Origin of the sequence: Endozoicomonas sp. ALB091 (assembly GCF_049310265.1) — a bacterium.
Lineage (GTDB): Bacteria > Pseudomonadota > Gammaproteobacteria > Pseudomonadales > Endozoicomonadaceae > Endozoicomonas.
In genome coordinates, this window is sequence record NZ_JBLYNQ010000007.1 from 230,685 (window position 1) to 288,355 (window position 57,671).

Consider the following 57,671-nt stretch of genomic DNA (forward strand, 5'->3'; position numbering starts at 1 on the left):
TTCATGGCAATACCCCAGAAATATCAAACAGAAATGACCTGGAACGGTCAGAAGCAGCCGGAGATCGTCTGGATGAAAAGCGGCAAGGGGACAACCTTAGTTACTTATAAAAATATTTCAGACTTTGAGTTTATTGCCTTGCCCGTTAAGGAATCCGGGTTGAAAGCTGTTTTCATAATGCCTCCCAAAGCGGCGCAACAAGAACACAGTGACGAAGTCAGCCATATCCTGACCACAGGCTTGAACTCATTATTTGACGATGAAATTGATCAAGGGAACGTCTCACTGTGTTTACCCAAATATCAATTCGATTATGTCTATGAGACAGAATACCCTGAGTTGCTCGGTTCAGGAAAACACAGGACAAACCTTAGCATCAATGAGGCAGGTGCCCATGTTGCGGCTTCATTCCAAATTCGTGGCGGTGGGAGACCTAATCTGCTGTACATCAATCGCCCCTTTTATTTTGCCATGATTAAGGATCAGGGTGATCAACGAAGGTTATTGGGTGCCGCCTATATTAAAGAACCATGGGGATAGTGAGTGATGGTTAACCAGTTAATCCCAAATGGTTATTAATTAATCTAATAACCGTTGTAATCTCGATTTAATCAGGAAAATCAGCCCTCGCTGGATCACAAAATCCGCAGTACTTTGTTGTTTATCCTTAAGTATATCCATAATGGTCGCCCCATGTCCGAGAAATACGGATTTTCCGCCCCACTCCTCCCCCGTGTAGTTTTGCAGATGCAGCACATTCTCTCTGGCTCCAGTCAGGCCGCTGGCGGTCATAAAGTGAGGACTGGCAGCAGCATCACCAGCAGCAGTAATGATCACTTGATGGGAGTCTGATCTTCTCTCCACCACATTTTTCCTGACCCGATGTTGCTGTAAAGAGAATACAGTCGCAAATGAGTCATTAATCTTTTCCTCCGTAACGCCCAGCGATTGATCAATACCATAGCTATGCGCCACTGTTTGAAACCATGCTCTGGAAAGTGCTTTGCGTACCTTGGCTGCACGCTGATCACGCCACGCTTTCCGGTCGGCTTTTGATCGTTTATTGCCGTTTTGATCCAACTCTGGTACCGGTAATACCGCTAACTTTTTCTGAACCTTCTGGCAGAATTGATTAAATGCTTCAGGTATCTCCATCCCGATGTAGACAAGGTTTTTATTTTCAAAACACCGGGTCTGCAGCGCTCTTCCAAGGGTTGACGCCTTCAAGTGGCGAACACCACTTGACTGCTGACGGGTTTGTCGGCTGAGAAGTTGTCGTTCATCTGCACTCAGCCCCTCAATCCTTTCCATCTGAAATGTCATCTGCTCCTGGAAAAACTGCTGAAACTGTTGATCAAGTACCACCATCCCACGAAAATCTGGAAAGGTATCCAGCCGATCATTTTGCAGGGGCTGGTCTTTCGGTCCTTCCCAGGAACAAACACCATAGCTTCGGGTAGCCGATACGGCTCTGTTCCCCATATACTTTTTACGGATCTGACTATTTTTACCCCCCGCGCAAATCACTAAATCAACGGGACGGGTTAACGTTGCTTCAGGTTTCTGATAACCAGCAGGCGGCTCTTTCTTGCCGTTGGCAAAGGGAGAGGGATCATTCTCAGGGTGGTATGTAGCCTTTACTGTATAGCCTTGTTCATTAGCCTCTACTATCGTCATTTCATAAGCAGCTAACCGCTCCAACCTGGTTTTTTGTGGGGCATCACGCTGGGAAATATGTTCGTAATTGCGTGACATCAGTTCAGCAAGTCTATGATTCAGAGCCTCTTCCAACCGGTGAGTGGCAATTTCTCCAGCCATTTCGCCAAAACCATCCGTACGAATAACGCCTTTTCCATCCTGACCGAACATGTCGTAGTAATGTTCTCCAAGATAAAACTTCAGCATATCCATCCATTTAGGGTCCAGTCGAACCACTTGCACCCGGTTATATTCAGTGCTCCGTTTCTCAAACACTGAGACATTGGCTCCTTCCTGAAACTGAGTAAAAGCCAGCATCAGTCCTGTTGGCCCAGCCCCTTCAATGGCAACGTTCGGATGACTGTTTGCTTCATTGTTCTGCGCTATTATCCAGTCCAGCTGGGCTAAATCCACTTGTGGTCCTCTTAACTGAGCCAAATCCAGCAGCTTTTTGAACATCTGCTCATTGTGTTCGGAATCGGTGCCCCATACAGCGGTCGTTTCAATACCTTGTAATAACAGATTTAACTCCCAGCGCCGCCCTTGATTCAGCTGAATCTTCAACAATGCCGCACGACCTTGTGCTATCAAGCCCCGATAGACTTTGCAACGAGCGTCAAGTTCTTTAAATTCCTGGCTTTGATTCTGGTTTTCTGCAGACAAAGTACTCCGTAAGGATTCATACTGCTGAAAATCTTTTTCAACCCGGGCCAGATCAAGCGTTCTCAATTCACTGGGTAATCGACTTATTTTGCGTACTACAGCAGAAACATCTGTTTTCAGATCTTCCTCAATACTGAATAATCCCGAGGTTCCAGATAATAGCCCTTGATAACTCTCTTTAAGCAATGTCAGATCGTCAGCGGAAATCAACTCCCGGGGATGACCTTGAATACTCATTTCATTATCAATAATCAGGTTCAGCGCATTCTGCAAAGCGCGATCACGCCGGGAGTAGGGATAAGAAAGTATATGTCCTACACGTGCGGTTAATTGTTGATACCCTTCAGGAGACAGGTTCTTCCGAAGGTTATGTAAAACGGACAAAGTGATGGTTTTTGTCAGTTCGGTAAAACCTTCAGATTGTCGGGTATCACGAAAGTGCTTTTCCAGCTTGCAGATGGCTTCATGAGCTTTATGCCCCTCAGGTAACAATTCCGGTGACAGAATTATAAGTCGATAGTAGGCTATCAGCACTTCCCTGCTATCTTCCAAAGTCACCCCGGGCAAGCGAGACAGCAGCCCGGAGAGTTCTGCTTTAAGAAATCCAGCGGCTTCACGAATAATTTTACGTTCTTTTGTGCTGCTGAGTATTGTGTCCTTACTACTGAGTATCGTTTTACGCTCAGATTTTTTAAGAAAAGGCAAAACGCCATTTCCTACGTCCTTTATAATGCGTTTTTTTAAGCTATGAGGAGCTTGTTCAGTTTGAAGCAATTCCCATAACTGACCACGAAATAAAGCAGCCGCTTCCTGCTCTTGTCTTCGCTGTTTCCGGCCTTCTGTCGTGAACAGGTTTAACAAACGTTGAAGAAAAGAAGTAGTAGACTGAACTACCTCTACCCTTCGATGCCAAACTGCACCCCGATGAAGATCGCCGGGGTGCTTCAATTTCCGGGTAACTTTCAGTTCTGCCCGTTGACGATTCTGATGAATTGTTTCGAGCTCTGTCAGCGTGTTTTTGATATGAGCATAGGGTTCATTATTTGATAACCCGGCAGGTCTGCCTGAATCCATTCCATTTCTCCTTTTATGTCAATTTATTCCCGATTAAATCAGGAAATTCAGTCCTTGCCGGATCACAAAGTCCGCCGTATCCAGTTGTGCATGCTCAAGCCTGTCCTGCCTTTGTTCCAGCCCATATTCCTGATATATTCTTGGTCCGTTCCACACATCCCTTGTGTAGTTTTGCAGATGCAACACATTCTCCCTGGCTCCAGTCAGGCCGCTGGCGGTCATAAAATGGGGAGTAGCAGCAGCATCACCAGCAGCAGTGATCATCACTTGACGGGAGCCTGATTTTTTCTTGATCACATTTCGCCAAACCCGACGTTGCTGTAAATAGAATACCGCCACCGATGGGTCATCAATCATTTCCTGAGTAACACCCAGCGACTGGTCAATACCATAGCTGTGTGCCACTGTTTGAAACCAAGCCTTGGAAAGCGCTTTCTGCACCTTGGCTACGCGCTGATTACGCCAAGCTTTCTGGTCGGCTGCTGATCGTTTATCGCCATTTTGATCCAGATCTGGCACCGGTAATGCAGCTAACTTTTGCTTAACCTTATGGCAGAATTGAGTAAATGCTTCAGGCAACTCCATCCCGATATAAACCAGGTTGTTATTGTCAAAACACCGGGTCTTCATCACTCTTCCATGGATGGATGACTGCAGGCTGCGAACACCGCTGGACTGCTCATGGGTTTGCTGGCCAAGCAATCTTCGCTCATCTGAACTCAGCCCCTCAATCCTTTCCACCTGAGATAGCATCTGCTCCTGGAAAAACTGCTGAAACTGTTGATTAAGTACCACCACCCCGCGAAAATCCGGAAAAGTTTCCAGCCGATCATTTTGCAGGGGCTGGTCCTTTGGGCCTTCCCAGGAACAGACACCATAGCTTCGGGCAGACGTTACGGCCCTGTCCCGCATATATTTATTACGCAGCTGACTATGTTTACCCCCGGCGCAAATCACTAAATCCACAGGACGGGTTACCGTTGCTTCAGGTTTCTGATAACCGGCAGGTGGCTTTTTCTTGCCGCTGGCAAAGGGAGAGGGATCATTCCCGGGGTGATATTTAGCCTGTACTGTATAGCCTTGTTCACCGGCCTCTACCCTGGTCATTTCATAGGCAGCTAACCGCTCCAATCGGTTTTTCTGCGGGTCATCACGCTGGGAAGTATGATCGTAATTGCGTGCCATCAGGTCAGCCAGTCTATGATTCAGAGCCTCTTCCAGCCGGTGAGTGACAATTTCGCCTGCCTTTTCTCCCAAACCATCCGTACGAACCATACCCTTTCCAGCCTGTCCATTTTCACCGAACAGGTCGTAGTAATGTTCTCCAAGATAAAATTTCAGCATATCCATCCATTTAGGGTCCAGTCGAACCACTTGCACCCGGTTATATGCAGTGCTCCGTTTCTCAAACACTGAGACATTGGCCCCCTCCTGAAACTGGGTGAAAGCCAGCATCAGCCCTGTTGGCCCAGCGCCTTCAATGGCAACATTCGGATGTCTGTTGGCTTTCTTGTTCTGCGCTATGATCCAGTCCAGCTGGGCTAAATCCACTTGTGGTCCTCTTAACTGAGCCAAATCCAGCAGCTTTTTGAACATCTGCTGATTGTGTTCAGAATCAGTACCATAGATATTGGCCTTTCCTATACCTTCTAATAACAGATTTAACTCCCAGAGCCGCCCTTGAGTCAGCTGAACATGCAATAATGCCGCCCGACCCTCTGCTATCAAGGCCCGATGTGTTTTGCAACGGGCTTCGAGTGCTTTAAATTCCTGGTCTTGATCCTGTTTTTCTGCGGACAAAGTGCTCCTTAAGGACTCATACTGCTGAAAGTCTTGTTTAACCCGGTCCAGATCAAGCGTTCTCAATTCACTGGGTAATCGACTTATTCTGGCCGCTACAGCACGACCGTCGGCAAACAGATTTTCCTCTAGCCGGTGTACTCGCGAGTAACGAAAAAATAGCCCCTGATAGCTATCTTTAAGCAAGGCCAGATCCCTGGCAGAAACCAACTCCCGTGGATGGCCCTGCACAGACGAACTACCCAGGCCATTACCAAAAATCAGGTTAAGTGCATTCCGCAAAGCCCGCTTACGAGGGGAGTATGGTTTGGTAAATACATTACCGATTCGTTTCGTTAATTGTTGATACTCTGCAAGCGACAGCTCCTCCCGAATGTCATGTAAAACGGACAGGGCGATGGTATCTTTCAGGTCAGTAAAACCAACCGATTGCCGGGTATTACGAAAATGCTTTTCCAGCTTTCTGAAAGCTTTGTGAGCTTTATGCTCATCCGGTAACAATTCCGGTGACAGAATAATGAGTTTATAATAGGCTTTCAGCACTTCTCTGCTATCATCCAACGTCACCCGGGGTAGGCGAGACAACAATCTGGAAAGTTCTTTTTTCAGAAATCCAGCGGCTTCACGGAAAATTTTACGTTCTTTCGGGTTAATTAGAATGGTATCCTGACTACTGACTATCGCTTTATACTCTGATTCTTTAAGAAAAGGCAGAACGCCATTTTCCACGGCCTGTATGACCTGTTTTTTTAGAATGTAAGGCGTTTTTTCAGTTTGGAGTAATTCCCATAACTGACCACGGAATAAAGCAGCCGCTTCATGATTTTGTCGGCGTTGCTTACGACCCTCTGTTGTGAAAAGGCTTAAAAAACGTTGCTGCAAAGAGGTATCAGATTGAACTACCTTAACTTTTCGATGCCATACCTCGCCCTCATGAGGATCGCCAGCGTGTTTCAATTCAAGGGAAATGTTCAGTTCTGCCAATTGATGATTCTTATGAATTGCTTCAAATTCTGCCAGCGTGTTTTTGATATAAGTATAGGATTCATTTAATAATCCTGGGGGTCTGCTGGTATCCATTACATTTCACCTTGTATGTTAAAAACTGTCGGACAGGTTCTATTCAGATCATTGGCTAGTTAACAATGTGCTTTTATATAAATCACTAACCGATTTGTCAGTTGTACTAACATCCTATGACTAACCCTGTGGAAGTTGTTCTGTTTCGATATTAATGGAGAATGGGTTGAAGTTATGCTTGATTGCAGTTCCTGATCAAAAAGCATCTTGCTTGAATAAAAAATGATAAGAGAGAATCAAGCCAAACTTCGGTAGATAATAGAGAAGCCGACATAACCATTCAGTTACATCGCCCCCGGTTTGAAAGGAAAATCTTTGAATTAGTCCAGTGATAAATCCAGACCTCGCCGGGCAACCCCGGGATAGTCATCTTCAGGTAAAAACGCAGAGAGAGCCACCAGCATTTCACCCAGCGCCTCTTCTGACTCAGCCACCAGATTGATGTGCCCCATTTTACGACCGGGGCGCTGGCTTTTGCCGTACCAGTGGCTGGTGACATTGGCAACGGACAACACTTCAGCGGGAATATCAGGCTGACCCAGAACGTTAATCATGGCACTGGGGCCAATGGCTTCAGTGGTGCCAAGGGGTAAACCGGCAATGGCCCTGAGATGGTTTTCAAATTGACTGCACAGGGTTCCCTGCTGGGTCCAATGGCCGGAGTTATGCACCCGGGGGGCTATCTCATTCACCATCAGCTGGCCATCCACATCAAAAAACTCGATGGCCAGGACCCCGACATAGTCCATTTCAGCAGCCAGCTTGCTGAAGGCGTCCACCGCCTGTTGATGAATCCCGGTAGAGATGGATTTCGCAATAGATAGCGTCAGAACCCCATTGGTATGCTCATTCTCAGTGACCGGATAAATAGCCATATTACCCTGTTTGTCCCGGGCACCAATGACCGACACCTCGCGCTGAAAGGGAATCATTTTTTCGGCAATAATCGAGTGGGGTGAATGTTCACTGCCAACAGCCAGAAATTCTGACATTTCCGACCAGATCTGCTCAATATCACTGTCTGACCAGACCCGCCACTGCCCTTTACCGTCATAGCCGGCCTGACAGGTTTTAATAACCAGTGGCAGCCCAAGCTTCTTGATGACTGCATCAAAGTGAGAACGATCGGTGATCAGCTGGTAAGGCGCACAGGGCACACCGGTTTTATCCAGTAACGCTTTCTCCATGCTGCGATCACCGCCGACTTTAATGGCCTGCTTACCAGGATAAAACTTTCCGGAGGCAGCACACAGAGTCAGCACATCGTCAGGAATATGCTCAAACTCAGCGGTGATGGCGTCACATTCAGCAATAGCCTGTGAAAGGGTTTGATCGCTGACCTGAAGCGTCAGGGGATGCATCAGCTTTGTGGAGCCGACATCATAGGAGAGGATATTGATATTCAGCGGTGCGCCCGCAAGACTCATCATGCGTGCAAGCTGGCCCGCGCCTAACACTAGAATATTCATACTGCTTTTTATCACTCGGCAGGATCAGGATTCGCTAATACAGTTTCGGTTTGCAGCTTCCTGAAATCATCAATTCTGGCCTGCAACTCTGGCTGCTGACAACCAAGAATCTGTGCTGCCAACAGACCGGCATTGGCCGCCCCGGCATCGCCAATGGCCAGAGTACCGACTGCAACACCTTTGGGCATTTGGCATATAGACAATAACGAGTCGATACCGTTCAATGCCCTGGATTTAACAGGAACCCCCAGCACCGGCAGGCTGGTAAAGGCGGCAGCCATTCCCGGCAGGTGTGCAGCCCCCCCGGCACCGGCAATAATCACTTTGATTCCCCGGGCAGCAGCCTGAGAGGCATAATCTGCCAGTAGTTGTGGAGTGCGATGGGCAGAAACAACCCTTGTTTCGTAGTCGATGCCGAAATTTTCCAACATTTCAGCTGCATGCTGCATCGTGGGCCAGTCGGACCTGGACCCCATTATAATAGCAACGGTCATAACCACTCCTTTATTCTGAGCGGCAATAATAGCACATATAACCCGTTTGCCTTCAGGGAAAACAGACCAAGTCGTGGCCAGCAGGCTTGCAAAAGAATGGCTCTGCAATTTACAGACAAGGCATCCTGGCAGCCATCCGTCACTTTTAAAACTGAAAGCAACCACCTGATTTAATATAATTCTATATAGATCAATAGATTAGCTTATTTTTATAGAGAAATGATACTAAAGTATAATTTTACCTTTACTCATTATTCCATATATTGACGAAAAAATTGGTCTAGAAAGGAGTACGGACTATGTTTGTTTTTTTCAAGGGAACAGGGCATACACCACCGACGCAGCCTCAATTTGAAAATCGTGGGGCTAGACTCGGAAAAACAAATAAACAATCTAAAGAATTTAAAAATAGCGCTGCATCATTTGCTCAAGCCGCTAGTGAACTTAACAATAAAATCGCTGGAAAAGCTGAAAAAGCTGAAAAAGCTGGAAGAGCTGGAAAACCTAAAGACACTAAAAAAACTGGAAGAGGTAAAGCATTTGACCGAGAGACTGAACAAGTACATGCTAAAAGAGCACCTCAACCAGGCAAGGTTGAAATTGGCGGAAAAGATCTTTCCAAGCGTAAAATTGTCTGGCTAGAAAAGTTTAAACATTACTTTAAAATATTTACTTGCAATGTGAGTTTAACACTTCACTTTTATCGTAGTCAGGAAGCACGAGCAGCCCTTAAAAAATCCAGAGATGAATCAAAATCAGAGTTGGCTATCCTTACAAACGAAGAAGCAATGAGGACAAATACCTCAAAGATGAAGGAAGAGCTAGCGGATGGGCAATACTTACAGGCAGCTAAGAGAGCCGGGGCTGCTAGTGAAGCTGCTTTTAAAGCAGGAAAAGGTCGAATTGAAAGTTGGTGGGCACGTGTTTAAGCTGATGCTTATCAGACTGAAAATTTAAATCCTTTTCAGGAAAATATAAGTTTACTGTCGTAAAAAAAGCATGAAATGCTGCCTTAAACCCTGGGCAGCAATAAATCTTCTTTTACTATCCATCGATCAATCTCATGGTACCCTCCAAAGAGCCATTATTGACATAGAACTCATCTTCACTGATGGACCATCTTGATCAGATGCAGCCGATCGCGTTAACGCAAAGTCTCCCCCAATATCTGCCGTGCTATCTACTGGCGAAGTCAGGCTGACCTGCGGTCGAAGGCAGTTCAGTCCCCTGGTAAAGTCAATTCCTGATAAGCCGATGTAAACTGTTCAGCGCAAACAGGCTGGATAGTCTAAATATGAATAGTTCCCAAGGAATGTAATAGCTTGTTTCACGCCAATGAAACCGCTTTGAGAAACCCGATATATTATTTATAGTCTCAGCAGTCAGCCTTACAGGCAATACAGCAACATGCGAAGTCGATTACTAAACCAGGTAAATATCAGAAGTCTGCCATGAAAATGCCTTTTCAGCCTGGAGACCAGGTGACCACTCATTTTTATCCGGTCCAGAAAAACCGCCGCAGAACCGTCATCCGCTGCTATCGTTCTATTGACTGCCCATCTGGCTGGCTGGTTGATACAAAAGACGACAGCGGAAAACTGTTGAAAGCACTGGATGCGAAGTGGTATCAGCTAATGGAAATGGAAGAGGCACCTGACCCAGAGACCACCCGGTAGCAAAAAAAAAAAATTTGTTTAGGAGTGAACGAGGGAGCAGGAATGCAGGATGAAGAATAAATGGTAGTCGGTACTGGACTTGAACCAGCGACCCCCACCATGTCAAGGTGGTGCTCTACCAACTGAGCTAACCGACTGAAGTGGTGCGTATATTATCAATGCAGCTAAAAAATGCAACACTTCAATCAGCTTAATTCTAACAGTGTAAATACCTACTCTCAGTGTTTTAAAACCTGCTCTCTGAGCAAGACAATTTCATCCCTGACAGCAGCAGCCTGTTCAAACTCCAGGTTACGGGAGTGCTCCATCATTTTTGCTTCCAGCTTCTTGATGGTCGCGGCCATGACGTCCGGGGTCATGGGAACCTGATACTCAGTTCCCGGCTCTGCCACTGCTCTATGAGCTTTAGTGCCTTTCTTCCGTCCGGGCACAACAGCCCCTTCAAGGATATCAGCCACCGATTTGACAACACCTTTTGGCGTAATATTGTGTTTCTTGTTGTAGGCCATCTGCTTTTTGCGACGCCGCCTGGTCTCGCTGATTGCCCGCTCCATGGAGCCGGTCATCCGATCACCATAGAGAATTGCCCGGCCATTAATGTTTCGGGCGGCACGGCCAATGGTCTGAATCAATGAACGGTCAGAACGCAGAAAGCCTTCCTTATCGGCGTCGAGAATAGTGACCAGGGAGACCTCTGGCATATCAAGGCCTTCCCGCAGCAGGTTGATACCCACCAGCACATCAAAGGCACCAATACGCAAGTCACGGATAATCTCTACCCGTTCCACCGTATCAATATCTGAATGCAGATAACGTACCCGGACACCCTGCTCATGCAAAAACTCAGTTAAGTCCTCGGCCATACGTTTGGTGAGCACCGTGACCAGCACCCGCTCCTCTTTGGCAACGGTTTTATTAATCTCCATCAGCAGATCATCCACCTGGGAGGAGGCCGGTCGGACCTCAATTTCCGGGTCCACCAGACCGGTAGGCCTGACCACCTGATCAACCACCTGCCCCTGGTTCTCTTCCTCGTACTTACCCGGTGTCGCAGAGACAAAAATAGTCTGCGGCCGTCGTCCTTCCCACTCTTCAAATTTCATAGGACGGTTATCCAGGGCAGAAGGCAGGCGGAAACCATACTCCACCAGTGTCTCTTTTCGAGAGCGATCCCCTTTATACATGGCACCGATCTGCGGCACAGTCACATGGGATTCATCAATCACCAGCAATGCATTATCCGGGATGTAGTCAAACAGGGTTGGCGGTGCCTCGCCGGGTTTATTGCCGGAGAGATAGCGGGAATAGTTTTCAATGCCGGTGCAGTAACCCAGCTCAATCATCATTTCCAGATCAAACTGCGTGCGCTGTTCAAGTCGCTGAGCTTCCACCAGCTTGTTGTTATCGCGCAAGGCATTGAGCCTATCCACCAGCTCAACCTTAATGGCTTCCACTGCATCCAGGATGGTCTGTCTGGGGGTCACATAGTGAGTTTTTGGATATATGGTCGCCCTGGGCAATTTTCTCAGAACCTCGCCAGTCAACGGATCAAACTCGCTGATGGCTTCCAGTTCATCGTCAAACAGCTCCAAACGGACCGCCTCTTTTTCCGATTCAGCGGGAAAAATATCAATAACATCACCACGAACACGGTAAGTGGCCCGCCGAAAATCCGCATCGTTGCGCGTGTATTGCAATTCCGCCAGGCGACGCAGAATGGTTCGCTGATCCACCCTGTCTCCACGGTCCAGATGCATCATCATTTTCAGATAGGACTGTGGATCACCCAGACCATAAATGGCCGAGACCGTTGCCACAATAATCGCATCCTGTCGTTCCATCAGGGCCTTGGTGGCAGAGAGACGCATTTGTTCAATATGTTCATTAACCGATGCATCTTTCTCGATATAGGTATCTGACGTAGGTACGTAGGCTTCTGGCTGGTAATAGTCATAGTAGGAGACAAAATACTCCACGGCATTGTCTGGAAAGAACTCCTTGAACTCACCATAGAGTTGTGCGGCCAGTGTTTTGTTGTGGGCCATGATGATCGTCGGCCGCTGTATTTTTTCGATCACATTGGCCACCGTGAAGGTCTTGCCGGAGCCTGTTACCCCCAGCAATGTCTGGCAGGCAAGGCCAGCATCAATGCCCTTGACCAGCTGTTCAATAGCAACCGGTTGATCACCGGCAGGACCGAAGCGGGAAGAAACTTTAAACGATCGACTCATGCTACCCTTCCATCTGGAGCAGAAAAATTTGCCAACGGTAACCGACAAACGCATACCAACGGTACATCGTATTGTGTATGATGCCTTCTGTTGGTCGCATGACGGATAATTGCTACTCATCACCGTTATAGTACAGCTATTGGTAGATAGTTTCCGCCACAGGAAGTCTAACCAAACCAGCAGAGAGCTTACACAGACTCCGGGAGAACTTCTCCAGCCAATAGCGGAAGGCAAACAGCATTATAATTCTCAGTGTTACAACCATAAATGAGGAAAACTGTGACTGGTCATCCATCCCAACGCGTGCAAATGGTCAAGCCATCTCCAACTCTGGCAGTCACCGCCAAGGCTGCCGAACTGAGAGCTGCCGGACATGACATTATTGGCCTGGGTGCCGGAGAGCCCGATTTCGACACTCCGGAGCATATTAAAGCCGCAGCGGTCAAAGCCATCGCTGAAGGGAAAACAAAATACACTGCCGTGGATGGAACCACCGAGCTGAAACAGGCCATTATTGATAAATTCAAGCGGGATAATGGCTTTGAATACAGCCAAAGCCAGATTCTGGTTTCCTGCGGCGGCAAACAGAGCTTCTTCAACCTGGCCCTGGCACTGCTGAACAAAGGTGATGAGGTCATTATTCCAGCCCCTTACTGGGTATCTTACCCGGATATGGTGGTCATCGCCGAGGGTGTGCCGGTTATCGTAGAAGCCGGTCTGGAAAACCGCTTCAAAATCACTCCCGGGCAACTGGAAGCCGCCATCACTGACAAAACCAGACTGGTGGTACTCAACAGCCCCTCAAACCCGACCGGAACCGCTTATAACCGCAAAGAGCTCGAAGCGCTAGGCAATGTGCTGAAAAAGTACCCGGAGGTAATGATCGCCACCGATGATATGTATGAGCATATCCTCTGGACTGAAGAGCCTTTCTGCAACATCCTGATGGTCTGCCCTGAACTCTATGACCGCACGATTGTTCTGAACGGCGTCTCCAAGGCTTACTCCATGACCGGCTGGCGGATCGGTTACGCTGGCGGGCCAGAGTGGCTGATCAAAAACATGAAAAAAATCCAGTCCCAGAGCACCTCCAACCCCTGCTCTATCGCCCAGGCTGCTGCCGTTGAGGCACTGAATGGGTCACAGGATTGCGTGAAAGCGATGGTCAAGGTGTTTAAGAAGCGCCATGACTACGTTGTTGGCCGATTGAATCAACTGCCGGGCGTGAGCGCTATTGAGGGTGACGGTACTTTCTACGCTTTTGCTGATTTCAGTGAAGCAATGAAAAAGCTGGGCTTTACCAAGGATACGGATCTGGCAGCTCTCTTCCTGGAAAAAGGCGTTGCCCTGGTTCCCGGCTCTGCCTTTGGTTCTGATGGCTGCATGAGACTATCATTTGCCACCAGCGATGAAGCGCTGGAAAAGGCTCTGGACAGACTTCAAGCGGCCCTGACCTGACCGACTATTTTTACTGAGTACCAGCTTCTGGTACTCAGTAACTTGACAGGCACAACAAGCAAGGTATCATTCACCTTATCTTTTGATCCCCGATAGCTCAGTTGGTAGAGCAAATGACTGTTAATCATTGGGTCGCTGGTTCGAGTCCAGCTCGGGGAGCCACACTTCTATCAGTACACTGCGCTCTACCCTTATGGTTCATCAAAAGTGAACTTTACCTCGTTGGAACTATCCAGTTAACTTTCTTCCCTGGTCAACCCGGTCCCTTCCAAAAAAACGTGATGCGCCGTTGGCAGTCCTGAGTCTGGTTCAAAGCTAGAATAACGTTTTGAAGTCCTGTCAAAACAAGAAGGGATTAACAGAAATTCTCAAGAAACATATTCAGACTAATACAGTAAATAAATACTGGAGCTACTCTCCCTCAAAACCCTGAATCGGTTTCACTGTTCCCCAATGATGACAGCGGGGACATTGCCAGTGCATTTCTTTCCCGGAAAAACCACATCGACCACAGGAAAAAACCGGTTTAAACTCAAGCATCCGCGCCGTAAGATGGTGAATCAATTCCAGTACATTGTCCGACAGGTCACCCTGAAACTGACGACGAAGACCAATCAGCTCATTCAAGCCTCTCAGTGTAGGATGACGCTCAAGTTGCGCCGTTAGAAAGTTAACAGCCTGAGACTCCCCTGACTCCCTGAGCAAAAGACGAGTCATTGCAATGATAACCGCAGTACCGGGACGCTCATTCAGGCAACGGCCAAGATAAGCGCCAAGCCCTCTCACACTTCCCGTATGCTCAAAAGAATTCTCCAATAATGGCAGCGAGAGGGGCATGAAGCTGATATCCTGAACCGATATTCTCTGCAACACTTTAATTGCCTCTTTGTAGCTGCCTTCGTCAAATTCCATTTGACCCAGCAAAAGGCTGGCCCTGACACTGTTCTTATCCCGGGAAAACGCCTGACGTATCAGGCGGCGTGCATTTACCCGGTCATTCTGCTTAAGGGCTGTTTCGCTCTGCTCGCAGTAATAATGTGCCAGAATGACAGCAAAGTGCTCTCCCCGGCCCGGCCTCAACCTTTCTGCAACTTCTGCTGCCTTAACCCACTCCCGTTCCTGTTCATAGACACGCAACAATTGCTGCAAGGCCTGGTCCCGCAGCTCATGATTCTGACGACTGAGATCAATCAGAATGGATTCAGCACGATCCAGCAGACCAGCAGAAGAGTAGTTTTGAGCCAGGGCAAGCTGAACCTGGAAAGACTGGATGGACGTCAGGCTTGGGCGCGCCAGCAAGTCCTGATGAACACGGATGGATTTTTCCACTTCTCCGCGCTTGCTAAACAGGTTTCCCAGCGCCAGATAGGTATCAACGGTGTCATTATTGATATCCAGGGCTTTGATAAAGACATCAATAGCTTCATCCGTCTGCTCATTAATCAAATAATTCAGACCAACAAAATAGTCCTTCGACAGCTGGCCAGAGCTATTCACCCGCCTTCTCTTCTGATCACGCCAGCCCAGAAAATAACCAATGACGATTGCAGCTAGAATAAGGCCCAATAACGCAATATCAGGCATCCGTTAACCCTTTCAGGGCACTGGATCTCAACTTCTGGAGTTCGGCGTCACGCCGCGCAAGCTTTCTTCTCAGGCTGGCATTAGCCAGTCGCAAACGGATAACCAGCATCAGGGAAACCAGCAAACCGGCAAAGCCACCCAGTACAAAGGGCACCATAACCAGCGTGGAACTGCTTACGGTCGGCATCATTAACCCACCCATTTCAAGGCTGATCTGCTCGGTATTGGAGAGGGTAAAGTTGACGAAAAACACCAGTAAAACAACAAACAACGCCAAAACCAGAAGACGTTTGAACCACACGACTATTGTCGTAAAACTGCTCTTGACAAGAGGCAACTCGTAGCTCGCCATAAACTTAATTCACGATCAATCCATTTCTGCCTGTAAGCCACGATTCACCCTTTCCCGCAGCTCTTTGCCCGGTTTGAAATGGGGAACATATTTGCCATCAAGGCTCACAGCTTCACCGGTTTTAGGGTTACGCCCGACTCTTGGGGCACGATAATGAAGGGAGAAGCTACCAAACCCCCTGATCTCAACCCGCTCGCCATTGGCCAGCGAATCGGACATTTGCTCAATGATAGCCTTTACAGCTAACTCAATATCCTTGATAGAGAGCTGCGGTTGCAACTCGGCAATCCGCTCAATCAGTTCAGACCGGGTCATCGTCGTTTTTCCTTTCCCTGCCATTCCCGGAATGTCTAAAAGATCCTGCAGACCTTCTTAGACACCGCTTATTGTTTAAATGCGCCTTAAATAACCAGACTGTTTCTACACTAGCTAACCCACACCGAGAAATCAAGCAACCCTTTGATTAGCCCACACATTTCATAAGAATACCTGCCACTTCCTGTTCCCGGCTGAGAGCGAAGCAATACAATGGCTAAATCTCACACAACCTTTTGATCAAAAAAAACCGCGAGGCAAAAGCACTCGCGGTTTTCTTTGCTATCAGTGGCAGTTTTTCAAACAAAAGCACCCCTTGAGCAATCAGGAACAGGATGGATTATTTGTTTTCCATCTGCGCCTTGATCAGATCACCAATGGTGGTCGGACCGGCAGCTTCTTCGTCCTGCTTGGTACGCAACTCTTTCATCGCTGCTTTTTCATCGGCCTGGTCTTTCGCTTTGATCGACAGGCTGATGTTGCGGTTCTTGCGGTCGATGCTGATGATACGAGCTTCGACTTCTTCACCTTCTTTCAGGACGTTAGTTGCGTCTTCAACGCGGTCAACACTGATTTCAGAAGCTTTCAGGGTAGCCAGAACGTCTTCCGCCAGCTCGACAACAGCCGCTTTGGCAGTGACTTCCTTAACGATACCCTTAACAACAGAACCTTTTTCATTCAGGCCAGCGTAGGCATTGAACGGATCTTCAGACAGTTGCTTGATACCCAGGGAGATACGCTCACGCTCAGCGTCAATCGCCAGGATAACCGCTTCTACTTCGTCGCCCTTACGGTACTGACGAACAGCTTCTTCACCGGTTTCGTTCCAGGAGATGTCAGACAGGTGAACCAGACCGTCGATACCACCGTCCAGACCGATAAAGATACCGAAGTCAGTGATAGACTTGATCTTGCCAGCCAGCTTGTCGCCCTTGTTGAAGGAGCCGGAGAAGTCTTCCCATGGGTTGGTCTTGCACTGCTTGATACCCAGAGAAATACGACGACGCTCTTCGTCAATGTCCAGAACCTGAACTTCAACTTCGTCACCCAGGTTAACAACCTTGGATGGGTGAATGTTCTTGTTGGTCCAGTCCATTTCAGAAACGTGTACCAGACCTTCAACACCTTCTTCCAGCTCAACGAAGCAGCCGTAGTCAGTCAGGTTGGTTACGCGGCCAGAAGCACGGGCACCTTCAGGGAAGCGCTTGGTGATAGCAACCCATGGATCTTCACCCAGCTGCTTGAGACCCAGGGATACACGGTTACGGTCACGGTCAAACTTCAGGACCTTAACGTTGATTTCGTCACCAACGTTAACGATTTCGCTAGGATGCTTGATGCGTTTCCAGGCCATGTCAGTGATGTGCAGCAGGCCGTCGACGCCGCCCAGGTCAACGAAGGCACCGTAGTCAGTCAGGTTCTTGACGATACCCTTAACTTCCAGACCTTCCTGCAGAGAGCCCAGCAGCTGCTCACGCTCAGCGCTGTTTTCAGCTTCCAGAACGCTGCGACGGGAAACCACCACGTTGTTACGCTTCTGGTCCAGCTTGATAACCTTGAACTCAAGCTCTTTGCCTTCCAGGTGCGCCGTGTCGCGAACCGGACGAACGTCTACCAGAGAGCCTGGCAGGAACGCACGGATAGTCGCCACGTCAACAGTGAAGCCACCCTTGACCTTGCCACTGATAACACCCTTAACAACGTCTTCAGCTTCGAAGGCTTTTTCCAGTTCCTTCCAGGCTTCCATACGCTTGGCTTTTTCACGGGACAGACGGGTCTCACCGAAACCGTCTTCTACCGCGTCCAGAGCTACCTGGACTTCATCACCAATAGCGATGGTCAGTTCACCGTTCTCATCCTGAAACTGAGCCTTGGGAATAACACCTTCAGACTTCAGGCCAGCATGAACAGTTACCCAGTCACTGTCGATATCAACCACAACACCACTGACAATGGCGCCTGGCTTCATTTCGATTTCTTTCAGGCTCTCTTCAAACAGTTCTGCAAAGCTTTCGCTCATGATTTTTCCTGTGACAGTGTACGCATCTGCAAAGTCCCTGCCTTATCAGCAAAAACCAGCCAATGATAACCGGATAACGTACACTGGTTGTCATCCACACCGCCAGCCGGAGTGGGTTACTTTAATCAGGTTCGAATCTGCAATGCTGGCTTAACGCCAGAAACGAACCTCCAGATAATGTTGAGTGCAACTTATGGCGCACTCAGGTTTGCTGAAGTGGCGAACCCACTTCCCTGGCAGGCTGTCAGGAAAATCCCTAAACCAGCCCTCTCAGGCGCATCTGTTCCAGCACCTTATTGAATACCTCCTGGATACTCATGCGGGTACTGTCGAGAATGATGGCATCATCGGCAGGCTTGAGCGGCGCTACAGCTCTTTGACTATCTCGCTCATCTCTGGCCTGAATATCTGCCAAAAGGCGATCAAAGCTAGCATCAATCCCTTTTTGATGCAACTGGTCATAACGTCTTTTGGCCCGCTCTTCGGCGCTGGCGGTCAGGAAGACTTTCAGCGCCGCATCGGGAAACACCACCGTCCCCATATCACGGCCATCAGCCACCAGACCCGGCAGCTCGGCAAAGTCGCGCTGGCGTTGCAACAGTGCCGCCCGAACACCCGGCAGTGCCGCAACCCTGGAAGCCATGGCACCCACCTCTTCCGTGCGCAGACTGGCACCCACCCGCTCACCTTCAAGAATGATGGTCAGACCTGCGCCTGATTCTGATGGTAAGAACTGAACATCAAGGTGGCCTGCCAAAACCTCCAGGGATGACTCATCGGCAAAATCAACCCCATGATTCATCGCTGCCAGGGCGGTTAACCGATACAACGCCCCACTGTCCAGCAACCTCCAGCCAAGCTCTCTGGCCAGCAGGGCTGCAATCGTTCCCTTGCCAGACCCGCTGGGACCATCAATGGTGACCACTGTCACTGGTGTCTGAGACTCACTCACTGGTATTTACCTTTACCACAATACGCATACCGGCTCGATTGGCCAGGCCTGCAAAATCCGGGAATGAAGTCGCCACATTTGCACAGTCAAGAATGCGAATATCGTCCTTTGCCCGCAGTGCAGCTACTGCGAATGACATGGCAATCCGGTGATCGCCATGGCTGTCAATAGTGCCACCGTTAAATACAGGCTTCCCCTTCTTTTCAGAAGCAGCATTACCGGAACCATTGATCATCATACCATCAGACAATGGTTGTGCATCAATACCCAGGGCAATCAAGCCATCGGCCATGGCCTGAATCCGGTCACTCTCTTTCACCCGAAGCTCACGGGCACCCGTGAGCAGCGTTCTGCCTTCTGCACAGGCTGCTGCAACAAAAAGCACCGGAAATTCATCAATGGCGATGGGCACCAGACGCTCAGGAATATCAATACCCTTCAGCGGCGCGGAACGCACCACCAGGTCGGCCACGGGCTCGCCACCCACAACGGACTCGTTTTCAAGGGTAATATCCGCCCCCATCAGCTGCAGGATCTCAACCACACCAGAACGGGTCGGGTTCATGCCAACATGGCAAAGACGAACCTCTGACCCCTCGGCGATTGAGGCTGCCACCATAAAGAACGCCGCTGAAGACACATCGGAGGGCACATCGATTCGGGTAGCTGTCAGCTTGCCCCCTCCTTTAATCGCGACCCTGCTGCCATCCTCACCATCGACCGAGACCGTATAACCAAAGCCATTCAGCATACGGTTGGTGTGGTCACGAACAATACCCGGAGCAACCGTCACCGTTTCACCATCTGCGTACATGCCCGCCAGCAACAGGCAGGACTGCACCTGGGCCGAAGCCATTGGCAGATGATACTCAATACCCTGCAACCGTCTACCGCCTTTGATCTTCAGTGGTGGGCGACCACCTTCTGAGGTCTCGATGGTGGCACCCATCTGGCCAAGCGGGTCCACCACCCGATTCATGGGGCGACCGGACAGGGAGTGATCACCGGTTAACGTAACATCAAAAGACTGGGCTGCCATCAACCCGGCCATCAAGCGCATGGCAGTACCGGCATTACCGAGATAAAGCGGCCCTTCCGGCGGCTTGAGGCCATGCATGCCAACTCCCTGAATGGTGACCTTGCCAAGATAGGGGCCATCAATCTGAACCCCCATATCCCGAAATGCCTTCAGGGTTGCCAGGGCATCCTCGCCTTCGAGAAACCCTTCAATCACTGTTTCCCCCTCCGCCAGGGCACCGAGCATGATGGAACGATGAGAGATAGACTTATCTCCGGGAACACGCAACTCACCGGAGATAGATCCTCCCGGGCTGGCAATAAATGTCTGGGTACTTTCTTTCATAGTGTCCATAACGTCTTTATCTGAATCTTCACCTTCAATCAGCACAGAGCCCGAAAAACCAGACGTCATGACAGAATCAGGCAATGGCTTCACCCGCTGCTTCCTGCTCTCCAGCAGAGAAGAGAAATGCTGACGCGCTGATTGCGCACGACTGAATATTCCCAGCAGCGACTGACTGTTTTTCTGCACAATCGCTTCCCGGAGTACCTGAAGGCCCTCGGTAAATTCATCCAGCGCTTCCAGCACCGCCTGATGATTACCCAGCGCCACATCATGCCACATAATAGGATCACTGCCAGCGATCCGGGTAAAATCCCGAAAGCCGCCCGCAGCAAAGCGAAAAATATCCTGATTATCCGGATTCCCGGCCAGCGTATCCACCAGTGAGAACGCCAGGAAATGGGGAAGATGGCTGGTCTTTGCCAGAACCTCATCATGATGACAGGGATCCATACTGGTGACCACTGCCCCACAGGCCTCCCAAAGCATCCTGACCTTTGCCAGTGCCAGAGAGTCGGTATTTGCCAACGGGGTCAGGATGACATCATGGGCCTGAAACAGGGTAGCTTTTGCGGCACCAACACCACTTTTTTCCGACCCCGCAATTGGATGGCCGGGTACCAGCCAGGAGGGAACTTTGCCAAAAACCTCATGGGTGGCATCCAGCAGCGCTTTTTTACTGGACCCCGCATCGGTAATCACTTTTTCAGCAGGAACGCCATCGGGCAAAAAGGAAGATAGCTGCGCAAGAACGGGCTTCATTGCCAGCATGGGCACGGCCAGCATAATCACATCAGCAGCGGCAACACCGGCGGAGAGGCTTTCGCAGCCATAATCAATGATCCCGAGCGCCTCGGCCTCTTCCAGTGAGGCTTTATTCTGGTCATAACCATACACTTGCCGACACGCACCGGCAGACTTTACCGCCGCTGCAAAAGATCCCCCGATCAGGCCCAACCCAACCACCAGCAGTGTATCAACTGTTTTCACAAACGCACTCCTTACGACGACTGACCAAGAACCTGGCTCAGCGCTTCCAGACAACGACGATTTTCTTCCGGCAAACCAATGGAAATACGGAGGTGCTCAGGCATGCCGTAATTGGCCACTGGCCGAACAATAATGCCTTTGGACAACAACCCTTCATAGACCGACATGGCATTCCGCTTGAGATCGACGGTGATAAAATTACCCGATGAAGGGATCCAGTTCAGCCCAAGGTCGGCAAACCCCTGCTCCAGGAATGCCATCCCCTGCTGATTAATCTCAATGGACTGCTGCAGATAAGCTTCATCCTTCAGTGCGGCAACCGCACCGAACTGAGCAGGAAGATTCAGGTTAAATGGCTGCCTCAAACGGTTCAGCACATCGGCTATTTCAGGATTGGATATCGAGTAACCGACCCGGGCCCCCGCCAGCCCATAAGCCTTGGAGAAGGTTCGGGTCACCACCAGATTGGGATAGCGGTCAAGCAGGTCGATACCATCAGGCAGGTCACCACCCACCCCATACTCAAAATAGGCCTCATCAAGGACAACGATCACCTCTTTTGGCACCTTACCCAGAAAACCCAGCAGATCCTGTTCACTAAAGCTGGTACCGGTGGGATTATTAGGATTTGCCAGGAAGACAATCCGGGTATTGGCCTGAATCGCTTCCGCCATGGCATCCAGATCATGACCATAGTTCAGCGCTGGAACCACAACACTCTCAGCACCGACGGCCTTCACAGCCAGAGGATAAACAACGAAAGCATACTGAGAAAAAACCGCAGAACTGCTGGTATCCAGAAACGACTCCGCCAGAAGCACCAGCACATCATTGGACCCATTGCCCAGGGTTAATTGCTCCGGTGCTACCTTCAGTTTTTCTGCCAGCGCCTGTTTTAACTGATAACTGCTGCCATCGGGATAACGGGCCAGCTCTGCCAGGGATTCGGCCATTGCTTTCAGCGCAGCAGGTGGTGGCCCCAGAGGGTTTTCATTACTGGCCAGTTTGACAATATCCTCAACCTTCAAGCCCTGCTCCCTGGCAAGCTCCTCAATAGGCTTGCCTGGTTGATAAGGACTCATTCCTCTTACTCCGGGTACCGCCAGCTGCAGAAAATCACAGGACATAATTTGACCTTCAGTTGGGTTATTAAACTTGAAAACGGGCTCTCTCATTTCAGCCGATGAAAAAGCCATTTCAACTCGTGGCAATTTTTATTGATTATGGAAAATTTCAGCGGTAATACGCTTTTCGGGCAAAAACAGCCTGAAAATGTTGTTATCAGCTTCAACTATTGTCAAGAAGATAATCCCTAGGGAAGTTTAAGTACTGACGACAAATACAGTCCCTGGTTATAGATAAGTTCCCAACTCAGGGGCCTATAGAGATAGGCTTTCAGCGTCGGATCCAGCGGCAGATCCTGCACCGATTCCGACAACGGTTGCCCGGTATTTTTCCGGTGTTCAACCAGGCGCGAGCGGATAGCGGTGCGAGCGCAGGCCTGAAGTGAGTGGGGCTGAAAATTACACGGAATAAGGCAACTCCTTCTGCCAGTCAGTCTGCGATTACATCTGGCACCTGAATCCAACAGAGCTTTTAAGCCTTCGTTGCTGCCACCTATAACGTCCAACGGTGTCACGCCCCTGCTGTTTTTTGCGTTATAGTTGGCCCCCTCAGCCAGCAGCACTTTTATTTTCTTGCCGAAAGCCCCCATTGCCGCTTTATGCAACGGGGTCCATTGCCTGTTACCAGCTCTGGCTTCAAGGTTGGCCCCTTCAGACAGCAGCACACCGATATGCCGCAGGTCGCATCCACCATTACCAGCCGCATGGTGCAATGGCGTCCAGCCTAATTGATCAGTAGCCTCAAGATCGGCACCCGCGGCCAATAGTGCCTTGATCACCTCCGGCTCGTAAGCACCTGAAACCGCTAAAAGTAATGGCGTTGCCTGATAATTATCCCTGGCCTCAATATCGGCTCCCCAGGCCAGAAGCTCTTTCACAGCCCCATGGCTACGTGCCTCATGCAACGGAGTCTGGCCATAGTTATTGCGGGCTTTAACACTGGCACCTGCGACCAGAAGCGCCTTTAATTCTTCCAGATTGTATTGAACCGCCAGTGGCGTGTCTCCGTTATTATCCCTGGCCTCAATATCGGCACCCCGGGCCAGAAGCTCTTTCACAATCGCCTGGCTACGGACATTATGCAACGGAGTTCGACCAAGACGATTGCGGGCATTAACGCTGGCACCTGCGACCAGAAGTGCCTTTACAGCCCCAAAGCCGCCTCGATAAGAAACCACAGACATCAGTGGAGTCTCTTCACACCAGCCTTTGGCCTCAATATCAGCTCCCCTGACCAAAAGCGCTTTCACAATCGCCTGGCTACGGGCCTCATGCAACGGAGTTCGATAATCACGATCGCAGACATTAACTCTGGCCCCTGCGTCCAGAAGAACGTTGACAACATCCGGATTTTCCGACATTACCGCCAGCAACAGCGGGGTTCTGCCCGCCCGGTCCCTGGACTCAATATCAGCCCCCTGTTCCAGCAACGCCTTCACCGATGCCAGATCTCCATGACTGGCTGCATCAAGCAAATGAAAATTACTGTCGTTTAATATTTCGCTAATTTGCTGCGCTTTCAGTGTTTGCTTATCGCCTGGTTCAGACCTGCTTGATGGGGTATTCATCAATAGCTCCAACAAATTATTGTCAAAAAGATAATCTCAGGAGGAGTTCAAATACCGACGATTAAAACAAGTAGTCGCTGATTATAGACAAGGAATTGTCCTTAAATAATTCCGACATTTTAAACTCGGTCTCCGTTCATCCTGAGCGGAGTCGAAGGGTGACTGGCACGATAATCGAGGCCGGAGTACACGCCCTTCGACAGGCTCAGGACGAACGGAGTTTGAGGCTCAGAAATGTCGGAATTATTTCGGGCCAATTCCTAAATTCCCATGAGAGGCTTATAGAGATAGGCTTTCAGCGTCGGATCCAGCGGCAGATCCTGCACCGATTCTGACAACGGTTGTCCGGTATTTTTCCGGTGTTTAACCAGGCGCGAGCGGATAGCGGAACGGGCGCAGGACTGAAGTGATTGGGGCTGAAAACTAACCGGCTCATCATCCGAGTCAATGTTGTCAAATCTGCCAGTCGCTGCCAGCAGGTCGTCCATTTTGTCAATTCTGCCCATGGCCACACCCAGCGGTGTACTCCCATGCCTATCTCGCGCCTTATAGTTGGCACCCTCAGCCACCAATAATTGGACTTTCTTGCCCGAAGCACTTAATGCTGCTTCATGCAACGGGGTATATCGTGTAATTTTTTGCCTGGCTTCAAGATTGGCCCCCTCGGACAGAAGCACCTCCATATACCGCAAGTCGTGACGCATATCGCCAGCCGCAAGATGCAATGGTGTCCGTTGAAATTCATCAGCAGCCTCAATATTGGCACCTGCGAACAGAAGCGCCTTGGCCGCCTCAAATTTGCCATAAATAATAATCGCACAAATTAGTGGTGTTGCTTTATCATTATCCTTGGCCTCAATGTCGGCACCCCAGGCCAGCAGCTCGTTCACAATCTCACTGCTCCTGGCCTTATGCAACGGAGTCCGGCCTAAATCATCCCGGGCATTAACGCAGGCACCTGCGGCCAAAAGTACCTTTAACTCCTCCAGACTGTCTTGATGACAAGCCGAAAACAGTGGAGTTTCTCCGGTATGATCCCTGGCCTCAATATCGGCTCCCCAAGCCAGAAGTTCTTTCACAACCTCCTGGCTATGGGCAAAATGCAACGGAGTTCGACCAAGACGATTGCGGGCATTAACGCTGGCACCTGCGACCAGAAGTGCCTTTACAGCCCCAAAGCTGCCTGGATTAGAAACCACAGACATCAGCGGAGTTCCGTTACACCTGCTCTTGGCCTCAATATCAGCACCCCTGTCCAGCAGCGCTTCCACTGTCTCTTTGCTACGAGCCTTATGCAGCGGAGTTTCACCAACATCATCGCGGGCATCAATATTGGCACCTGCATCCAGAAGAACGTTGAAAACTTCCGGGTTTTCCGACATTACCGCCAGAAACAGCGGGGTTCTGCCCGCCCGGTCCCTGGACTCAATATCAGCCCCCTGTTGCAGCAACGCCTTCACCGATGCCAGATCTCCATGACTGGCTGCATCAAGCAAATTAAAATTACTGTCGTTTAATATTTCGCTAATTTGCTGCGCTTTCAGTGTTTGCTTATCGCCTGGTTCAGACCTGCTTGATGAGTTATTCATCAATAGCTCCAACAAATTATTGTCAAAAAGATAATTTCAGGAGGAGTTTAAATACCGACGATTAAAAGTAGTCGCTGGTTATAGACAAGGAATTGTCCTTAAATAATTCCGACATTTTAAACTCGGTCTCCGTTCATCCTGAGCGGAGTCGAAGGGTGACTGGCACGATAATCGAGGCCGGAGTACACGCCCTTCGACAGGCTCAGGACGAACGGAGTTTGAGGCTCAGAAATGTCGGAATTATTTCGGGCCAATTCCTAAATTCCCATGAGGGGCTTATAAAGATAGGATTTCTGCGTCGGACCCAGCGGCAGATCCTGTACCGATTCTGACAACGGTTGTCCGGTATTTTTCCGGTGTTTAACCAGGCGCGAGCGGATAGCGGTACGGGCGCAGGCCTGAAGTGATTGGGGCTGAAAACTAACCGGCTTATTATCCGAATCGATACTGTCAAACCTGCCGACCGCTGCCATCAGTTCGTTCATTTTGTCAATTCTGCCCATGGCCAAATGCAACGGTGTTCTCCTATTCCAATCTAGCGCCTTATAGTTGGCACCCTCAGCCACCAATACTTGTACTTTCTTGCCCGAACCACTAAATACTGCTTCATGCAGCGGGGTGTATTGTGTAGTTCTTTCCCTGGCTTCAAGATTGGCTCCCTCGGACAGAAGTACCTCCATATACCGCAAGTCGGAGCACTTAGAGATAGCCGCAAGATGCAATGGTGTCCGTTGAAATTCATCAGCAGCCTCAATATTGGCACCTGCGAACAGAAGCGCCTTGGCCGCCTCCAGTCTGTCATGATGTGTAATCGCACACATTAGTGGCGTTGCTTTATCATTATCCCTGGCCTCAATATCGGCTCCCCAAGCCAGCAGCTCGTTGACAATCTCACGGCTACGGGCTTTGTGCAACGGAGTTTGACCATAACAATCGCGGGCATTAAGGCAAGCACCTGCAGCCAGAATAACGTTGAGAACTTCCGGGTTTTCCGACATTACCGCACGAAATAGCGGGGTTTTGCCAGACCAGTCCCTGGCCTCAATATCAGCCCCCTGATCCAACATCGCCTTCACCGATCCCAGGTCGCCATTCCCAGCCGCCTTGAGCAGATTTTTGTCCTCCGGGGACAGTTCGTCTGCTGCGCCAAACAGAGCATTTGTAACGACTCTCAACAGTGTCATCATAACGACTTCCACATCGTCCAGTGTTTGGTTAACGCCGGGACAAGACTGCTTTCTGGATCGTCAGCTCCAGCTATTACTGCCAGGAAGACAGTCTCGTGAGGCGTTTAAGTAATGACGACTGAACTTTTTTTCTGTCCGATCGTCTAAATCATTTGTACGGCTTTTTCAGTGCTAATTCTCCAAGCCAGGCATAACAATTTAATGCAGGAGCAATTGCTGCACAGCACAGATTATTACCGGACAGCCTCCCGGAGAGTTTGGCATATTCATTATGCAGGGTGACCGAAAACACGGATTACCAATCCCTATTAACAGCCGTGTGCCGCTGGACATTGAACAATGAAAATTTTGGAGACAGTTTCATGATTAATTCAACCGGTCATCAACCGATCCCTCCATCTGATCCACCTGCCAGGCTCCCGGGATTGGCAGACCACGGGCCATCAAGCCGTTATTCGTCAATTTCCCCTTTTGCCGGAAAGCGTGTCGCCGTTGCCGGGGGCGGCTCTGAACCCATTGAGCCAGCATCATCAACATCTGCAATTGCCATATCTGCACGGAGTCTTGAATCCGGCTTTGCCTCTGACCCACTGCCTGCAAAACAACCGGGTGACTTTGTCAAATGGGGAGAGTTGGACCAGCAAATCAGAGAAAGCCTAACGTTCTTCAATGTGTATGTGTTCGCTATTTATCTGGATCTTCCGTTAAATCAATTATTTAAACTCGAGCAAAAATTTCCGAATCAGCATGATGCAACTACACCTTTTCATCTGCTGGAAGATTTTTTAACTCTGGAAAATCATAAGTTAACCTATGAACAATGGCTCATAGTGCTGGCGAATACCTCAAGACCAGAACTGGTGAAATTGTATTGTGAAAAGTCGGGTGTTGCCATTGACCAGAGTCAGTTCCTGTCTGACTGGCCTGCCTGTGTACAGGCTGCAGATAATGATGCTGCGCTAAATCACAAGCTGAATATTTTCAAGCTGATCAAGATCTTTCAAATAGAAAAACGCCCTTTTTTTTATAATATTCCGACGGCAACATTAGCCTATGCTGCCGGATACCCGGACCTGATGGATGATCAGGATATTAAACAATGCTTTGACGTAGCAAACTTTTATGTAAACACACTCCTGTTTAAGAAAATCCTGGATAAACACGGTGGGAGCATTACCACAAATGAAATAGTTAAAATAATGCACAATCCTGAGATTATGATTATCAGCTGCGCGTACCGCCTCATTGAATCGCTGAAAGGCAACACCATACCTTTTTTCCGCAGCCATAACTTAAGCTGGAATAAGCAGATTGTCGATCTGACATTCCAGGTTTCAGTGCTTGGGATAAACGCTGAACATTTGGGCCGGGCACTGGGGGTACCGTTGCATATCATCCAGAAAATTGTTGATAGAGATTATAACTTGGTAAGCAATCAAGAAATGTTCGATGATTTATTCAATCAAGCAATCCTTTGCTCACCCCGACTCACACCCGGGCACATTATCCATGCACTGCGGGAAGCAGGCAGTGCCAGTGGTTGTCGCGAAGAGTTAGAAAAATGGATAGAAAAGGATAAAAAATCAGACAAAAGGAATACATGTTTACCCTGGCTAAACGAATTCACTCCTGAAGAGTTACCTGAACTCAAACCACTCTATCGGCCGGAAGATGACAACTCTAACGGGATTGTCAGTTCGCAACCGTTGACCCTGGATTTTTTGCGTAACCTGCCATTAAGCCATAACTGGTTTTTGATTGGTTTAACCATGGGGCTGTCAGGGGATGAGCTGGAAAGGATTGGTTCCAGAACGATCTTTGAAAACGGTGCGCCAGACAAAAAAAGGCTGAGCCTTGCAGCTCCGGAATTATCCCGAACACTGGTTCTAAAGAGGTTGGAAACAGGTCATCTTTACCAGGCACTGAAGATTCTGGATGATCAGGCAACACTGGCTTACTTTCCAAAGCATGCGGATGACCAACCTGAAAAAAAATTACCCGGGAAGATCGCTAAAGCCACCAGACAGGGACAATTAATGGCCCGGGTTGTTCCTTATTTCGGTTCGGAAAGCATAAAATTTCTCAACGCTATGATGAGCACAGTTGCAACAAGTCGAATTACTTTCAAATCATTGAAAAGGCCACCCACTGTCAATCCAGCTACTGAATCGCCCCCCCCGAAGTCAGTAAAAACAGAGCCTTCCATTGTTAATGCAAACAACGTCGCCCCGATGCTTGAACGGAGTGTCATCTCCGGCACTGAATATTCCCGGTTGCCTGACACACCACTGGACGGCACTGTATACTGGAATAATTTGGGCGATAAATTTACCCGGGGCATATCACCCGAGGACCAGGTACTGTTTGCCATATATCTGGGATTTCCAATAGCCGATATTGCCAACATTTTAGAAACTGCAAGTCATCAGCAATATGCACAGGCTAACTATTTATCCCTGCCTGTCGTCAATCGACAAGATAAAGCAATCATGGAAAAACTGCTGATAACCCATAAAAAACTGCATACAATGCTGTTGGGTATTTCAAGATTTGATCTGGTTAATTTGCACTGTAAAGATTTTGGTATTGTATTTGACCAGAGTCGGCTCGGGACTCAATCGCCTCCCTTTGTAGAGACTGTTGATGCCAATGCTGAGCTGGATTATCAGCTGGATTTCTTCAAGTTACATAAGATCGTCAAAAAAGATGACTATCAGGTTTGCACAGTTCCGAAGGCAACAATTGCCTTTGCGGCCGGATATCCGGAACTGATGATGGATCAGGATCTGCAATCTATCCCAAAAAGAGTCAACCGATTTTCAACCATGATTTTGATGAAGAGGATTCTGGACAAACAAGGGGGGGTCATGACCACAAATGAGCTGGTAAAAATAATGAGCCACCCTGAGATTATGGCCATCCGTTGTGCACATCGTTTCATTGAGGCCTTAAGAGGTCATCCAGTGACTTTTAGCCTTGTAAATGAAGGCAATTTGTCTAGACAAATGCTTTGTTTGGCTAACGGAATTGCAAAGATCAAGATACCTGCTGACGCCATTGGTAATGCCCTTGGGGTGTCATTGCCAATAATCCAGAGCATTCTCAAGGAATCATTTGTTGATGAAGCCGACCATGATCAGATATACGAACTACTGCTTGCAGCAACTCATTGTCAGCCCGGGCTGCTGACTCCGGCACATATCTTATATGCTCTACGCGAAGCTGCAGGACCCAGACTGGAAGGAAAGTTAAATCGCTACATTGCAATTAACAGAAAGAAATTGTCTTTATTTCTGGAGCCCGTTCTGGAGCCCGGTTCTGAGCAGCCCCCTGTCATCAAACCACTCTATCGCCAGGATGATGACAGCTCTGTCACCACGACCAGTTCACTACCGCTAACCCCGGATTTTCTGCGCCGTTTACCATTGAGCCATAACTGGTTTTTGATTGGTTTAGCCATGGGATTACCCGTGGATGAGTTACGGGAAATGGACCAAAAGACCAGAGATAAAAATAATGAGGTTAAGCAAGCGAAGCAGAGCATTGCAGCCTGTTACCTGTCCCATAAACTTGCGGAACTGGGTAAGAGGGGCGTAGAAACAGGTCACCTCTTTCGGGTATTGCACAATTTGGATGATCAGATAGCACTGCATTATTTTCCGGAGCATCTGTCAGCTGCGCCTGAAAAAGAATTACCAGTGGACATTGCTAACGCCATGGAACAGGCACAATCTGCACTCAAGTTGCTCAACACAGTTGATCAAAAAGAGTTGGAAAAAATTCTGTCTGGTTACAATCGTTATAATCAGATGGAACTAGAGTTCTGGATGTAGGCCGGAAATGCCTCCCGTGGAAATCCCCAAGTAAGGCAGGTAGCAACCTGCCCTGCACTTTGACCGCAAGCATATTTTGTGCAGGGTGGTAGAAAAGTTAGCTTATAAGGCTCATCACCGGTCATGAGCCTTGGGCATTTAACCGCCATCATCCCTGCCCGCTTAATACAACAACGATCAGAGAACACCCTTGGGGTAAGAACCAAGCACACGGAGGTCATTGGCACGCTCACCCAGCTTCTCCAGCACCTTGCCAACGACAGGGTCATCCTGATGACCTTCAAAATCCACAAAAAACACATAGTTCCAGATGCCGGTTCTGGATGGGCGGGTCTCAACCCGTGTCAGGTCGATATTGTGCACATGGAAAGGCTCAAGAATCGCATGGAGCGCACCCGGCTGGTTGCGCATACTGATGACCACTGACGTTTTGTCATCACCACTGGGTGGAACCGGCTGATTGCCAATGATCAAAAACCGGGTTGAGTTATCAGGACGGTCTTCAATTTTCTCGGCAATTTTTTCCAGACCATACATTTCTGCCGCCATATCACCGGCAATGGCCGCAGAATTCCACTCACCCTTGACCCGCTTCGCTGCTTCTGCGTTGGAGCTGACCGCTACCCGCTCGGCCATGGGCCAGTGGGAGTCCAGCCACTTGCGACACTGGGCAAACGACTGGGCATGGGAGTAGATGCGGGTAATATGATCCCGCCGGGTGTTTTCTGAAATCATCATGTGTTGATGGATGCGCAGTACCACTTCACCACAGATCTTCAGTGAAGAGTCCAGAAAGCTGTCCAGGGTATGACTGACCACACCTTCCGTGGAGTTTTCCACCGGCACCACACCATAGTTGACCGCACCGGCAGCCACTTCCCGGAATACCTCATCAATGGCCGCCATGGGCACGCAAACCGCAGAGTGGCCAAAGTGCTTCAGGGAAGCCTGCTGGGTAAATGTGCCTTCCGGCCCCAGAAAAGCCACCTTGACCGGCTCTTCCAACGCCAGACAGGCGGACATGATTTCACGAAACAGACGGGCCATCTCTTCGTCATTCAAAGGCCCGTCATTTTTCTTCATGATATTACGAAGTACCTGGGCTTCGCGCTCAGGTCGGTAAAACACAGCAGAGGGGTCAGCTTCTGTTTTTACACGGGCCACTTCCCGGGCACATCGCGCACGTTCGCTGATCAGATCAAGGATTTGCTGATCCAGCGAATCAATTTGAATTCGCAACTGCCCCAACTTCTCTTCTGCCATTATCCATACCGCCGTTCAAATTCTTTCATGAAGTCAATAAGAGCAGCCACATGCTGCTCTGGCACTGCATTATAGATACTTGCCCGCATACCGCCTACTGCCTTGTGCCCTTTCAGATAACGAAAGCCTGCCTGTTCGGACTCGGCAAGGAACGTTGCATCCAGCTCCGGGTTGATCAGTGTAAACGGCACATTCATGCGGGAGCGCCACTTTGGGTCCACCGGGTTCTGATAAAAACCGGAGCCATCAATCTGAGCGTACAGCTTGTTGGCCTTGCGCTGATTGAGCGCATTGATCGCTGCAAGCCCACCCTGTTTTTTCAGCCATTTAAAGACCAGACCGGCTAGATACCAGGCAAAGGTTGGTGGCGTGTTGTACATGGAATCATTGCCCGCCTGCAGTTTATAGTCCAGCACCGCAGGACACATCAATGAACCGCGCTCCAACAGGTCTTCACGAACAATCACCACGGTAAGACCGGCCGGACCAATATTCTTCTGGGCACCGGCATAAATAACACCAAACTTGCTGACATCAAGCGGGCCGGACAGGATATTGGAAGACATATCCGCCACCAGCGGCACATCACCGGTCTCCGGTATAAAGGAAAACTCAAGACCACCGATGGTCTCATTGGGCGTGTAGTGCAAATAAGCGGCATCTTTACTTATCCGCCACTGGTCTTCGGCAGGCATCGCATTAAAGCCCCTGTCCTTGCCATCAGCAACAATATTCACATCCAGGTAGCGCTGGGCTTCTTTAATAGCTGACTGGGACCAGTAACCACTGTTGACATAGTCAGCAAAAACCTTGTCTCCCTTAAGGTTCAGTGGCACCGCCGCAAACTGCCCCCGGGCTCCCCCTTGCAGAAAAAGCACCTTGTAGTTATCAGGGATCTTCAACAGATCACGCAGGTCTTTTTCGGCCCCATGGGCAACCGCGAGAAACTCCTTGCCCCGATGGCTCACTTCCATCACCGAAGCGCCCACGTCCTGCCAGTTCATCATCTCATCCCGGGCCTGCTGCAGCACCTCATAGGGAATCGGTGCAGGTCCGGCTGAAAAGTTGTAAACCCGATTATCCAGCTGCGCCAGAACATCATTTACACCATCTGTTACACAAGGCTTCACAATGACTCCCTCGCCACTAAACGGCGGTTTACCCCGGTCATTACCGACAAACTCTCTGACTCCGGGTGAGTAACTGTATCATGATGAAAAACGCCAGCACTGGGCTGGCGTTTTTCAAACTATCAGGATTCTACCGTCCCTTCGCTGGCAATGGGATCATCCTGCCCTTCAGTCTCAAGCTCAGGCGCATCCACAGCCTCAGGCTCCTCAACGCGGGCAACACCCACCAGTTTTTCACCGTCAGAGACACGGATCAGCGTAACCCCCTGAGTATTACGACTCAGTGAAGAGACGCCATCAACCCCGGTTCTAACCAGTGTTCCCTGGTCAGAAATCAGCATAATCTGCTCGCCACTCTTCACCTGGATAGCACCTACGATTTCACCGTTACGCTCCGTGCACTGCATGGAGATAACCCCCTGACCACCACGGCTGGTGAGTCGGAACTCATCGACGGCAGTTCGTTTACCGTAACCTTTGGCACTGGCCGTCAGAATCTGGGTATCTTCCTCCGGAATAATCAGAGAGATAATCCGCTGACCTTCAGGCAGCTTCATACCACGAACACCACGGGCTGTCCGGCCCATGGCACGAACGTCAGTCTCCTCGAAACGAACCGCCTTACCACCATTAGACAGCAGCATTACCTGCTTTTCTCCGGTAGTAATTTCAGCCCCCACCAGGGTATCTCCTTCATCCAGACCCAGGGCGATCAGGCCGGAAGAGCGTGGGCGGGCAAACTGCTCCAGAGGTGTCTTCTTCACCGTACCATTGAGCGTCGCCATAAAGACGAAATGGCCTTCGGTAAACTCTTCCACCGGCAGCATGGCGGTGATTTTCTCATTCTGCTCCAACGGCAGAATATTAACGATCGGTCGACCACGGGAGGTTCTGCCAGCCTGGGGGATCTGATAGACCTTCAACCAATAGACCTTACCCTTGCTGGAGAAGCAGAGGATCTGGGTATGGGTGTTAGCCACCAGCATGTGCTCGACATAGTCCTCTTCCTTAACGGAAGCCGCTGACTTGCCACGACCACCACGACGCTGTGCCTGATAGGTATCCAGGGGCGTGGTCTTGGCATAGCCACCGTGGGACAGGGTGACCACCATATCCTCCTCATCAATCAGATCTTCAACCGTCAAGTCACGACGGGAGCTGGTGATCTCGGTACGACGCTCATCACCAAACTCATCCCGAACCTGCTCAAGCTCTTCCCTGATGACGGCACGCAGCTTCATTGGGTCACAGAGGATCAGAATCAGCTCGGCAATTTTCTCCAGCAGCTCACGATATTCAGACAGCAGCTTCTCATGCTCAAGACCGGTCAGTCGGTGCAGTCGCATTTCCAGAATGGCCTGAGCCTGAACCGGAGACAGGTAATAAAGCCCATCCCTGAGACCATAAGCCTCAGGCAGATCATCCGGACGACAGGCATCGGCACCGGCACGCTCGGCCATTTCCATCATGTGGCCGGGATTCCAACCCTTGGCAATCAGCTTTTCTTTAGCCTCCGCCGGTGTTGGCGAGTCCTTGATCAGCTGGATAACCGGATCAATGTTGGACAGGGCAACGGCCAGACCTTCCAGAATATGACCACGCTCACGGGCCTTTCTCAGCTCATAAACGGTCCGGCGGGTGACCACCTCACGGCGGTGACGGATAAAGGCTTCCAGGAACTCCTTCAGGTTGAGCAGTTTAGGCTGACCATCCACCAGGGCCACCAGATTGATACCGAACACGGACTCAAGCTGGGTCTGGGCATACAGGTTATTGAGCACCACCTCGGCATTTTCACCACGGCGAAGCTCGATCACCACACGCAGGCCATCTTTGTCAGACTCATCGCGCAGCTCGGAAATACCCTCAATCTTGCGGTCTTTTACCAGCTCGGCAATCTTCTCAATAAGGCGCGCCTTATTCAGCTGATAAGGGATCTCGGTGACAATAATGGTGCTTTTATTTTTCTTTTCATCGTGCTCGATATCGGCCCTGGCACGAATGTAGATGCGACCACGACCGGAGCGATAGGCCTGAAGGATACCAGCCCGGCCATTGATAATCGCCGCGGTAGGGAAGTCAGGACCCGGGATGTACTCCATCAGGTCATCAACCGTCAGCGCTTCATCATCCAGCAGCGCCAGACAGCCATTCACCACCTCGGTCATATTGTGAGGCGGGATATTGGTGGCCATGCCCACCGCGATACCGGCCGAGCCATTCACCAGCAGGTTAGGAACACGGGTGGGTAAAACGGCAGGAATCTGCTCTGTGCCATCGTAGTTAGGCACATAGTCTACGGTTTCCTTGTCGAGATCTGCCAGCAACTGATGGGCAATCTTGTCCATCCGGATTTCCGTATAACGCATCGCTGCGGCGGAGTCACCGTCAATGGAGCCGAAGTTGCCCTGACCATCAACCAGCATATAACGCAGGGAAAATGGCTGCGCCATCCGGACAATGGTGTCATAGACCGCAGAGTCGCCGTGGGGATGGTATTTACCGATCACATCCCCGACCACACGGGCAGATTTTTTGTAAGGTTTGTTCCAGTCGTTGCCCAGTTCGCTCATGGCGAACAGTACGCGCCGGTGCACGGGCTTGAGCCCGTCACGTACATCAGGCAGGGCACGACCAACGATGACACTCATGGCGTAGTCCAGATAGGACTGCTTGAGTTCATCTTCAATATTTACCGGGAGAATCTCTTTGGCAATTTCAGTCATGGAAACCCAGTCGTCCTTTTGCTTACGGCCAACAGATAGCGGTCAGCATCCATCCCAGTTCTGTGGACCAGGACACCGATAATAAAGTCTTATCCAAACAGAAAAAATGCTCTTTCCCAGAGCATCTCAATGGAATGATCGCCTAAGGTAATTGATTTTCAAAACCGCGATGTTACCACAATTCATGCCTTATCCGCGAGATACATCAATCACTTTGGGAATATGTTTTTTGCCGGTCCATCAATGGCACAGGGCGGACAACCGCTTTCAGGAAATTGTCAAAAAAGTACCAACTGGGTAAACCTGTGTTTTTTCCTGAACCGGACTAGATTTGAAGTAAGCACTGACGCTTGATACTTAAACTCAACAAAGGATTGTTACCATGAAGATAGGAGAAGAATTCCTCCGTGGAATGGGTATAGACCCGAATGTATATAACAAAGTTTCTGAGCACGTAGACTTGGCAGTTGCTTGTTCACGCAAAGTAAAGCAGGCATGGTTTGAGAATAAATGGTCTGTCGAAGCCAAAAACGAATTAAGGAACCTTGTCAATTATCTGGCTTCTGCAATTGACGATGGTACAGAAGTAAAAGAGGATGTCAAAAAAGCACTTGCCGACCGTGCCCTTCAGAATGCTGAGGCGGTAAGTAACTAAACAAAAGCAACTAAAACAGCACCTGATGAAAAAAATGAGCCTGCCGTTGTAGCGACTAAACCGGTTAAACCAGGTAATCCCGGAAAGCTGGACCCCAGTCGTCTCGCCCCCTATGAAAAAAATAACAGCGGTGACTATTGACAGCCTTAACGTTTTTTATAAACCAGGCCAGTTGAGGGGGTCGATGGAGAGATTACCATCCCACAGGCCTCAGGAGAGTTCAACGTGCAAGTCCATGTCAGCCCGGACAAGGCGGTGTATCTCCCATGGCATGGATGAGTCAGGTACTGCCCCCCGTTACTGAACCTCACCCGGAAAAGGAGATCCCCAATGAACCCCACATCAGCAAGGACTGAAGCAACAACACAGGCCATTGAGCGCTACCTGGCGGACAACCCCGGCAATGAGCCACTGAACACCCTTGGCATGACGGCGGACGGACGGATTGTGCGGTTGGCAGAGCAGGAGGAGGGCCTGCGGCCGGAACTGCACCGGGTGTTTAAACACCAGCTTGGGGCTCTGATACCTCAGATGAAACATTTTGACGATCCCTTCGGAAAACCGGTGCGCAGGGAGCGGATGGTTGAGAGAACTCTGAAGGCTGACGTGCAAACTCTGGGCGATTACCGTGACAGAATCTGGTGGGACCAGCAGATACGAAACCGGCTATCCACTTTGAAGGCAAAGTATGCCACTGAATTTTCCAAACTCGATAAGCTGACCAGATCTCACATCCAAACCTTCACCAAAGATGCGGAAACTACTGGCCCCAACTATCGTTTTGTCAACAACTTTACCCAACACCTCTGGACATTTAAAGATAACCACAAGACCGGGGAGGCTGCCAAGGCGAAAGACTTCTTTATGAGCAATGTGATTATCCATCAGTTTATGCTGAGTTTTGACACGCTCGAGTTGTTACTGGAGCTGCCGGAGGTCATTGAACGGAATTCGATAACTAATAAGAAAACTATCGATACTCTGATACAACATAAAAAAGATTACCGTTCGGATGATTTTCGAACGGCCTTCCTGGAAACGACGGACAACGGCAAGAGCACCGTTAGAGTTGCAAGGGACCTTGGACTGACTATTAAATCAATCAGCGTTACATATAAGGGACAGCCAGTGGACAGCATCAATGACCCGATTGACGGCGAGGATCTGGAGCAAAAGTTTTGTGTGAAGGTCCATGTCAGCCCGGACAAGAAGGTGTACGACTCACCATGAAGCAGGTGAACCACCTGCTGATCGCCGGGTCGGTCACTGCCGTTTATGACGTGCGACTGGTGCCACCCACCATTATCGGGGCCTCGGCACCGGGCTGGATGTAGTGGGTGCTGAAGGCAGTTGGCAGAACAGTAAAACACCGGACAGCGACATAAAGGCTGTATTTGAAGGTTCAGCCTTATCTCTTCTTAATCACATTAAATTCAGTACTGAAGTTCAATTTTTCACTCCCGGGCAACTACAAAACTCAACACTGTGGTCGGCTGCAGGATTAACGGTATAATCCGCAGATATGGCAGCCCTGACTGCCTCAATTACACTGCTTTGACGGATCAGAACAATGCCCGACATGCGCTCAGCCCAAAATGTGGACCTCGGAGAAATCGCCAAGTTTGAAGAACTGGCCAGCCGCTGGTGGGACCCGGACAGTGAGTTCAGGCCACTTCATGAGATCAATCCCCTGCGTCTGAATTATATTGATGAACGTGTTGGACTGGCCGGAAAACAAGTGATTGATATTGGCTGCGGTGGCGGCATTCTGAGTGAGTCCATGGCGCAACGGGGTGCCCATGTCACTGGTATTGATATGGGCGAAGCCCCCCTGTCTGTTGCCCGCCTGCACAGCATGGAAAGTGGTGTTGAGGTGAACTATCGCCGAATTACCGCTGAGGAGCTGGCCGAAGAGATGCCCGGCCAGTTCGATGTGGTGACCTGCCTGGAAATGCTGGAGCACGTTCCCGACCCGGCTTCCGTCATCAAAGCCTGCAGCAAACTCCTGAAACCCGGTGGACAGATCTTTTTTGCCACTATCAACCGCAATCCCAAATCATTCCTGTTTGCCATTATCGGTGCGGAATACATACTCAAACTGCTGCCAAAAGGCACTCATGAGCACAAGAAATTTATCAAGCCCAGTGAACTGACCCGGGACATGAGAAAAGCGGGACTGAATATCCATGACATGACCGGGATGACCTACAATCCATTGACGAAAGTGTACCGGCTTAACCCGAAGGATGTAGACGTCAATTACCTGATTTATGGCTCAAAGTCAGCCACCCCTTAACTGATGGCTCAGTTTCTGGCAACGAGAACCACTGCCATCCGGGAATAACCAAGAGTAACGATGATGAAAGCCATTGAAGGCGTTTTTTTTGATCTGGACGGCACCCTGCTGGACACCGCAGAAGATTTTGTGATTACCGTGAATCAAATGCTGGCAGATCACCAGCACCCGGCAATGGATAGCCATTTGATTCGGCAAAATGTTTCTGCCGGCTCACGGGCGCTGATGAAGCTTGCCTTCAATCTTGCGCCCGGCGATGAGCTGGAACAGAAAAGGGCCCTGTTTCTGCAATACTATGATCGGCATATCCAGGACCACAGTCGTTCATCATTTGCCCGGCCCTACCCCGGCATACTGTCACTGATCGGGGAACTTGAACGTCGGGATATCGCCTGGGGTATTGTCACCAATAAACCCAGACCCTATGCCCTCTCATTGATTCGGCAAATTGGCCTGCTGGAACGAAGTCATGCCATTGTCTGCCCGGAGGATGTCATAAAGCCGAAACCAGACCCGGAAGCCCTCTTTCTTGCCTGCCGACAGTCCGGAAGTTCACCGCAGCTCAGTGTCTATATTGGCGACCATATTCGTGATATCGAAGCTGGAAAACAAGCAGGCATGATCACCGTTGCCGCGCATTATGGCTACATTGCTGAGGGTGAAGATCCTGCACAGTGGGGTGCGGACCTGAATATCGACCATGTCCAGCAGCTGCACCGCTGGTTTGAACAGCACAACTGGCAAATCATCAAAGACAGGTCCCATGCCTGAGAGGCTGTTTGAAAATCGCGCAGCAAACTAAAAACCATGGAGTAACATCATGTTTTCCTACCAGGCTCCGAAAGACCTGCTGAAGGATAAAGTCATACTGGTAACCGGAGCCGGCAGTGGTATCGGCCGGGTCGCCGCCCTTACCTATGCCCGCCACGGTGCCACCGTCATTCTGCTGGGCAGAAGCACTGAAAAACTGGAAGCGGTGTACGATGAAATTGAACTCAATCAGTGGCCGCAACCAGCCATCTATCCACTAAACCTGGAAAGCGCGGGTGATATCGATTTCAGTAATCTGGCTGAAACCATTGAGAACGAATTTGGTCGGCTTGACGGTCTGTTACACAACGCCAGCCTTTTAGGTGAACTGAAACCCATCAGCCAGTTTCCCACAGAAACCTGGCTGCGCATCATGCAGGTTAATCTGAATTCAGCCTTTATCATGACCCGGGAACTGCTGCCCCTGCTCCGCCTGTCAGAAAAGGCGTCGATCATTTTTACCTCGTCCGGCGTGGGTCACCAGGGACGGGCGCACTGGGGAGCCTATAGCGTGTCAAAATTTGCCACTGAGGGTCTGATGCAAATCGTGGCGGATGAGGAAGACGGTATCAGCTCTGTGCGTGCCAACAGCATCAACCCCGGTGGCACCCGTACCTCAATGAGAGCGGCGGCGTTTCCGGGAGAAGACCCGGAAACACTCCCCACACCGGAAGACATAATGCCGGTTTACCTTTACCTGATGGGGGACGAAAGCCGGGACATCAACGGCCTGGCTTTTCATGCCCAGCAGTAACAATGCAGCCACTGGCCCTGACTGAACGTCGGGGCTCAAACAACTGTTTCAACGGCGTTGTCAATAAAAAAGAACTTATTCATCAGTACACTGAGAACAAACACTTCCATAGACTTTATTTCTTTTCGTCTATTCTGATGCGGTCATTCTTATCTCAAATAGAATTATCACAATCAGAATTATGAAAATTCGACGTTTTAAAGAAAAGAAAATGGACATGAAAGTTTTGGCCACTCTATTACTTTCACCATTACTCAGCTTACAGCCCCTCTTTGCTGATAGCGTTGATCAGAAAGCTTTAAACAACGAAGTTATCATTGCCGCAAACTGGCAACAGCATTCCGGGGAATACCGCGCTTACTTTTACCAGAGTTTTAACGGCGCAACCGATCAACTGGAAGCTCTTTTGACAAAAACGCCTGAAGGTAAAAAGCCTGCAATAATCACCGATATTGATGATACTCTGATATCAGGCACCCGTTATTTTACCAGTATGGTTGACACCCATGAATCCCGAAGTATCGAGCGGTCCAGGTTCTGGTGGAATCATCAAGAGACGAAAGCACTGCCAGGGTCCGTTGAATTCCTGCAAAAAGCCAATAGTCTGGGCATTGAAATTTTCTATATCAGCGGCCGTTTTAACGATGTAAAAACCATTACTATTAATAAACTGAAGCAATTGGGTTTTCCGGTCATCAGTGAAATAAATGTGATTCTCCAGGCAGAAAAAAACATTACCCTCAGCAAAGAGGACAAGCGCCAGCAGATCATAACAGCGGGCTACCACCCGATCATGCTGTTTGGTGACCAGCTGGACGATCTTGGTGAGGTAGTTAAAGGCCTCTACCCTGAAAAGAAAAAGTGGGTCAGTCAGCATCAGGATAAACTTGGCAGCCAGTGGTTTATTCTGCCAAACACCGTTTATGGATTCTGGGAAGAAGCCATCAGCAAAGACTACCGAACACTGAGCCCGGCAGAAAAACACCGGGTTCGCATCCGCCAGGTTAACGACACAGAGTTACCAGTGCCTATTCCCGAGAGCTACCGGCAGCATATTATCATGGCCGATCTCTGGGTCAGGAAATCTGCTGATTTCAATGCCACCGCTATTCAAACTTATAACCTGGCCAGCAAGGCTCTTGAAGCCCCTGAAAACCGCTACGCCACTGATCGGGCAATTATTGTTGATATTGATGGCACGCTGATAGACTACCCTCCGAATCATTTAATCCCACCTCTTTGCAAAGCATTCCCTGAACCTGAAGCGAAGATGAGGAACTACGAAAAACAGCTTCAATCCACCTCCATTCCCGGTGCCAGAGAGTTTTTAAACAAAGCGGCAGCCCTGGGTTATGAAATCTTTTATCTAACGGCCCGGGAGCACTCTTCCGGCCGTCCGGGTCATAAAGGGGATGTAGAAAACTTCACCTTAAAACAACTGGCTGCCAATGGATTCCCCAAAGTTACTCAGACCAATTTGCTGAACCGCTCCAAATATTGTCCGGTCAATAAAAAAAGCTGTGATAAGGAGCACCAGCGAAAAGCCATTATGTCCGGAAGGATCAATGGAAAAAAATACGATGTCAGACTGTTTGTCGGTGACCTTCTGGATGACTTTGATTTAAAAGAGCAAGGGTTATCCCCTTTTGACCGGGCTTCCGTTGAAAAAACCAGAAACCTGTACGGAAGAAAATATTTTATTATTCCCAATCCGGTCAACAAAACCTGGATGCGGCATTACTATTCACAGATTGCAGGAAAAGATATTTGCCAGTTGAGTGATCAGGAACGTTCTGATATTCGCAGAAGCTTAATAAAAGATTGGCCTGAAAAAGATCTACATAAAGCGGCACAGCGCTAGTACATGGTTTCAATGTAATTGATGGTTCCTTTATTGGCTCCCAAACTCCGTTCGTCTTGAGCGGAGTCGAAAGGCCTAAACTCCATACCCTGAATACTGTGCCAATCACCCTTCGACCGTGTCAGGGTGAGCGGAGATTGTACACATCAAACTCATCGACCAGGGTTTGTCATTACCATTTAATCAAACTGCCATTTTCCATTCGCAAGACCTGATCCATCTTTCCCAGGGCCGTTCGCTTATGGGTGATCATAATGATGGTACTGTCTTTGAATTGCCCTAAAACGGTATCCATCAATACCTGTTCACTGTGAACATCCAACCCTTCCCCCGGCTCATCCATCACCAGTACCGGGGCCGGTTTCAGCAAAGCCCGGGCAATGGCCAGACGACGCTGCTCTCCACCGGATAAGGCAATACCGCCCTGCCCCAGCCAGACATCCAGCAAATCACCATTATTCTCCCTGGCAGCAACAAGCCTATTCAGACCTGAATCGTTAACAACTGTTAACAGCTGCGCATCCGTTGCTGCTGGTGCAGCCAATAGCAGATTCTCCCTGAGCGTGGCACTGAACACGTGCGTTTTCTGGGGAACAAATGTGATGGCCCGGTAAAGTGCCTGTTCTGACAATTCCTGAATCAGCTGCCCATCCAGTAAAATCCTGCCACCAGAGGGCTCCAATCCACGGTTCAATAACTTGATCAGCGTTGATTTACCGCATCCGGTTTTACCAAGCAGAGCAATATGGCTGCCTGCAGGAATGTGAAGTGACAGCTTATTAATGACTGGCTGATTATTGGCATCGCTGTTATTGACATAGCTACAGGAGACCTCAGTAAACTGAATCTCACCTTTTAATACTTCTCCGGTTGCCTTTTCTGGAAATACAACCACCGGCGACTTCACCACCTGGCGCAAACGACTGGCCGCCTGTCGTGTATGACTGAGAAACTGAAAAGCAACAGGCAATGGCATCAGCGCTTCAAAACTGGCCAGCATTCCAAACACCATCATAACCATAACCGGCCCACTGAACAGGCCTGCACTCATCTCACCACTGGCGATATACAACACCAGTAATGCCGCCGCACCGGAGCTGGAAACAAACAGGGCGGAGCCGAAGCCTTCCATCACTGCCATGCGGGACTGGTCGGCAACCAGTTTCTGTTCCGATTCAGCCATCGTGGTACGGCTACTGGCATCACTGCCATAGATCTGCTGTTCCGCCATACCCTGCAGATAATCCAGTACCTCCTGACGCAAACGTGCCTGCCTGACACCCATTGACTCCCCGGTCCTGCGACCCAGGACATAAAACAGCAACGGCATGGAGATAATCCAGAGCATCATCACCAGCAACACCACCATGGCCACCGCAACACTGAAAAAAGAGATAAACAGTGAAAACAACAGAGCAACACTCACAGCAGACAGCAATGGGCTGACCAGCCTCAGATAGAGCTGATCCAGGGCATCAATATCAGCCACCAGCCGATCAAGCAGCTCACCTTTACGGTACTGTCCGAGCTGCTCTTGGGAGAGCGGAATCAATTTACTGAAAAACCAGCTGCGCAGGCCTGACAACAGCCGGAACGTGGCATCATGGCTGACCAGACGTTCTGCATAGCGGGCAGCGGTACGGGCAATGGAAAAGCCCCGAACGCCTGCCCCCGGAGTAAAGAAGTTAAAGGTCTGGGCCGTGGTAAAGGTCAACCCGGCGATGGCGGTGGCAGTGATAAACCAGCCGGACAGTGAGAGCAGGCTGAGGCTCGCCAGCAGGGTAACGATTGCCAGCAGAATTCCCAATGACAGCATCCCCAGGTGCTGACGGTACAATTTCAGGAAAGGCCACAGGTCATTCATCATCCAGACTCCCCTGATTACGATGCATACTGATAAACTGCTGATACTGAGCACTTTGCCTCGCCAGCGTTGCCGGAGAGCCGTCAGCCACCAGCCTCCCTTTTTCCAGCAGCAGGATCTGATCCATCGCCTTGAGCTGGCTGATTCGATGGGTAATGGTGATGACCGTGCAATCGTCAGGTATGGCATCCAGGGCATCCAGCACCAGGCTCTCACTGACCGAATCCAGGCTGGCTGTCGGTTCATCCAGAATTAATAACCGCACCGGCAATACGAGGGCTCTTGCCAGGGCAATCCGCTGGGCCTGACCAACCGACAGGTTACCGCCCTGCTCTTTAAGGACACTGTCCAGCCCATCCGGCAGGTTTGCCAGAATATCCATACCCTGGGCCCTGGCCAGGGCGTCGAGGCACTGTTCACGGGAAACTGCGCGTCCAAAGGAAATATTGTCATAGACGGAGCCATGGATAATCAATGGCTGCTGGCCCAACCAGGCAATCGCTTTACGCCAGCTGTCAAGCCGGGTATCCGCCAGCGATTGCCCGCCTGCCTTTATTTCACCCCGGTAGTTCCAGAAGCCCATCAGCGTATTGATCAGCGTTGTTTTACCGGCACCGCTGCTGCCAATAATACCGACCCGGGTTCCGGGTTCGATCTTAAACGACAGACGATCCAGTAACAGTGGCTGTCTGTTGTCTGATGCGTTTGTCGGCAGCGGGTTAACTGTGGACTTTATGGTTGCCGACACGGATAGCTCTTTTACCTCCAGAGTCAGCGGCATTGCCTCTGGCAAAGACAACCCGCCATGGTGTGCCTCCGATTCTTTCCGGGATAATATGTCCAGAATCTCTTCCGTCGCACCCACCGCTTTGGCCCTGGCATGATAATAGGTTCCCAGCTCCCGCAGCGGCTGATAATACTCAGGAGCCAGCAGCAACAGAAACAGCCCGGTATACAGTGTCACTTCACCACCAAAGGTAATATGACCCAGAAAACTCATCCCCAGAAACACCGCCACCAACGCAATGGACACCGAAGCAAAAAACTCCAGCACGGTTGATGACAGAAACGCCAGGCGGAGTACCTGCATGGTCTTAATTCGAAAGTCTTCACTGGCATCGGCTAACTGTGTTTGTGCAAAACTTGTTCGCTGAAAGAGTTTCAGCGTTTCCAACCCTTGCAGCCGATCCAGAAAGAAGCCCCCCAGGCGTGAGAGTGCCTGAAAGTTTTTCCGGTTAGCCTGTGCGGCTTTCATTCCTACCAGAACCATAAAAACCGGAATCAGTGGCGCTGTTCCCAGGAAAATAATGCCCACTACCCAACTTCGTGGGAAAGCAACCACCAGCATAATGGCCGGTAACATTACCGCCAGAGCCATCTGAGGCAGGTATCTGGCAATAAATTCCTGAAGCTCTTCCACCTGTTCAACAACAATTGCCGACCAGCTACCGGCAGGCCGCTCAGCAATCACCAGCGGCCCAAGGCGACGTAACTTATCCAGCAATAGTTTACGCACTTCTACCCGAACACAGGCACCTGCCCGAAAACCACAAAACTCACGCCCCCAGGTGCAGGCACCACGGGCAACAACCAACACCAGAACCCGGAAAAAATCGTCCGTCAGCATCTCCCGGGTGGCCCCCTCCATCACCAGCTGATGGATCATTCCTGCCATGATTGAAGCCTGAATAATCAGCAAGACGCCATTGAGCAAACCCAGGCCCATGGAGATCAGCAGCCAGTGCCGGGCCGACCCGATCTGCCGTAACAACCAGCGATAGGCTTGCTTTTGTGTAGTTTGACTCATCTTTTCAATGTATTTCCCGGACTACTGACCACTGCGGCGCATTGTACATAACTCGATCGGTACTCACCACGAAGACTGGTTTTCAAGTACTTTCGCCCCCTATAATTACGGGTCAAATTTATTTTGTGGTTCAGCTCTTGCTAAAAGAGTGTCCAAAAGGACAGCCTCTTCTGTTATTCAACCATTGGTCACCATGCTTCAAAATATTCGCATCATCCTTATCAATACCTTCCACCCCGGCAACATAGGCTCCGCTGCCCGGGCCATGAAAACCATGGGCCTGAGTGACCTCTGCCTGGTGACACCGCAACGATTTCCCGCACCGGAGGCGGACTCTATGGCGGCCGGCGCCCTGGATGTGCTGGAAAACGCCCGGGTCTTTGACTCACTGGATGAAGCCATTGCCGATTGCGCCCTGGTCATCGGCACCAGTGCCAGAACACGCACCCATTCGTTTTCACGCCCGATGCTGGGGGCTGAAGCGTGTGCGGAGAAACTGCTCTGTGAATCCCGCCAGTCGCCCGTTGCCCTGGTATTTGGCCAGGAAACCATGGGGCTGACCAACAGCGAGCTGGAAAAGTGCCACTTCCATACCAGTATTGATGCAAATCCGGAGTACCCGGTACTTAATGTCGCCTCAGCCATTCAGATTCTCTGTTATGAGGTCTTCAAGGCGTCACTGAATAAAGAGAACCACTGGCACGGTGAAACACCGGAACAGGAATACCCACTGAATCAGGAGCTGGAAAAGTTCTACGAGCACCTGGAAACCACATTGACCGACATCAATTTTATTATTCAACAACACCCGGGGCTGGTCATGACCCGGCTTCGTCGCTTGTTCAACCGAGCCCGCCCCGAAGCCAAAGAGCTGAATATGTTGCGGGGTATTCTGGGAGCCGCCCAGAAAGCATCCGGAAACAGCCGTGACTGAGTGTGCTGTGCATACCGTTGAGGAACTCAACCCCATTGCCTTTCCCCTGGTTAACCGCTTTTTTAAAGAGAACGGGCACAAGGGAAAAGCGTCGGGTGAGGAGCGGGTCTGGGTAGCCCGCTGCGCAAAGGGAAACATTATCGCTGGCCTGAGGGCCAGTCCAAAATCCGACGGTTATCTGCTGAGAAGCGTCCAGGTCGCCAGCAATGCCCAAAGAAAGGGTATTGGCTCGTTCTTTTTGAGCGAAGTCCTGAAGGATCTAAACGCTGTCAACTGCTGGTGCTACCCCTATGCTCACCTTGAACTTTTTTACCAGAGAGCAGGCTTTTTCAGCCCGGAGCCGACCAGTGTACCTTCTGATATCCTGGATCCTTACCTGCGGTACCGGCAACAGGGGCACACTTTCTTATTGATGGCCCGTTGCCCGAAGCAGGCCTGAAATTTCTTCGTCCCGGAGCAATCGATGCTATTTGATCAATATGCAATCCCGGCCTGCCATTAACCAGCACACACCCGCTTTCTATCAGTCGTGAAGCCTCCCGCCGTGAGCAATAACCAGCATCCGCAATAAACATGGAAAGGCGAATCATAAGTAATTTTCGGGTATTATCCGCCTTTTAAATCAATAACAATTCATAGATACGGATATGTTAAATCAGATTTTCAAGATTTCAGGACTACTCAGCATCCTGTTCACTCTGGTCATAACTTCACTGCCTGCAGCGGCAACCATCAATGATGCAGAAGCCATTAACAAGGCAGGTCGCCAGCGAATGCTCAGTCAGAGGATCGCTAAAAGTTACATTATGATTGGCTCCGATGTAAATCCGGATCAAGCGACAGCTGACCTGGATACCAGTATGGCGCTGTTCGAGCAGCAATTTCTTGAACTTATGGATTACGCCCCTGACGATAAGATTCGCAACAGCTTGAATGATGCCGCCATCACCTGGCAGGAGTTCCGTTTAAAAGTCCTTGAGACCCCAACGCGCGAAAAAGCATTGACCATTCTGGCACTGAGTGATGAACTTCTGGCCCGCAGTGAAACCGTGGTTAAAGCCATTACTGAACACGCCGGACATAAAGCCGGTCAACTGGTGAATATTTCCGGCCGACAGCGAATGCTCAGTCAGCGTATCGCCAAACTCTATATTACCCGGGCATGGGGCGTTAAGGATCCGTCGGTTGATCAATCTTTGGATCTGGCCATTGATGAGTTTGGCAGCGCACTGACAACGCTCCGTCAATCAGAGTTGAACTCCAGCGATATCAAACAAAAGCTGGCGAAAGTCCAGAGCCAGTGGGACTTTACCAATGCCGGATTCAAAATCAGTCACCAGGGCCATTTTGTTCCAACCATGGTCTCAGTAACAACCGAATCGATTTTGAAAAAAATGAACGACCTGACCTACGACTATGAACAGCTAATGATAAAATCCAATGGCTGACAGAACATAACCTGCCTCCGGTTAACAACGGAGGCAGTTTCTCCAGTCTCATTGTTTACACTGCTGCCAGTAGCTCTCCATCTCTTCCAGCGTCAGCTGTTCAAAATGTTCCTCATGTTCCGTAGCAAGAGCTTCCATTTTCCGGAACCGATGGTCAAATTTATGGCAGGCCTTACGCAATGCCATATCGGCATCAACACCGAGGTGCCGGGCAAGATTGACACAGGCAAATAACAGGTCACCCACCTCTTCCGAAATCCGCTCCTGACTTTCACTTCTGGCACCACGGATTTCATCCAGCTCTTCGTAGATCTTGTCAAATACCGGCTCTGGCTCCGGCCAGTCAAAACCCACTCTGGCCGCTGCTGCCTGAATTTTTTCAGCACGCTGCAAGGTTGGCAGCATTGTCGGCAAATCATCAGGCATGGCTGAGTGACTCTTTTTGGGGCCTTTCTGTTTTTTTTCTTCGGCCTTTATTTCCTGCCACTTCTGCTTGACCTGTTCAGGCGTCAGCTGTTGCCCGGTAGCAAACGACTCCAGACTTCCATCAGGAAAGACATGGGGATGTCGGCGCAGCAATTTTGCCAATATCCCCTCACTGATGTCGGCAAAGTCAAAAAAGCCGTTTTCTCTGGCCATCTGGGCATGGAAAATCACCTGAAACAGCAGGTCACCCAGCTCTTCTTTCAGGTTGTCGTAATCTTCCTGCTCAATGGCTTCGGCAACTTCGCAGGCCTCTTCCAGTGTATAGGGGGCAATGGTGGCGAAGGTCTGTTTCAGATCCCATGGACAACCATGTTCTCTATCTCTGAGTCTGGCCATCAAAGTAATCAGATCATCAATGGAATGTGACAAACCCGGCTCCTGGAAGAATGTAAACGGATGAAAAAGGAGGGGATTCCCACGCCAGGCGCGGGAATCAGCAGGATAACTTAACTCATTTTACGATGACGAACAGCATCGATAACATTGGGCAACTGACTGACCTTGGCCAGGATACGTCCCAGGCTCTCCAGACTGGGAACTTCCATAGTCAGCAGCATGCTGGCTAAATGCTCTTCCTTGCTGGTCCGGGTCTGCATAGACAGAACATTCACCTTATCGTTAGCCAATACCACGGTAATATCTCTTAACAGGCCCGGGCGGTCATAAGCCGTAATGATAACATCAACCGGGTAACTGTAGTCCGGACGGGTTCCCCAGTTAACTTCTATCAGGCGCTCCGGCTCACGACTGCGCAAAGAGAGCGCCGTGTTACAGTCTTCCCGGTGAATGGTTACACCACGGCCAACGGTGATATAACCGATGATCGGATCCCCCGGCACCGGCTGGCAGCAACCCGCCATCTGAGTCAGCAGATTACCAACACCATCAATGGTAATGGTGCTGTCCGATAACCGTTCCTGTTGTGGTTTGGTGCGAATTTCAAACGTCTTCTCTTCTTCCGGCGCAACCTGCTTCTGTGCCTGGGAAACCACATGGCGAAGTTTTATGTCACCGGCACCGATACCGGCAAACATATCATCCGGTGACAGGCAGTTAACTGCCTGGGCAAGCTCCGGGTAATTAACACTCTGCAACGCCTGACGTTTAAGCTCCAATTCCAGCAGGCTCTGACCATCGGCAATATTGGCGTCCCGATCCTGCTTTTTGAACCAGCTGGTGATCTTGGCCCGGGCACGACTGGTGGTGACATAACCAAGATCAGGGTTCAGCCAGTCCCGGCTGGGGTGGGCATTGGGAGCAGTAAGGATTTCCACCTGATCGCCGGTTTTCAGTTTATGGGTTAACGGTACAATACGACCGGCAACTTTCGCGCCTCTGCAGCGGCTGCCCACTTCTGAGTGAATCCGGTAGGCAAAATCGATCGGGGTGGCTCCCACCGACAGATCAACCACATGCCCGTCTTTGGTAAACACATAGATTCGGTCTGGCTCGACATCCGCACGCCACTGACCACCCAGCTCGCCCAGATCACCAAGGTCTTCATGCCATTCCATCACCTGACGCAGCCAGGAAATTTTTTCCTCGTAGCTGTCACTGCGGCTATTAACGTCAGTGCCCTTGTACTTCCAGTGTGCGCAAACACCCAGCTCTGCTTCCTCATGCATATCATGGGTGCGTATCTGAACTTCAAGGGTTTTGCCTTCAGGGCCAAACACCGCCGTGTGCAGGGAGCGGTAGCCATTCTCTTTCGGAGTGGCAATGTAATCATCAAATTCTTTGGGAATATGATTCCAGAGCGAGTGCACCACCCCCAGTGCCGCATAACAGTCACGGACTTCATTGGTGAGAATACGGACGGCACGAATATCGTAGAGATCACGGAAATCGACGTTTTTCCGTTTCATCTTCCGCCAGATACTGTAGATATGCTTTACCCGGCCACTGACATCCCCCTCAATCCGTGCATCCGACAGTGACGCTTTCAGGGCATCTACGACGTTGGTAATGTATTTCTGGCGATCCAGTCGTTTGCCATCCAGTAGCCTGGCAATTTTCTTATAGTCCTGGGGTTTAAGGTAACGGAAAGAGAGGTCTTCCAGCTCCCACTTGATATAACCAATACCCAGCCGATGGGCCAGCGGCGCATAAATTTCAAACACCTCCCTGGCAACCCGCTGACGTTTCTCCTTACTGGCATGCTGAACAGCCCGGATAGCGCAGGTTCGCTCAGCCAGTTTGATCAGGGCAACACGGACATCGTCAATAATGGACACCAGCATCTTGCGAACTTTTTCCAGCTGGTCCTGACGATGATCGAGAACCTGCTTTCTCGGGTTCTGGATATTGCTGATGGCCGCCATGCCCTGGACGTCTTTGATCAGACCGGCAACCACCTTGCCAAAATTCTCTTCCACCTGGTCAAGAGAGAGCTTGGTTTCACGGACAGCCCGATAGAGGACCGCAGCAACCAGGGTATCCATATCCAGTTTCAGCTCGGCCAGGATCTCGGCCATTTCCAGACCGGTCCGGAAACACCCTTTTCCCGTAGGCCAGACTGTTTCTTCAGATTCGAGAGACCGCTGCAATGCCAGCAGCTCAGCCTGTTGGGCCAGCTCGCAGGCCTCCCTCAGACTATCCGTATCACCAACGCCGTAACGTTCCTGCAGGCGATTCAGCCAGGCACCCAGGTCGACACTGCCGTCGAAGAGCTGGGGCTGATCCTCTCTGACCTTGACCATCTATTCCATTCCATCTCTTTCTGTAAAAATGATGCCCTGTCTGGCATCGGGCTAGGAGGCTGCCCGAGAATAGCGCCCGTCTGGGCGACCCCGTAGCGAGGACGGCAGAAAATTGAGGATAAAAAGTCGGAAATTTTTAGTGAATAGTGGCTCTATTTGCTAGAAATTTCCGCCTTTTTAGACCAATTTGCTGCCACCGCACGACTGCATGGATGCAGGAGCTAGAGCAACGCAGGAGCAGTTGTCGCGTAGGGCAGTCTATTCTCGGTCAGCCTCCTAGACTACTTCCACAAAGCAGCCATTAACAGGCTACTTTCCAATAAATTACTTTTTGACTATGACCTGACAAAAAGCGCCATGGACTCAACATGAGAAGTTTGCGGAAACATATCCATTACACACAAACGCTCAAGCCTGAAACCATGGGAGACCAGACTGCCGGCATCCCTGGCAAGGGTCGCCGGATTGCAGGAAATATACAACAGTCGGTCAGGCAATAAGCAGGCCAGTTGCTCAATCATAAAATCCGCACCGGCCCTGGGGGGGTCGAGAACCACTATATCGTAATGCTCTTTTGCCCAGGGCTCAGTGGTGAAATCACTGGACAGGTCTGCGCAGTGAAAACTTACATTACTCAAACCATTCAGACCGGCATTTCTTGTCGCCTGGGCAACCGAACCCGGTGAACCCTCAACCCCCGTGACATGGCCTGACTTTTTCGCCAGCGGCAGAGAGAAATTACCCAGGCCACAGAACAGGTCAAGCACGTTATCGGATGCCTGCGGAGCAAGCCACTGGATAGCCTGCTCAACCATCGCCTGATTAATCACCCGGTTAACCTGGGTAAAGTCCTGTGGCCGGAAGTACAGCTGCACCCCCGATTCAGGCAGCGAGTAATGTAATGCGACGGCGGCATCGTCGTCAGATCTGGCAGGATATAAAAGCCGGATGCTCTCTGGACTACCCTGCAGGTACAGCAACAGCTGATGGGCAGAAGCAAACGCTGTCAACAGGGTTTGGTCTTCTTGCGACAGAGGACGAATATGACGCAGCAGTAACCCGCGCCCCTGCTCTGCCAGAAAACACTCCACGTGGGAAATGGCTTCCCGGCCGGTTAACGTTGGCAAAAATGACTTCATCAGTACGGGCATCTCCTGCAAAGGCTCTGCCAGTATGGGGCATTCATTAATGTCACAGATGGCATTACTGCCCTTTTCCCGAAAACCAAGGCTCAGTCTGCCTTTACGCCAGCGGATGGCAAAACGGCAACGGTGGCGATAGCCATAGGGGGGAGAAACCAGTGATTCCTCAATGTGCTCAGGCACAACCCGGGCAAATCGCCTTAACTGATCAAGAACGATGTGCTGCTTGCTGTCAAGCTGCCCTTCATGGGACCAGTACTGCAGGCTGCAGCCTCCGCACTGACGAAAATGGGCGCAGGCAGGCTCACGGCGCTCGGGTGATGCCGACAGCACTTCTGATACACGGGCATTGATAAAACGACGTTTGTCTTCCAGAATCCGGACACGAACGGTTTCGCCCGGCAGTGCACCGTCAATAAAGAGGGTCTTCCCATGGTAGCGGGCAATCCCGCGACCATCATGGGAAAGCCCGTCAATACGCACATCCTCATGAATAATAACAGGGGTTGAGGCAGCACGTTTAAAGCGCATAGAGTACTTCCAACATTCTCTTGAAACCATGGCCCATGGCCGTTTAAAAGCGTAATGTTACCTTGGATATTGAGTACAACAAAACCGGATTCATACCTGCATACATGGAAATTCAATCATGGCCAGAGAAACCGGTGAACGGTTTTCCTATGGCAGAAATACGCCCGTGGAAAGATACCGATCACCACGGTCACAGATAATCGCCACAATGGTGGCCTGCTCTACGCTTTTTGACAGTCTCAGGGCAGCTGCAACGGCTCCCCCTGAAGAAACGCCGCAGAATATGCCTTCTTCCCGGGCCAGCCGCCTCATGCATTCTTCAGCTTCTGTCTGGCCAATATCCATCACCTCATCAACGGCGGAACGGTGAAAAATCGCAGGCAGATATTCGGGACTCCAACGACGGATGCCTGGTATCTGAGCTCCCTGTTCCGGTTGCAGGCCAACGATCTGAATGGCAGGATTCTTCGCTTTCAGATAACGGGAGGTCCCCATTATCGTCCCGGTAGTACCCATGGAACTGATAAAATGCGTGACCGTACCCTGAGTCTGCTGCCAGATTTCAGGCCCGGTGGTCCCGTAATGCGCCAGGGGATTATCCGGATTGGCAAACTGGTTAAGTACCTTGCCCAGGCCCTGTTGCTGCATTTCCAGCGCTTTATCCCGGGCACCTTCCATGCCATTACTGACCAGAATCAGTTCTGCTCCATAAGCACTCATTGCTGCACGACGCTCGGCGCTCATATTGTCCGGCATAATAAGGATCATTCGATAACCGCGAACGGCCGCTGCCATGGCGAGCGCTATACCGGTATTGCCACTGGTGGCTTCAATTAATGTGTTCCCCGGGCTGATGGCATTGCGGCGTTCCGCCTCGGCGATCATGGACAGGGCTGGTCGATCTTTCACAGAACCGGCCGGATTTTGTCCTTCCAGTTTCAGTAGTATGGTATTTGAACTCTTCCCCTGCATGCGCTGCAGACGAACCAGCGGGGTGTTGCCAATAATCGACTCTATTGTCGGATATTCCATGGACATATAACTTACGTAGACTTTATTATTCCGGAATAATACAGAACAAAAGCCAAACAGGGAAAGGCAGTACCATGAAACAGCACCTTACGGCATTCCGCCAACGGATTCTTCTGCTCGCTTTTCTTCCCGGCATTATTGTTTCCCTGCTGATGGGCGCTGTCTATCTGGTTAAGCGGTATCAGGAACTGGACAACCAGCTCATGGCCAAGGCATTGACTCAGTCTGGACAGCAGGCAGCCGTTGCCTCACTGCTGCTGGATAACACCCGGCATAAAGAACTGCAAGCCCTGATCAGCATGCTGCTGGATGACAGGGATATTCGTGCGGTAAGCCTGGTCGATGAGCAAGGCCGGGAGACTCTTCATGCAGGCCCAAAGCTCACGGCCACCGGAAATTTAGCCTCACTGTTAGAACCTGGCCAGAGCTGGTTCCGGAACGACCAGGTCATCCAGGTTGCCGATCCAATCATCAGCCCGGATACGACCAGAATTGCTGGCTGGCTGATTACCGATTACGCCTATGCAGAAACTCATCTGACCCAATTCCGCTCTCTGGCGTTCAGCATTATTGTTGTCTCCGTGGGGTTATTGGTGGCATTGATCATTAGTCTGAAGCTGGGCCATGGTGTTACCCGCCCCCTGGACCGTATGGCAAGGGTCATTGATCGCATCAAGAATGGCTTCTTCGATACCCGACTGCCGGACAACCGGGGCAGCCTGATGTATGAACTGGAATCGTCTATCAACGTTATGCTCAATGGCCTGCAGAGCAAACATCAGAAGATGACCAGTCATATTGCCCAGTACAATGATGAACTGCGGGAAACACTGGAAACCATTGAAATTCAAAATGTCGAGCTGGATCTCGCCAGAAAGGAAGCACTTGAAGCAAGCAGAAGCAAGAGCGAATTTCTGGCCAATATGAGCCACGAAATCAGAACACCGCTGAATGGCATTATTGGCTTTTCCAACCTGATGCTCAGTTCAAGGCTCACACCGCAACAATACGACTATGTCAGTACCATTGAGAAATCCTCTCAGGGACTGCTGACGATGTTGAATGACATTCTTGATTTTTCCCGTATGGAAGCCGGTAAGCTGGTGCTGGACCCCCAACCCGTCTGCCTGCGGGAGATCGTTGAGGATGTCATGACATTTATGGCACCTGTCGCCTATGGTAAATCGTTGGAAATTGTCCACTTTATCTACGACGATGTTCCTGAACATATCATCATTGACGGACTGCGGTTGAAGCAGATCCTCACCAACCTGATCAGCAACGCCATTAAATTTACCAGTTATGGTTCCGTTGCTGTGCGAGTGATGCTGGATCAGGAAGGCAAACCTGATCAGCAAGAAAGTAATGAGCCCCTGACCCTGAGAGTTTCAGTGGCGGATACCGGCATTGGCCTTACCCGGGAGCAACATCACAAACTGTTCCAGGCTTTTGCCCAGGCAGACTCCGGCAGAACACGCAAGGCGGAGGGAACCGGGCTTGGCCTGTCGATTTGCAAAAACCTGGTTGAGCAAATGGGTGGAGAAATTGGCCTTGAGTCCGATCTGGGTCAGGGGGCAACCTTCTGGTTTACCTTTAAAACAACCCTGAATAACAAAAATGGTGAACCGGCTGTTGCTGATGGTTGTGAGCAGCAAGACCTGGTACCGACACCGCTGCACGGCCAGAAAGTGCTGCTTATCGAACCCCATGAGCTGACCCGGTTATCGATTTTTCACTTACTGAATAAACTGGGTGCAAATATCACCGCAGCAGCCAGCATCCAGCAGGGAATGTCAGCAAACAAGACAAATGTCTCCTACGACTATATTTTCATCAACCCTGATAATATTGAACCGGTTCAGGGAATCGCGCAGTTAACAGCCTACTATAGCAACGCCAGTATTATCGTACTCAGTTCGGCAGGAATAACAGGGGCTATGGATCCTGCGCTTCCTGACGGTACTGATACGCTTCTGAAGCCCGTTGGACTGAACCGGCTGAAAGCACTGCTGACCCGTATAAACGGGAATCATGAAGGCAAAAAAATTCAACAACAGATCAACAAATCCCTGAGTATTCTGGTCGTTGATGACAACCCGGTTAACCTGAAATTGCTGAAAACCATTCTTGGCAACCTGGGGCAAGATTTGCAAACCGCAGAAAATGGTTTTGATGCCATTGAACTGTGCAGGCAGTTCACTTTCGACATTATTTTCATGGATGTTCAGATGCCGGTCATTGATGGACTCGAAGCCACAGGGCGAATTCGCAGTGAAATCCCGAACCACCAGCGCACCCCAATTATTGCAGTGACTGCCCATGCGCTGCCCGAGGAGAAAAAGACGCTGTTGCAAAGTGGCTTTGATGACTACCTGAGTAAACCGGTCAGTGAGAAACACGTCATCAGCATGATCAATCAGTGGGCAAAGATGCCTACCGAGACAATAGAGCATAGAGAATATTTTCCGCCATCAAAGCCCGGCATCTCTTTACATCCGGCAATGGATCAATCGGAAAGTCCTGTAGATATCAACCTGGCGACGCAACTGGCTGCCGGAAACCGGGAACTGGCTCAGGAGATGCTGGTGATGATGAAAGAGGGACTTGATGACGATCTTGTAACTCTCAAAGATGGCTGGGCTGCCAATAATTATTCGGCTGTACTGGAACGGGTACACCGATTACACGGTGCCTGTCGTTATTGTGGAGTGCCGGAACTGGAGCGTATTTGCAACCGGCTGGAAACACGACTGAAGAAATACAACACCCTGGAACATCATCAAGTCACCGAAGACTTTCAATTATTGCTTCAGTCCATCACCCGTCTCAATCAGTGGGAAATGGAGAGTCTGGAAACGGCTGAGGAAGCATGATATCACGTTCAAAGCCGTTTATGTGGGTAGTGAATCGGGCGCTATTGTGATGAGCAAGAGAGCTGATTCAGCTCTCCAGTACTACAAAGGCAATCGCATTATCCTGCTCATCAGAAAGACTGAGGTGAAGCCGCTTAACCCCTCTTTGCTGCTGCAATTCAAGGCCATAATCCGATAAAAACAACTCAGGAGCACCTGAGGCATTATTTCTTACCTCTATGTGCCGGAATGACAGTTTTCCGATTCCTGTACCAAACGCTTTGGCAACGGCCTCTTTCGCCGCAAAGCGCTTGGCCAGCCAGGCCGGTGAGGATGAACGCTGCTGCCATTGCAACAGCTCATGGTCCGTGAGAATCCTCCTGGCAAACGCCTCACCCAGCCGACTGAGTGAGCGCTCAATCCGATCAATACGGACAATATCTGTCCCTATTCCAACAATCACTTAAAACGCATTCCGTGCAGCTGCCAACATAAGGGCTTTCATCTCTCGCACCGCTGGTTTCAATCCCGTAAACAGGGCACGGGCAATGATCGAGTGCCCAATATTCAGTTCATTGATACCGGCGATCAACGCAACAGGCTCAACATTCTGATAATTAAGGCCATGGCCGGCATTGACGATCAGCCCCTGTTCCAGACCAAACACCACCGCATTTCTAAGACGGTCAAGCTCATCCTGCATGGCTTCAGCCGTCGAAGCTTCAGCGTAAGCACCGGTATGCAGTTCAATGGCAGGCGCTCCGGCCCTGACAGCGGCCTCAATCTGATCCAGATCAGGATCAATAAACAGCGAGACTTCAATCCCCTGCTTTCCCAGGCGTTCACAGGCGGGAGCCACAC

The 57,671-nt window shown here is 50.2% G+C and carries 42 protein-coding genes and 2 tRNA genes (2 of these 44 cut by a window edge); 16 read left to right on the forward strand and 28 right to left on the reverse strand.

The window, feature by feature from the left end; all coding sequences use genetic code 11:
• Positions 1-540, forward strand: the end of a protein-coding gene (locus tag ACO6UX_RS13180; RefSeq protein WP_422448279.1) for a serpin family protein. The gene continues 558 nt to the left of window position 1, outside the view; 540 of the gene's 1,098 nt are visible here — the last part of the coding sequence; its start codon lies beyond the left edge, outside the window; it ends in the stop codon at positions 538-540.
• Between the two features lie 39 nt (positions 541-579).
• Here the strand turns inward: ACO6UX_RS13180 and ACO6UX_RS13185 are convergent, their stop codons facing one another.
• From ACO6UX_RS13185 to purE, 4 genes are all read right to left on the reverse strand, one after another.
• Complete coding sequence (locus ACO6UX_RS13185; RefSeq protein WP_422448281.1) at positions 580-3,435, reverse strand: hypothetical protein; 2,856 nt, start codon at positions 3,433-3,435, stop codon at positions 580-582.
• Between the two features lie 33 nt (positions 3,436-3,468).
• Complete coding sequence (locus ACO6UX_RS13190; protein ID WP_422448283.1) at positions 3,469-6,315, reverse strand: hypothetical protein; 2,847 nt, start codon at positions 6,313-6,315, stop codon at positions 3,469-3,471.
• A gap of 320 nt (positions 6,316-6,635) precedes the next feature.
• Entirely contained in the window at positions 6,636-7,784 is a 1,149-nt protein-coding gene (locus ACO6UX_RS13195) for a 5-(carboxyamino)imidazole ribonucleotide synthase (protein ID WP_422448285.1), read from the reverse strand.
• A gap of 11 nt (positions 7,785-7,795) precedes the next feature.
• Positions 7,796-8,278, reverse strand: coding sequence for a 5-(carboxyamino)imidazole ribonucleotide mutase (gene purE / locus ACO6UX_RS13200; protein ID WP_101749099.1), 483 nt, complete (start codon positions 8,276-8,278; stop codon positions 7,796-7,798).
• A 299-nt stretch (positions 8,279-8,577) separates the two neighbouring features.
• Here purE and ACO6UX_RS13205 point away from each other — a divergent pair, with 299 nt between their 5' ends.
• Together ACO6UX_RS13205 and ACO6UX_RS13210 are read left to right on the forward strand one after the other, a co-directional pair.
• Positions 8,578-9,207, forward strand: a complete 630-nt coding sequence (locus ACO6UX_RS13205; protein WP_422448287.1) for a hypothetical protein — start codon at positions 8,578-8,580, stop codon at positions 9,205-9,207.
• Positions 9,208-9,729: 522 nt separating this feature from the next.
• Positions 9,730-9,954 (forward strand): hypothetical protein, encoded by a 225-nt coding sequence (locus ACO6UX_RS13210; RefSeq protein WP_422448289.1) that lies wholly within the window; start codon positions 9,730-9,732, stop codon positions 9,952-9,954.
• A gap of 61 nt (positions 9,955-10,015) precedes the next feature.
• Here the strand turns inward: ACO6UX_RS13210 and ACO6UX_RS13215 are convergent.
• A tRNA-Val gene (locus ACO6UX_RS13215) sits at positions 10,016-10,091 on the reverse strand.
• Between the two features lie 81 nt (positions 10,092-10,172).
• Positions 10,173-12,185 (reverse strand): excinuclease ABC subunit UvrB, encoded by a 2,013-nt coding sequence (gene uvrB / locus ACO6UX_RS13220; protein ID WP_422448291.1) that lies wholly within the window; start codon positions 12,183-12,185, stop codon positions 10,173-10,175.
• Between the two features lie 309 nt (positions 12,186-12,494).
• On the opposite strand from uvrB, the gene ACO6UX_RS13225 reads away from it, so the two are divergent.
• Entirely contained in the window at positions 12,495-13,643 is a 1,149-nt protein-coding gene (locus ACO6UX_RS13225) for a pyridoxal phosphate-dependent aminotransferase (RefSeq protein ID WP_422448293.1), read from the forward strand.
• An 86-nt stretch (positions 13,644-13,729) separates the two neighbouring features.
• A tRNA-Asn gene (locus ACO6UX_RS13230) sits at positions 13,730-13,805 on the forward strand.
• Between the two features lie 249 nt (positions 13,806-14,054).
• Here ACO6UX_RS13230 and lapB read toward each other — a convergent pair.
• The 10 genes from lapB to ACO6UX_RS13280 form a co-directional block, all read right to left on the reverse strand.
• Positions 14,055-15,227 (reverse strand): lipopolysaccharide assembly protein LapB, encoded by a 1,173-nt coding sequence (gene lapB, locus ACO6UX_RS13235; RefSeq protein WP_422448295.1) that lies wholly within the window; start codon positions 15,225-15,227, stop codon positions 14,055-14,057.
• The gene (locus ACO6UX_RS13240; RefSeq protein WP_422448297.1) at positions 15,220-15,579 is read right to left on the reverse strand and encodes a hypothetical protein; all 360 of its coding nucleotides are present in this window, start codon (positions 15,577-15,579) and stop codon (positions 15,220-15,222) included. Before ACO6UX_RS13240 ends, lapB begins: the two co-directional genes overlap by 8 nt.
• 15 nt (positions 15,580-15,594) lie before the next feature.
• Positions 15,595-15,894, reverse strand: a complete 300-nt coding sequence (ihfB, locus tag ACO6UX_RS13245) for an integration host factor subunit beta (protein WP_209199672.1) — start codon at positions 15,892-15,894, stop codon at positions 15,595-15,597.
• A 340-nt stretch (positions 15,895-16,234) separates the two neighbouring features.
• The gene (rpsA, locus tag ACO6UX_RS13250) at positions 16,235-17,914 is read right to left on the reverse strand and encodes a 30S ribosomal protein S1 (RefSeq protein ID WP_101749090.1); all 1,680 of its coding nucleotides are present in this window, start codon (positions 17,912-17,914) and stop codon (positions 16,235-16,237) included.
• Positions 17,915-18,170: 256 nt separating this feature from the next.
• Positions 18,171-18,866, reverse strand: coding sequence for a (d)CMP kinase (cmk, locus tag ACO6UX_RS13255; RefSeq protein WP_101749089.1), 696 nt, complete (start codon positions 18,864-18,866; stop codon positions 18,171-18,173).
• On the reverse strand, positions 18,859-21,219 hold the full coding sequence (locus tag ACO6UX_RS13260; protein ID WP_422448300.1) for a bifunctional prephenate dehydrogenase/3-phosphoshikimate 1-carboxyvinyltransferase: 2,361 nt from the start codon (positions 21,217-21,219) through the stop codon (positions 18,859-18,861). Before ACO6UX_RS13260 ends, cmk begins: the two co-directional genes overlap by 8 nt.
• 11 nt (positions 21,220-21,230) lie before the next feature.
• Positions 21,231-22,346, reverse strand: coding sequence for a histidinol-phosphate transaminase (hisC, locus tag ACO6UX_RS13265; protein WP_422448302.1), 1,116 nt, complete (start codon positions 22,344-22,346; stop codon positions 21,231-21,233).
• Positions 22,347-22,531: 185 nt separating this feature from the next.
• Complete coding sequence (locus ACO6UX_RS13270) at positions 22,532-23,911, reverse strand: ankyrin repeat domain-containing protein (protein ID WP_422448304.1); 1,380 nt, start codon at positions 23,909-23,911, stop codon at positions 22,532-22,534.
• A 260-nt stretch (positions 23,912-24,171) separates the two neighbouring features.
• Positions 24,172-25,500, reverse strand: coding sequence for an ankyrin repeat domain-containing protein (locus ACO6UX_RS13275; RefSeq protein ID WP_422448306.1), 1,329 nt, complete (start codon positions 25,498-25,500; stop codon positions 24,172-24,174).
• A gap of 257 nt (positions 25,501-25,757) precedes the next feature.
• A complete protein-coding gene (locus tag ACO6UX_RS13280; RefSeq protein WP_422448308.1) occupies positions 25,758-26,687 on the reverse strand; it encodes an ankyrin repeat domain-containing protein in 930 nt (309 codons plus the stop codon).
• Between the two features lie 362 nt (positions 26,688-27,049).
• Between ACO6UX_RS13280 and ACO6UX_RS13285 the strand changes: the two genes are divergently transcribed.
• Entirely contained in the window at positions 27,050-30,520 is a 3,471-nt protein-coding gene (locus ACO6UX_RS13285) for a hypothetical protein (protein WP_422448309.1), read from the forward strand.
• A 177-nt stretch (positions 30,521-30,697) separates the two neighbouring features.
• Here ACO6UX_RS13285 and pheA read toward each other — a convergent pair whose 3' ends face one another.
• From pheA to gyrA, 3 genes are all read right to left on the reverse strand, one after another.
• The gene (gene pheA / locus ACO6UX_RS13290; RefSeq protein WP_422448311.1) at positions 30,698-31,783 is read right to left on the reverse strand and encodes a prephenate dehydratase; all 1,086 of its coding nucleotides are present in this window, start codon (positions 31,781-31,783) and stop codon (positions 30,698-30,700) included.
• Complete coding sequence (gene serC, locus ACO6UX_RS13295) at positions 31,783-32,913, reverse strand: 3-phosphoserine/phosphohydroxythreonine transaminase (RefSeq protein WP_422448313.1); 1,131 nt, start codon at positions 32,911-32,913, stop codon at positions 31,783-31,785. The genes pheA and serC overlap by 1 nt, the downstream gene beginning before the upstream one ends.
• 122 nt (positions 32,914-33,035) lie before the next feature.
• Positions 33,036-35,639 (reverse strand): DNA gyrase subunit A, encoded by a 2,604-nt coding sequence (gene gyrA, locus ACO6UX_RS13300; protein ID WP_269673938.1) that lies wholly within the window; start codon positions 35,637-35,639, stop codon positions 33,036-33,038.
• Positions 35,640-36,021: 382 nt separating this feature from the next.
• Between gyrA and ACO6UX_RS13305 the strand changes: the two genes are divergently transcribed.
• The 6 genes from ACO6UX_RS13305 (at position 36,022) to ACO6UX_RS13330 (ending at position 42,015) form a co-directional block, all read left to right on the forward strand.
• The gene (locus tag ACO6UX_RS13305) at positions 36,022-36,294 is read left to right on the forward strand and encodes a hypothetical protein (RefSeq protein WP_422448316.1); all 273 of its coding nucleotides are present in this window, start codon (positions 36,022-36,024) and stop codon (positions 36,292-36,294) included.
• 330 nt (positions 36,295-36,624) lie between these two features.
• A complete protein-coding gene (locus ACO6UX_RS13310) occupies positions 36,625-37,524 on the forward strand; it encodes a hypothetical protein (protein WP_422448318.1) in 900 nt (299 codons plus the stop codon).
• 349 nt (positions 37,525-37,873) lie between these two features.
• Positions 37,874-38,590: a bifunctional 2-polyprenyl-6-hydroxyphenol methylase/3-demethylubiquinol 3-O-methyltransferase UbiG gene (ubiG, locus tag ACO6UX_RS13315; RefSeq protein ID WP_422449556.1), complete on the forward strand. Its 717-nt coding sequence runs from the start codon at positions 37,874-37,876 to the stop codon at positions 38,588-38,590.
• A gap of 60 nt (positions 38,591-38,650) precedes the next feature.
• Complete coding sequence (locus ACO6UX_RS13320) at positions 38,651-39,361, forward strand: HAD family hydrolase (RefSeq protein WP_422448320.1); 711 nt, start codon at positions 38,651-38,653, stop codon at positions 39,359-39,361.
• Positions 39,362-39,410: 49 nt separating this feature from the next.
• The gene (locus tag ACO6UX_RS13325; RefSeq protein WP_422448322.1) at positions 39,411-40,154 is read left to right on the forward strand and encodes a YciK family oxidoreductase; all 744 of its coding nucleotides are present in this window, start codon (positions 39,411-39,413) and stop codon (positions 40,152-40,154) included.
• Between the two features lie 211 nt (positions 40,155-40,365).
• Positions 40,366-42,015 (forward strand): HAD family acid phosphatase, encoded by a 1,650-nt coding sequence (locus tag ACO6UX_RS13330; protein WP_422448324.1) that lies wholly within the window; start codon positions 40,366-40,368, stop codon positions 42,013-42,015.
• A 172-nt stretch (positions 42,016-42,187) separates the two neighbouring features.
• Here the strand turns inward: ACO6UX_RS13330 and cydC are convergent, their stop codons facing one another.
• Entirely contained in the window at positions 42,188-43,882 is a 1,695-nt protein-coding gene (cydC, locus tag ACO6UX_RS13335; protein ID WP_422448326.1) for a heme ABC transporter ATP-binding protein/permease CydC, read from the reverse strand.
• Positions 43,872-45,686, reverse strand: a complete 1,815-nt coding sequence (cydD, locus tag ACO6UX_RS13340) for a heme ABC transporter permease/ATP-binding protein CydD (RefSeq protein ID WP_422448328.1) — start codon at positions 45,684-45,686, stop codon at positions 43,872-43,874. The genes cydC and cydD overlap by 11 nt, the downstream gene beginning before the upstream one ends.
• Before the next feature lie 193 nt (positions 45,687-45,879).
• Between cydD and trmJ the strand changes: the two genes are divergently transcribed.
• Both trmJ and ACO6UX_RS13350 read left to right on the forward strand, forming a co-directional pair.
• Positions 45,880-46,620: a tRNA (cytosine(32)/uridine(32)-2'-O)-methyltransferase TrmJ gene (gene trmJ / locus ACO6UX_RS13345; RefSeq protein ID WP_422448330.1), complete on the forward strand. Its 741-nt coding sequence runs from the start codon at positions 45,880-45,882 to the stop codon at positions 46,618-46,620.
• Positions 46,613-47,059, forward strand: a complete 447-nt coding sequence (locus ACO6UX_RS13350) for a GNAT family N-acetyltransferase (protein ID WP_422448332.1) — start codon at positions 46,613-46,615, stop codon at positions 47,057-47,059. The genes trmJ and ACO6UX_RS13350 overlap by 8 nt, the downstream gene beginning before the upstream one ends.
• Here ACO6UX_RS13350 and ACO6UX_RS13355 read toward each other — a convergent pair.
• The gene (locus ACO6UX_RS13355; protein ID WP_422448334.1) at positions 46,950-47,210 is read right to left on the reverse strand and encodes a S4 domain-containing protein; all 261 of its coding nucleotides are present in this window, start codon (positions 47,208-47,210) and stop codon (positions 46,950-46,952) included. The two genes, ACO6UX_RS13350 and ACO6UX_RS13355, sit on opposite strands and share 110 nt — an antisense overlap.
• A gap of 57 nt (positions 47,211-47,267) precedes the next feature.
• Here ACO6UX_RS13355 and ACO6UX_RS13360 point away from each other — a divergent pair, with 57 nt between their 5' ends.
• A complete protein-coding gene (locus ACO6UX_RS13360; protein ID WP_422448336.1) occupies positions 47,268-48,068 on the forward strand; it encodes a type IV pili methyl-accepting chemotaxis transducer N-terminal domain-containing protein in 801 nt (266 codons plus the stop codon).
• A gap of 48 nt (positions 48,069-48,116) precedes the next feature.
• Here the strand turns inward: ACO6UX_RS13360 and mazG are convergent, their stop codons facing one another.
• From mazG to cysM, 4 genes are all read right to left on the reverse strand, one after another.
• Positions 48,117-48,923, reverse strand: coding sequence for a nucleoside triphosphate pyrophosphohydrolase (gene mazG, locus ACO6UX_RS13365; protein ID WP_422448338.1), 807 nt, complete (start codon positions 48,921-48,923; stop codon positions 48,117-48,119).
• A gap of 77 nt (positions 48,924-49,000) precedes the next feature.
• Complete coding sequence (gene relA, locus ACO6UX_RS13370; RefSeq protein WP_422448340.1) at positions 49,001-51,253, reverse strand: GTP diphosphokinase; 2,253 nt, start codon at positions 51,251-51,253, stop codon at positions 49,001-49,003.
• A gap of 335 nt (positions 51,254-51,588) precedes the next feature.
• Positions 51,589-52,926, reverse strand: coding sequence for a 23S rRNA (uracil(1939)-C(5))-methyltransferase RlmD (gene rlmD, locus ACO6UX_RS13375; RefSeq protein WP_422448342.1), 1,338 nt, complete (start codon positions 52,924-52,926; stop codon positions 51,589-51,591).
• A 147-nt stretch (positions 52,927-53,073) separates the two neighbouring features.
• The gene (gene cysM, locus ACO6UX_RS13380; RefSeq protein ID WP_422448344.1) at positions 53,074-53,964 is read right to left on the reverse strand and encodes a cysteine synthase CysM; all 891 of its coding nucleotides are present in this window, start codon (positions 53,962-53,964) and stop codon (positions 53,074-53,076) included.
• 68 nt (positions 53,965-54,032) lie between these two features.
• Between cysM and ACO6UX_RS13385 the strand changes: the two genes are divergently transcribed.
• A complete protein-coding gene (locus ACO6UX_RS13385; RefSeq protein ID WP_422448346.1) occupies positions 54,033-56,831 on the forward strand; it encodes a response regulator in 2,799 nt (932 codons plus the stop codon).
• Between the two features lie 67 nt (positions 56,832-56,898).
• Here the strand turns inward: ACO6UX_RS13385 and acpS are convergent, their stop codons facing one another.
• Positions 56,899-57,273, reverse strand: a complete 375-nt coding sequence (acpS, locus tag ACO6UX_RS13390) for a holo-ACP synthase (protein ID WP_422448348.1) — start codon at positions 57,271-57,273, stop codon at positions 56,899-56,901.
• Positions 57,274-57,671, reverse strand: partial view of a pyridoxine 5'-phosphate synthase gene (pdxJ, locus tag ACO6UX_RS13395; RefSeq protein ID WP_422448350.1) — the 3' portion only. The gene runs 352 nt beyond the window's last position; the window shows 398 of its 750 coding nt (coding positions 353-750); its start codon lies off the right edge, out of view; the stop codon is at positions 57,274-57,276.

What these genes read in the sequence shown, in the direction of transcription:
- ACO6UX_RS13190 (WP_422448283.1), bottom strand. Translation starts at nt 6,315, where the DNA reads ATGGATACCAGCAGACCCCCAGGATTATTAAATGAATCCTATACTTAT.
- rlmD (WP_422448342.1), bottom strand. Translation starts at nt 52,926, where the DNA reads ATGCGCTTTAAACGTGCTGCCTCAACCCCTGTTATTATTCATGAGGAT.
- ACO6UX_RS13320 (WP_422448320.1), top strand. Translation starts at nt 38,651, where the DNA reads ATGATGAAAGCCATTGAAGGCGTTTTTTTTGATCTGGACGGCACCCTG.
- ACO6UX_RS13355 (WP_422448334.1), bottom strand. Translation starts at nt 47,210, where the DNA reads ATGATTCGCCTTTCCATGTTTATTGCGGATGCTGGTTATTGCTCACGG.
- cysM (WP_422448344.1), bottom strand. Translation starts at nt 53,964, where the DNA reads ATGTCCATGGAATATCCGACAATAGAGTCGATTATTGGCAACACCCCG.
- ACO6UX_RS13185 (WP_422448281.1), bottom strand. Translation starts at nt 3,435, where the DNA reads ATGGATTCAGGCAGACCTGCCGGGTTATCAAATAATGAACCCTATGCT.
- ACO6UX_RS13210 (WP_422448289.1), top strand. Translation starts at nt 9,730, where the DNA reads ATGAAAATGCCTTTTCAGCCTGGAGACCAGGTGACCACTCATTTTTAT.
- ACO6UX_RS13240 (WP_422448297.1), bottom strand. Translation starts at nt 15,579, where the DNA reads ATGGCGAGCTACGAGTTGCCTCTTGTCAAGAGCAGTTTTACGACAATA.
- ACO6UX_RS13385 (WP_422448346.1), top strand. Translation starts at nt 54,033, where the DNA reads ATGAAACAGCACCTTACGGCATTCCGCCAACGGATTCTTCTGCTCGCT.
- ACO6UX_RS13305 (WP_422448316.1), top strand. Translation starts at nt 36,022, where the DNA reads ATGAAGATAGGAGAAGAATTCCTCCGTGGAATGGGTATAGACCCGAAT.
- ACO6UX_RS13225 (WP_422448293.1), top strand. Translation starts at nt 12,495, where the DNA reads ATGGTCAAGCCATCTCCAACTCTGGCAGTCACCGCCAAGGCTGCCGAA.
- ihfB (WP_209199672.1), bottom strand. Translation starts at nt 15,894, where the DNA reads ATGACCCGGTCTGAACTGATTGAGCGGATTGCCGAGTTGCAACCGCAG.
- ACO6UX_RS13325 (WP_422448322.1), top strand. Translation starts at nt 39,411, where the DNA reads ATGTTTTCCTACCAGGCTCCGAAAGACCTGCTGAAGGATAAAGTCATA.
- rpsA (WP_101749090.1), bottom strand. Translation starts at nt 17,914, where the DNA reads ATGAGCGAAAGCTTTGCAGAACTGTTTGAAGAGAGCCTGAAAGAAATC.
- cydC (WP_422448326.1), bottom strand. Translation starts at nt 43,882, where the DNA reads ATGATGAATGACCTGTGGCCTTTCCTGAAATTGTACCGTCAGCACCTG.
- ACO6UX_RS13330 (WP_422448324.1), top strand. Translation starts at nt 40,366, where the DNA reads ATGGACATGAAAGTTTTGGCCACTCTATTACTTTCACCATTACTCAGC.
- ACO6UX_RS13275 (WP_422448306.1), bottom strand. Translation starts at nt 25,500, where the DNA reads ATGAATAACTCATCAAGCAGGTCTGAACCAGGCGATAAGCAAACACTG.
- gyrA (WP_269673938.1), bottom strand. Translation starts at nt 35,639, where the DNA reads ATGACTGAAATTGCCAAAGAGATTCTCCCGGTAAATATTGAAGATGAA.
- ACO6UX_RS13270 (WP_422448304.1), bottom strand. Translation starts at nt 23,911, where the DNA reads ATGAATACCCCATCAAGCAGGTCTGAACCAGGCGATAAGCAAACACTG.
- pheA (WP_422448311.1), bottom strand. Translation starts at nt 31,783, where the DNA reads ATGGCAGAAGAGAAGTTGGGGCAGTTGCGAATTCAAATTGATTCGCTG.
- ACO6UX_RS13360 (WP_422448336.1), top strand. Translation starts at nt 47,268, where the DNA reads ATGTTAAATCAGATTTTCAAGATTTCAGGACTACTCAGCATCCTGTTC.
- ACO6UX_RS13280 (WP_422448308.1), bottom strand. Translation starts at nt 26,687, where the DNA reads ATGATGACACTGTTGAGAGTCGTTACAAATGCTCTGTTTGGCGCAGCA.
- relA (WP_422448340.1), bottom strand. Translation starts at nt 51,253, where the DNA reads ATGGTCAAGGTCAGAGAGGATCAGCCCCAGCTCTTCGACGGCAGTGTC.
- ACO6UX_RS13195 (WP_422448285.1), bottom strand. Translation starts at nt 7,784, where the DNA reads ATGAATATTCTAGTGTTAGGCGCGGGCCAGCTTGCACGCATGATGAGT.
- ACO6UX_RS13285 (WP_422448309.1), top strand. Translation starts at nt 27,050, where the DNA reads ATGATTAATTCAACCGGTCATCAACCGATCCCTCCATCTGATCCACCT.
- purE (WP_101749099.1), bottom strand. Translation starts at nt 8,278, where the DNA reads ATGACCGTTGCTATTATAATGGGGTCCAGGTCCGACTGGCCCACGATG.
- uvrB (WP_422448291.1), bottom strand. Translation starts at nt 12,185, where the DNA reads ATGAGTCGATCGTTTAAAGTTTCTTCCCGCTTCGGTCCTGCCGGTGAT.
- cydD (WP_422448328.1), bottom strand. Translation starts at nt 45,686, where the DNA reads ATGAGTCAAACTACACAAAAGCAAGCCTATCGCTGGTTGTTACGGCAG.
- hisC (WP_422448302.1), bottom strand. Translation starts at nt 22,346, where the DNA reads ATGTCCTGTGATTTTCTGCAGCTGGCGGTACCCGGAGTAAGAGGAATG.
- ACO6UX_RS13310 (WP_422448318.1), top strand. Translation starts at nt 36,625, where the DNA reads ATGAACCCCACATCAGCAAGGACTGAAGCAACAACACAGGCCATTGAG.
- trmJ (WP_422448330.1), top strand. Translation starts at nt 45,880, where the DNA reads ATGCTTCAAAATATTCGCATCATCCTTATCAATACCTTCCACCCCGGC.
- ACO6UX_RS13205 (WP_422448287.1), top strand. Translation starts at nt 8,578, where the DNA reads ATGTTTGTTTTTTTCAAGGGAACAGGGCATACACCACCGACGCAGCCT.
- ubiG (WP_422449556.1), top strand. Translation starts at nt 37,874, where the DNA reads ATGCGCTCAGCCCAAAATGTGGACCTCGGAGAAATCGCCAAGTTTGAA.
- lapB (WP_422448295.1), bottom strand. Translation starts at nt 15,227, where the DNA reads ATGCCTGATATTGCGTTATTGGGCCTTATTCTAGCTGCAATCGTCATT.